At 46.9% G+C, this 56,637-nt stretch carries 62 protein-coding genes and 1 tRNA gene (2 of these 63 cut by a window edge); 23 read left to right on the top strand and 40 right to left on the bottom strand.

The features are described 5' to 3' along the window. Both HGH92_RS21760 and HGH92_RS21755 read left to right on the top strand, forming a co-directional pair. A protein-coding gene (locus tag HGH92_RS21760; protein ID WP_168872851.1) for a Crp/Fnr family transcriptional regulator crosses the window boundary here: on the top strand, window positions 1-85 show its final stretch. 485 nt of this gene lie to the left of the window's left edge; 85 of the gene's 570 nt are visible here — the last part of the coding sequence; the start codon falls outside the window, past its left edge; the stop codon is at window positions 83-85. 102 nt (window positions 86-187) lie between these two features. Then, complete coding sequence (locus HGH92_RS21755) at window positions 188-580, top strand: RidA family protein (RefSeq protein WP_168872850.1); 393 nt, start codon at window positions 188-190, stop codon at window positions 578-580. A gap of 8 nt (window positions 581-588) precedes the next feature. Here the strand turns inward: HGH92_RS21755 and HGH92_RS21750 are convergent, their stop codons facing one another. From HGH92_RS21750 to HGH92_RS21735, 5 genes are all read right to left on the bottom strand, one after another. After that, window positions 589-1,347 (bottom strand): leucine-rich repeat domain-containing protein, encoded by a 759-nt coding sequence (locus HGH92_RS21750; RefSeq protein ID WP_168872849.1) that lies wholly within the window; start codon window positions 1,345-1,347, stop codon window positions 589-591. Between the two features lie 12 nt (window positions 1,348-1,359). Continuing rightward, a complete protein-coding gene (locus tag HGH92_RS21745; protein WP_168872848.1) occupies window positions 1,360-1,962 on the bottom strand; it encodes a hypothetical protein in 603 nt (200 codons plus the stop codon). Between the two features lie 153 nt (window positions 1,963-2,115). Continuing rightward, on the bottom strand, window positions 2,116-2,379 hold the full coding sequence (locus tag HGH92_RS33880; RefSeq protein ID WP_317166431.1) for a LytTR family DNA-binding domain-containing protein: 264 nt from the start codon (window positions 2,377-2,379) through the stop codon (window positions 2,116-2,118). Then, window positions 2,276-2,776, bottom strand: coding sequence for a LytR/AlgR family response regulator transcription factor (locus tag HGH92_RS21740; RefSeq protein WP_247654993.1), 501 nt, complete (start codon window positions 2,774-2,776; stop codon window positions 2,276-2,278). The genes HGH92_RS33880 and HGH92_RS21740 overlap by 104 nt, the downstream gene beginning before the upstream one ends. Then, window positions 2,769-3,806: a sensor histidine kinase gene (locus HGH92_RS21735; protein WP_168872847.1), complete on the bottom strand. Its 1,038-nt coding sequence runs from the start codon at window positions 3,804-3,806 to the stop codon at window positions 2,769-2,771. Before HGH92_RS21735 ends, HGH92_RS21740 begins: the two co-directional genes overlap by 8 nt. A gap of 195 nt (window positions 3,807-4,001) precedes the next feature. Between HGH92_RS21735 and HGH92_RS21730 the strand changes: the two genes are divergently transcribed. The 4 genes from HGH92_RS21730 to HGH92_RS21715 all read left to right on the top strand — a co-directional run bounded on the left by HGH92_RS21730 (window position 4,002) and on the right by HGH92_RS21715 (window position 7,247). Beyond that, on the top strand, window positions 4,002-4,664 hold the full coding sequence (locus HGH92_RS21730) for a DUF4395 domain-containing protein (RefSeq protein ID WP_168872846.1): 663 nt from the start codon (window positions 4,002-4,004) through the stop codon (window positions 4,662-4,664). A gap of 2 nt (window positions 4,665-4,666) precedes the next feature. After that, window positions 4,667-6,178: an aminotransferase class V-fold PLP-dependent enzyme gene (locus HGH92_RS21725; protein WP_168872845.1), complete on the top strand. Its 1,512-nt coding sequence runs from the start codon at window positions 4,667-4,669 to the stop codon at window positions 6,176-6,178. A gap of 232 nt (window positions 6,179-6,410) precedes the next feature. Beyond that, window positions 6,411-6,686, top strand: a complete 276-nt coding sequence (locus HGH92_RS21720; protein ID WP_168872844.1) for an RNA recognition motif domain-containing protein — start codon at window positions 6,411-6,413, stop codon at window positions 6,684-6,686. A gap of 102 nt (window positions 6,687-6,788) precedes the next feature. Next, on the top strand, window positions 6,789-7,247 hold the full coding sequence (locus HGH92_RS21715) for a cold-shock protein (protein WP_168872843.1): 459 nt from the start codon (window positions 6,789-6,791) through the stop codon (window positions 7,245-7,247). A 114-nt stretch (window positions 7,248-7,361) separates the two neighbouring features. Here HGH92_RS21715 and HGH92_RS21710 read toward each other — a convergent pair whose 3' ends face one another. Continuing rightward, window positions 7,362-8,102 carry an acyl-CoA desaturase gene (locus tag HGH92_RS21710; protein ID WP_168872842.1) on the bottom strand — a complete coding sequence of 247 codons (741 nt, stop codon included), beginning with the start codon at window positions 8,100-8,102 and terminating at the stop codon, window positions 7,362-7,364. Window positions 8,103-8,279: 177 nt separating this feature from the next. Here HGH92_RS21710 and HGH92_RS21705 point away from each other — a divergent pair, with 177 nt between their 5' ends. From HGH92_RS21705 to HGH92_RS21690, 4 genes are all read left to right on the top strand, one after another. Continuing rightward, window positions 8,280-8,708 carry a DUF2147 domain-containing protein gene (locus HGH92_RS21705; RefSeq protein WP_168872841.1) on the top strand — a complete coding sequence of 143 codons (429 nt, stop codon included), beginning with the start codon at window positions 8,280-8,282 and terminating at the stop codon, window positions 8,706-8,708. A gap of 173 nt (window positions 8,709-8,881) precedes the next feature. Beyond that, window positions 8,882-10,273: an aminopeptidase P family protein gene (locus tag HGH92_RS34210; protein WP_168872840.1), complete on the top strand. Its 1,392-nt coding sequence runs from the start codon at window positions 8,882-8,884 to the stop codon at window positions 10,271-10,273. Window positions 10,274-10,328: 55 nt separating this feature from the next. After that, window positions 10,329-11,645 carry a hypothetical protein gene (locus tag HGH92_RS21695; RefSeq protein WP_168872839.1) on the top strand — a complete coding sequence of 439 codons (1,317 nt, stop codon included), beginning with the start codon at window positions 10,329-10,331 and terminating at the stop codon, window positions 11,643-11,645. A gap of 257 nt (window positions 11,646-11,902) precedes the next feature. Further along, window positions 11,903-12,352 carry an SRPBCC family protein gene (locus tag HGH92_RS21690; RefSeq protein WP_168872838.1) on the top strand — a complete coding sequence of 150 codons (450 nt, stop codon included), beginning with the start codon at window positions 11,903-11,905 and terminating at the stop codon, window positions 12,350-12,352. A 70-nt stretch (window positions 12,353-12,422) separates the two neighbouring features. Here the strand turns inward: HGH92_RS21690 and HGH92_RS21685 are convergent, their stop codons facing one another. Genes HGH92_RS21685 through HGH92_RS21675 form a run of 3 tightly spaced genes read right to left on the bottom strand, consistent with a single transcriptional unit; the run spans window position 12,423 to window position 14,857 of the window. Then, window positions 12,423-13,190 (bottom strand): ABC transporter permease, encoded by a 768-nt coding sequence (locus tag HGH92_RS21685; protein ID WP_168872837.1) that lies wholly within the window; start codon window positions 13,188-13,190, stop codon window positions 12,423-12,425. Beyond that, window positions 13,190-13,957: an ABC transporter ATP-binding protein gene (locus tag HGH92_RS21680; RefSeq protein ID WP_168872836.1), complete on the bottom strand. Its 768-nt coding sequence runs from the start codon at window positions 13,955-13,957 to the stop codon at window positions 13,190-13,192. The genes HGH92_RS21685 and HGH92_RS21680 overlap by 1 nt, the downstream gene beginning before the upstream one ends. Window positions 13,958-13,969: 12 nt before the next feature. Continuing rightward, window positions 13,970-14,857 (bottom strand): pentapeptide repeat-containing protein, encoded by an 888-nt coding sequence (locus HGH92_RS21675; protein ID WP_168872835.1) that lies wholly within the window; start codon window positions 14,855-14,857, stop codon window positions 13,970-13,972. 365 nt (window positions 14,858-15,222) lie between these two features. Between HGH92_RS21675 and HGH92_RS21670 the strand changes: the two genes are divergently transcribed. Continuing rightward, complete coding sequence (locus HGH92_RS21670; RefSeq protein ID WP_168872834.1) at window positions 15,223-15,495, top strand: DUF4242 domain-containing protein; 273 nt, start codon at window positions 15,223-15,225, stop codon at window positions 15,493-15,495. A gap of 165 nt (window positions 15,496-15,660) precedes the next feature. Beyond that, the gene (locus tag HGH92_RS21665; protein WP_168872833.1) at window positions 15,661-16,026 is read left to right on the top strand and encodes a nuclear transport factor 2 family protein; all 366 of its coding nucleotides are present in this window, start codon (window positions 15,661-15,663) and stop codon (window positions 16,024-16,026) included. A 17-nt stretch (window positions 16,027-16,043) separates the two neighbouring features. On the opposite strand, the gene HGH92_RS21660 is transcribed toward HGH92_RS21665, so the two are convergent. From HGH92_RS21660 to HGH92_RS21565, 20 genes are all read right to left on the bottom strand, one after another. Next, window positions 16,044-17,510, bottom strand: coding sequence for a hypothetical protein (locus HGH92_RS21660; protein ID WP_168872832.1), 1,467 nt, complete (start codon window positions 17,508-17,510; stop codon window positions 16,044-16,046). 109 nt (window positions 17,511-17,619) lie between these two features. Further along, on the bottom strand, window positions 17,620-17,868 hold the full coding sequence (locus HGH92_RS21655; protein WP_168872831.1) for a hypothetical protein: 249 nt from the start codon (window positions 17,866-17,868) through the stop codon (window positions 17,620-17,622). Window positions 17,869-17,898: 30 nt separating this feature from the next. Further along, window positions 17,899-20,286, bottom strand: coding sequence for a glycoside hydrolase family 16 protein (locus HGH92_RS21650; protein WP_168872830.1), 2,388 nt, complete (start codon window positions 20,284-20,286; stop codon window positions 17,899-17,901). A 23-nt stretch (window positions 20,287-20,309) separates the two neighbouring features. Beyond that, the gene (locus tag HGH92_RS21645) at window positions 20,310-20,765 is read right to left on the bottom strand and encodes a hypothetical protein (RefSeq protein WP_168872829.1); all 456 of its coding nucleotides are present in this window, start codon (window positions 20,763-20,765) and stop codon (window positions 20,310-20,312) included. A 14-nt stretch (window positions 20,766-20,779) separates the two neighbouring features. Further along, a complete protein-coding gene (locus HGH92_RS21640) occupies window positions 20,780-21,643 on the bottom strand; it encodes a hypothetical protein (RefSeq protein WP_168872828.1) in 864 nt (287 codons plus the stop codon). Then, entirely contained in the window at window positions 21,640-22,125 is a 486-nt protein-coding gene (locus HGH92_RS21635; protein WP_168872827.1) for a hypothetical protein, read from the bottom strand. Before HGH92_RS21635 ends, HGH92_RS21640 begins: the two co-directional genes overlap by 4 nt. Then, window positions 22,122-22,967 (bottom strand): nucleotidyltransferase, encoded by an 846-nt coding sequence (locus HGH92_RS21630; RefSeq protein ID WP_168872826.1) that lies wholly within the window; start codon window positions 22,965-22,967, stop codon window positions 22,122-22,124. The genes HGH92_RS21635 and HGH92_RS21630 overlap by 4 nt, the downstream gene beginning before the upstream one ends. Window positions 22,968-23,009: 42 nt before the next feature. Continuing rightward, window positions 23,010-23,306, bottom strand: coding sequence for a hypothetical protein (locus tag HGH92_RS21625; protein ID WP_168872825.1), 297 nt, complete (start codon window positions 23,304-23,306; stop codon window positions 23,010-23,012). Further along, window positions 23,293-23,586 carry a hypothetical protein gene (locus HGH92_RS21620; RefSeq protein ID WP_168872824.1) on the bottom strand — a complete coding sequence of 98 codons (294 nt, stop codon included), beginning with the start codon at window positions 23,584-23,586 and terminating at the stop codon, window positions 23,293-23,295. Before HGH92_RS21620 ends, HGH92_RS21625 begins: the two co-directional genes overlap by 14 nt. Next, window positions 23,583-23,807, bottom strand: a complete 225-nt coding sequence (locus tag HGH92_RS21615; RefSeq protein WP_168872823.1) for a hypothetical protein — start codon at window positions 23,805-23,807, stop codon at window positions 23,583-23,585. The genes HGH92_RS21620 and HGH92_RS21615 overlap by 4 nt, the downstream gene beginning before the upstream one ends. Before the next feature lie 4 nt (window positions 23,808-23,811). Then, window positions 23,812-24,276 (bottom strand): hypothetical protein, encoded by a 465-nt coding sequence (locus HGH92_RS21610; RefSeq protein ID WP_168872822.1) that lies wholly within the window; start codon window positions 24,274-24,276, stop codon window positions 23,812-23,814. Further along, the gene (locus tag HGH92_RS21605) at window positions 24,230-25,468 is read right to left on the bottom strand and encodes a hypothetical protein (RefSeq protein ID WP_168872821.1); all 1,239 of its coding nucleotides are present in this window, start codon (window positions 25,466-25,468) and stop codon (window positions 24,230-24,232) included. The genes HGH92_RS21610 and HGH92_RS21605 overlap by 47 nt, the downstream gene beginning before the upstream one ends. Then, entirely contained in the window at window positions 25,468-26,022 is a 555-nt protein-coding gene (locus tag HGH92_RS21600) for a DUF6046 domain-containing protein (RefSeq protein ID WP_168872820.1), read from the bottom strand. The genes HGH92_RS21605 and HGH92_RS21600 overlap by 1 nt, the downstream gene beginning before the upstream one ends. Further along, window positions 26,019-27,827: a tape measure protein gene (locus HGH92_RS21595; RefSeq protein WP_168872819.1), complete on the bottom strand. Its 1,809-nt coding sequence runs from the start codon at window positions 27,825-27,827 to the stop codon at window positions 26,019-26,021. The genes HGH92_RS21600 and HGH92_RS21595 overlap by 4 nt, the downstream gene beginning before the upstream one ends. A gap of 207 nt (window positions 27,828-28,034) precedes the next feature. Then, window positions 28,035-28,346 carry a hypothetical protein gene (locus HGH92_RS21590; protein ID WP_168872818.1) on the bottom strand — a complete coding sequence of 104 codons (312 nt, stop codon included), beginning with the start codon at window positions 28,344-28,346 and terminating at the stop codon, window positions 28,035-28,037. Between the two features lie 39 nt (window positions 28,347-28,385). Then, window positions 28,386-28,805 carry a hypothetical protein gene (locus HGH92_RS21585; protein WP_168872817.1) on the bottom strand — a complete coding sequence of 140 codons (420 nt, stop codon included), beginning with the start codon at window positions 28,803-28,805 and terminating at the stop codon, window positions 28,386-28,388. A 32-nt stretch (window positions 28,806-28,837) separates the two neighbouring features. Further along, window positions 28,838-30,010, bottom strand: a complete 1,173-nt coding sequence (locus HGH92_RS21580) for a DUF2586 family protein (protein WP_168872816.1) — start codon at window positions 30,008-30,010, stop codon at window positions 28,838-28,840. 104 nt (window positions 30,011-30,114) lie between these two features. Next, window positions 30,115-30,528 carry a hypothetical protein gene (locus HGH92_RS21575; RefSeq protein WP_168872815.1) on the bottom strand — a complete coding sequence of 138 codons (414 nt, stop codon included), beginning with the start codon at window positions 30,526-30,528 and terminating at the stop codon, window positions 30,115-30,117. 29 nt (window positions 30,529-30,557) lie between these two features. Continuing rightward, window positions 30,558-30,968 (bottom strand): N-acetylmuramoyl-L-alanine amidase, encoded by a 411-nt coding sequence (locus tag HGH92_RS21570; RefSeq protein WP_168872814.1) that lies wholly within the window; start codon window positions 30,966-30,968, stop codon window positions 30,558-30,560. Between the two features lie 3 nt (window positions 30,969-30,971). Next, window positions 30,972-31,226: a hypothetical protein gene (locus tag HGH92_RS21565; protein ID WP_168872813.1), complete on the bottom strand. Its 255-nt coding sequence runs from the start codon at window positions 31,224-31,226 to the stop codon at window positions 30,972-30,974. A gap of 322 nt (window positions 31,227-31,548) precedes the next feature. On the opposite strand from HGH92_RS21565, the gene HGH92_RS21560 reads away from it, so the two are divergent. Beyond that, a complete protein-coding gene (locus HGH92_RS21560) occupies window positions 31,549-32,043 on the top strand; it encodes a hypothetical protein (RefSeq protein ID WP_168872812.1) in 495 nt (164 codons plus the stop codon). A gap of 74 nt (window positions 32,044-32,117) precedes the next feature. Then, window positions 32,118-32,585: a hypothetical protein gene (locus HGH92_RS21555; RefSeq protein WP_168872811.1), complete on the top strand. Its 468-nt coding sequence runs from the start codon at window positions 32,118-32,120 to the stop codon at window positions 32,583-32,585. A 71-nt stretch (window positions 32,586-32,656) separates the two neighbouring features. On the opposite strand, the gene HGH92_RS21550 is transcribed toward HGH92_RS21555, so the two are convergent. From HGH92_RS21550 to HGH92_RS21540, 3 genes are read right to left on the bottom strand one after another with little or no spacing between them, the layout of a single operon-like run. Then, entirely contained in the window at window positions 32,657-32,968 is a 312-nt protein-coding gene (locus HGH92_RS21550) for a transposase (RefSeq protein ID WP_168872810.1), read from the bottom strand. Window positions 32,969-32,989: 21 nt separating this feature from the next. Beyond that, the gene (locus HGH92_RS21545; RefSeq protein WP_168872809.1) at window positions 32,990-33,691 is read right to left on the bottom strand and encodes a cell division protein ZapE; all 702 of its coding nucleotides are present in this window, start codon (window positions 33,689-33,691) and stop codon (window positions 32,990-32,992) included. Then, window positions 33,666-34,523: a DUF4373 domain-containing protein gene (locus HGH92_RS21540; protein ID WP_168872808.1), complete on the bottom strand. Its 858-nt coding sequence runs from the start codon at window positions 34,521-34,523 to the stop codon at window positions 33,666-33,668. Before HGH92_RS21540 ends, HGH92_RS21545 begins: the two co-directional genes overlap by 26 nt. Before the next feature lie 621 nt (window positions 34,524-35,144). On the opposite strand from HGH92_RS21540, the gene HGH92_RS21535 reads away from it, so the two are divergent. Beyond that, a complete protein-coding gene (locus HGH92_RS21535) occupies window positions 35,145-35,624 on the top strand; it encodes a hypothetical protein (protein ID WP_168872807.1) in 480 nt (159 codons plus the stop codon). Between the two features lie 608 nt (window positions 35,625-36,232). On the opposite strand, the gene HGH92_RS21530 is transcribed toward HGH92_RS21535, so the two are convergent. Next, entirely contained in the window at window positions 36,233-37,447 is a 1,215-nt protein-coding gene (locus HGH92_RS21530) for an alginate lyase family protein (RefSeq protein ID WP_168872806.1), read from the bottom strand. Window positions 37,448-37,551: 104 nt separating this feature from the next. Further along, complete coding sequence (locus tag HGH92_RS21525) at window positions 37,552-39,033, bottom strand: tetratricopeptide repeat protein (protein WP_168872805.1); 1,482 nt, start codon at window positions 39,031-39,033, stop codon at window positions 37,552-37,554. 447 nt (window positions 39,034-39,480) lie between these two features. Between HGH92_RS21525 and HGH92_RS21520 the strand changes: the two genes are divergently transcribed. The 6 genes from HGH92_RS21520 to HGH92_RS21500 all read left to right on the top strand — a co-directional run bounded on the left by HGH92_RS21520 (window position 39,481) and on the right by HGH92_RS21500 (window position 46,610). Next, window positions 39,481-40,092 carry a hypothetical protein gene (locus HGH92_RS21520; RefSeq protein WP_168872804.1) on the top strand — a complete coding sequence of 204 codons (612 nt, stop codon included), beginning with the start codon at window positions 39,481-39,483 and terminating at the stop codon, window positions 40,090-40,092. Further along, window positions 40,089-40,490 carry a hypothetical protein gene (locus HGH92_RS34360; protein WP_410493981.1) on the top strand — a complete coding sequence of 134 codons (402 nt, stop codon included), beginning with the start codon at window positions 40,089-40,091 and terminating at the stop codon, window positions 40,488-40,490. Before HGH92_RS21520 ends, HGH92_RS34360 begins: the two co-directional genes overlap by 4 nt. Window positions 40,491-41,464: 974 nt before the next feature. Then, window positions 41,465-42,988, top strand: a complete 1,524-nt coding sequence (locus HGH92_RS21515) for a hypothetical protein (RefSeq protein WP_168872803.1) — start codon at window positions 41,465-41,467, stop codon at window positions 42,986-42,988. Between the two features lie 788 nt (window positions 42,989-43,776). Then, a complete protein-coding gene (locus HGH92_RS21510; RefSeq protein ID WP_168872802.1) occupies window positions 43,777-44,037 on the top strand; it encodes a hypothetical protein in 261 nt (86 codons plus the stop codon). Window positions 44,038-44,039: 2 nt separating this feature from the next. Then, window positions 44,040-45,713 (top strand): tyrosinase family protein, encoded by a 1,674-nt coding sequence (locus tag HGH92_RS21505; protein WP_168872801.1) that lies wholly within the window; start codon window positions 44,040-44,042, stop codon window positions 45,711-45,713. Window positions 45,714-46,394: 681 nt separating this feature from the next. Continuing rightward, complete coding sequence (locus tag HGH92_RS21500; RefSeq protein WP_168872800.1) at window positions 46,395-46,610, top strand: hypothetical protein; 216 nt, start codon at window positions 46,395-46,397, stop codon at window positions 46,608-46,610. 266 nt (window positions 46,611-46,876) lie between these two features. On the opposite strand, the gene HGH92_RS21495 is transcribed toward HGH92_RS21500, so the two are convergent. The 5 genes from HGH92_RS21495 to HGH92_RS21475 all read right to left on the bottom strand — a co-directional run bounded on the left by HGH92_RS21495 (window position 46,877) and on the right by HGH92_RS21475 (window position 53,403). Further along, window positions 46,877-48,487 carry a hypothetical protein gene (locus HGH92_RS21495; protein WP_168872799.1) on the bottom strand — a complete coding sequence of 537 codons (1,611 nt, stop codon included), beginning with the start codon at window positions 48,485-48,487 and terminating at the stop codon, window positions 46,877-46,879. Window position 48,488: 1 nt separating this feature from the next. After that, window positions 48,489-49,193, bottom strand: coding sequence for a hypothetical protein (locus HGH92_RS21490; RefSeq protein WP_168872798.1), 705 nt, complete (start codon window positions 49,191-49,193; stop codon window positions 48,489-48,491). Between the two features lie 459 nt (window positions 49,194-49,652). After that, window positions 49,653-49,725, bottom strand: a tRNA-Lys gene (locus HGH92_RS21485). Between the two features lie 78 nt (window positions 49,726-49,803). Continuing rightward, window positions 49,804-52,233 (bottom strand): penicillin acylase family protein, encoded by a 2,430-nt coding sequence (locus HGH92_RS21480; protein ID WP_168872797.1) that lies wholly within the window; start codon window positions 52,231-52,233, stop codon window positions 49,804-49,806. 54 nt (window positions 52,234-52,287) lie between these two features. Further along, window positions 52,288-53,403 carry an aminotransferase class I/II-fold pyridoxal phosphate-dependent enzyme gene (locus tag HGH92_RS21475; protein WP_168872796.1) on the bottom strand — a complete coding sequence of 372 codons (1,116 nt, stop codon included), beginning with the start codon at window positions 53,401-53,403 and terminating at the stop codon, window positions 52,288-52,290. Window positions 53,404-53,484: 81 nt separating this feature from the next. Here HGH92_RS21475 and HGH92_RS21470 point away from each other — a divergent pair, with 81 nt between their 5' ends. Then, window positions 53,485-54,081, top strand: a complete 597-nt coding sequence (locus HGH92_RS21470; RefSeq protein WP_168872795.1) for a tRNA-(ms[2]io[6]A)-hydroxylase — start codon at window positions 53,485-53,487, stop codon at window positions 54,079-54,081. A 76-nt stretch (window positions 54,082-54,157) separates the two neighbouring features. On the opposite strand, the gene HGH92_RS21465 is transcribed toward HGH92_RS21470, so the two are convergent. Continuing rightward, window positions 54,158-56,359 carry a patatin-like phospholipase family protein gene (locus tag HGH92_RS21465; protein ID WP_168872794.1) on the bottom strand — a complete coding sequence of 734 codons (2,202 nt, stop codon included), beginning with the start codon at window positions 56,357-56,359 and terminating at the stop codon, window positions 54,158-54,160. A gap of 200 nt (window positions 56,360-56,559) precedes the next feature. Here HGH92_RS21465 and HGH92_RS21460 point away from each other — a divergent pair, with 200 nt between their 5' ends. Then, window positions 56,560-56,637, top strand: partial view of an MFS transporter gene (locus HGH92_RS21460; RefSeq protein WP_168872793.1) — the 5' portion only. The gene runs 1,380 nt beyond the window's last position; the window shows 78 of its 1,458 coding nt (coding positions 1-78); the start codon lies at window positions 56,560-56,562; its stop codon lies beyond the right edge, outside the window.

The following is a 56,637-nucleotide window of genomic DNA, read 5'->3' as shown; positions in this document are numbered from 1 at the left end:
GTTGCAAAGAGTGCCTAAAACCCTGCTGGCCTCTTACCTGGGCGTTTCCCGTGAAACCCTCAGCAGACTGGGACATACTTCTTAACCATATTTTCAGCCGTTTCAAAATAGTGAGGTTTGTCACACGAAAAGAATGCTATCCTGCCCACCTTTGCAGGGTATATTTTTTCAATATCAAACTATTACAATGGAGAAACGAATCATTAATCCGTGGAAATGGCAGGATGAACGCGGTTATGCGCAGGCTGTTGAAGTGAAGCAGGTAAACAGTACACTTTATTGCGCCGGCCAGGCGGCCGTGCTGCCCGATGGCACGTCATCCACTGCAGACATGCAAACGCAGCTGCATATTGCCCTGCAAAACCTCGAACAGGTAATCCACCAGGCTGGATACACCTGCAGCGGCATCGTACGTCTCACTGTTTACACCACCTCTTCTGACACGTTTGTGAATACCTGCTTTGATGATTACAAGGATTGGGTAGCCAAACACAGGGTACAGACAGCGCTGACGCTAACGGAAGTGAAAGCGCTCTTTGAGACGTTGAGCATAGAGTTTGAAGCCACCGTGGTCAGGTAAGAATAATATCACCAGGTAAATTTAGTCAGGCTGACAGTCCCGCTCATATTGAGGTTGTTCAGCGAGCAAAAATCAGCGCTCAGCTCTTTCAGCTTCCGCAGGCCATAGATTTTTAATACGGTCATGGGTCTGTTTTTGTACACGCTCAGTTCCTCCAGGTCCTTTAACGGCGTGGCATTCAGCTCTTCCAGCAGGTTGTTGTCCAGCCGTAGTTTTTTTATGGCATTGGAGCCTTTAAAGTGGAAGGCGGTCATCATGTTGTCGTTCAACTGGCACTCTTCCAACAACGGGTGCCCGCCTACGTCCACCACGTTCAGCGTGTTGTTGTGCAGTTGAAGCTCTTTCAGTTTGGGCAGGCCGCCCAGGTCTATGACTGAGAGCTTGTTGTACGGCGCATAGAGCGTTACCAGGTTCGTGCAGCCTTTCACGTTAAGGCTTTGCAGCTGGTTGTTCCAGCCATAGACTGCCCGTAATTTGGTCATCCCGGATAAATCCGCGTCCCTGATCTCGTTGTCATAAAAACCGAATTCCTCCAGGTTAGCGAAACTTTTGATGCCATACAGGTTGCTTATATGGAACTTGTTGACATACAGTTTCGTGACCTTGAGGGCTTCTGATAACTGGATTTCGCCGTCATCGTTCAGGTCCACCCCTTGTTCGATGAGTGCTTTTTTGAAATTCTCGTCACGCATTTTGACGTTTTGGGCCGAGGCCGCCTGGACCGTCAACAACAGGCATATAGTGAGATGGATGAAGCTTTTTTTCATGATATTGTTTTACTAATTGGAGATTACCGCCGACATTTTGCCGTCGCTGGTTACGTCTACGATGCCGGACACTTCCTGTTCTACCGCATATTTGTGGGTGTACCAGGTGTAGGTAGGTACGGAATATAATATTTCTCCGTAGCCATTCAGTGCCGTTTCCCTACCGGTTTGCACTTTGTAATCATAACTCTTCTCATAGTCTATCCAGGTTACGATATAGTACTTGCCCGGCTTCAGGTCCCTGAACTCGAAATGCCCGTTTTCATCTATCACCCTTCCTTCGATGTGGTAGCTGAACACGGCATTGCTCATGGTAGCCACCTTTTTACCCTTACGGTATTTTTTCTGTAGTTCAAGGAACTCGGTCAGGTAAGGGGTCACCGGGTACAACTGGATACGGTCGCCCTGCCAGGGGTAATAGGTCCGTCCTTTCTTTTTCAGTTTGGCCAGTCCCAGGATCGTGGACTTGCCATCTTCCATCTGGCTGGCCACTTCCGCCTCATTAAATGCAGCGGTGGGGTAAATGTATTCAGGTGTTTTTTGAGCAGACACGCCGGAAACGCCGGACACCAGGAGACCCGCCACTATCAATGCCTGCCGGATACAACAATGCATAACTTCTCTATTTGAATTGATCAATAACCGGTGACGTGTTCAGAAAAATATTACCGGATGATGTCAACTACAAAACTGAGCACAGTTGCGGGCTGTACCAATACCTGTAAGATGTGTATTTTTTATACCGGAAAACCAGTATGCTTTCTCCGGTCACAGTTCATCGATCACATCTTTATACCCTCGCCCTATCGGGATGGAAACCCCATGCATGACGATCTCTTCTGCGGTATAAGATTCAATTTTGTTGACAGACACAATAAAAGAGCGGTGTACCCGCTTGAAAGTGCGCGCCGGCAATAGCTCTTCTATCTCACTGGTGCCCATTTTGGAAATATATTCCTGTTTGGTGGTCACAATACGGATGTATTCCCGTTGGCTTTCTACATACAATATTTCTGAAAACGGTATACGCACCCTGCGTTTTTGCACACTGACGAAAATAAAATCCCGCTCTTCGCCGGACCCTTACTTTATTCACGGCAGTCAGGAACCGTTCAAACTCAAAAGGTTTCAGCAGGTAGTCTGTCACGTTGAGGTTAAAACCCTCCACTGCATACTGGTGATAGGCCGTGGTAACGATCACCGCCGGCGGGTCTGCGAGCGTCTTCAGAAAGGCCATGCCTTTCAGCCTTGGCAGGTGAATATCCAGGAACATTAGGTCCGTGTGCTGCTGCAACAGGAAGTCCGATGCCAGCAGCGCGTCTTTAAACACTTTTTGCAGTTCCAGGAAAGGCACCTGCGAGATATAGTCAGTGAGCACTTTCGCTGCCAGCGGTTCGTCTTCTATGACAATACATTTGATTTTAGACATGGCTTGAAAGATTGATTTTCAACGTGGCGGTGAATATATAGTCGCCCCTTTGTATATCGAGGTGATAATCCGTGTAGAGCAATTCCAGCTGCCGCCGGAGGTTAGAAAGACCGATCTGTGCATTGAAGCCGCCATCGCCTGCCGGCTCTCCTGTGGAGTTTTTTACCACAAAAAACAATTGCCTTTTTTTGATGGAGAGATGGATATCTACAAAAGGACGCTCTCTTGTTTCAGATGCTCCGTGTTTAAACGCATTTTCCACCAGCGGAATGAGTAGCAACGGAGGCAATGCCTGCTTCATATCTTCCAGGTCGTGGTTAAAATTCACCCGCAGGGAATCATCATAACGCAACTTCTCCAACGCGATATAATCATCAATAATCTTCAGGTCTTTTTCAACAGCGATATACGGCTCTCCGGTTTCGTATAGCATATACCGTAGCATCTTCGACAACCGGAGAATGGATTCCGGCGCCAGGTCTGATTTATCGCGCGCCAGCGAATAGATATTATTCAGCGTATTGAACAAAAAATGAGGGTTGGTCTGCGATTTCAGGTAATTCAGTTCCGCCTGCTGGCTCACAATACGCAGCTGTTGTGCATGTTGTTTTAGTTTGATGTAGTTGTAAAGATGCCTGATGATGGCAAAGAACGCCACTGCCGCCACGCTGTAGCCCACCAGTGCACCCAGCCTGTCCTGTATGGGAATAGGATTGCCCAGGGGTGTAAATATATGCAGGGTGACGCCGAACGCGCGCCACAGGAACAGCCCGATGGAATACGCAAAAAGATAGGACAACAACACCCAAAAACCGTATCCCGCGCGTTTCCAGCTTAGTTTCGGCAAGGCATGTTCCAACAGCCGGTAATTGATCACAGATATATAAAGGGCCAGCCACGTTTCGTTCACCGCCCGCAGCGGGAAGTTGCCGGCGCCTTCTACCAGGTCCTGCAATAGGTTCAACAGCCAGAAAGCAGGTACCAGCCAGCGGTACAGCTCATAACGTCTGATGTCTGAAAATTTTTTCATCTTGTTGTTAAGCAGGATAAATGTCGATAATTATTTCCCCATCTCCTAATTACTCACCCTACTTGACGCAAGCCCGTCGTTTGTTTACCGTAACCTGCTGTTCGTTGACAGCACGCCATGGCAACGGCGCCCGCTTCCTAATTTTATATCGCCGGCAACCCAATACCAAACAATTACCCTTCAACCTTAACAAACATGAACAAGTTTATCCAATTCGGCGAAAAAGTAGATGGTTATGATATTCCCGTGTTAAATGAGCGGGAGATCAGGGCCGCAGCAGGTATTCTCTTCCTCGCCACTTATACCTCCCTGATGTTTATTCTTTTTGACGGTAACTTTGTGATGCTCAAATACGTCATCTCCCTTTTCCTGCTTGACCTGCTGATACGGGTGTTTATCAGTCCGCGGTTTGCCCCTACCCTGATTTTAGGGCGATTGATTGTCCGCAACCAGGTACCTGAATATGTAGGCGCGCCACAGAAGCGGTTTGCCTGGAGTATTGGCATCGTACTGTCGGCCACCATGTTTTATCTTTTCCTGATTGTCAATGCCTACAGCCCTATCACTGCCCTGGTATGCTTTATTTGCCTTTGTTTCCTGTTTTTTGAGGCGGCCTTTGGCATCTGCCTGGGATGCCTTGCTTATCCGCTTTTCTTTAAGAAAGCCGTGCAGCATTGTCCCGGTGAAGTATGTGGACCGCAGCACCGGCAGGCCATCCAGAAAGTATCTGCCGGTCAGCTGGCCATGCTGGCATTGTTCATCGCGTTGCCGGTACTGGCATCGTTTTTCCTGCACCGGCATTTCAGCAAAGCGCCGCATGCCATGTTCAAATTCTCCGAAACGACTAAAACAAAGTAGTCATGGCATCTTATCCCCTGCCCTGCAAAAGCCGGCTGGAAGACTATTTCGCTGTTTACCGCCGTCATACTATCGGTCTTCAGCAGGTTTTTCATTCCCCTTATGGCGAAAAAAGAATTGTCTATGCCGACTGGACCGCCAGCGGGCGTGCCTATGGGCCTATCGAAGATATGTTGCGGCAACAGGTACTGCCCTTTGTGGGTAACACCCATACCCATGCCACTATCATTGGCACGTACATGTCTGAAGCATATGAAGCAGCGAAACATATCATTAAAACACATGTCAACGCCACGGAAGAAGATATCCTGCTTTTCTGCGGCAGCGGCATGACCAGCGCTGTCAACAAGTTACAACGGATACTGGGCCTGCGGGTGCCCGGCCGCGCTGCAGACTACCTGCACTGCGCACTACGGCATGAAACACAAAGACCGGTTGTATTTATCACCCATATGGAGCACCACAGCAATCAGGTGAGCTGGCTGGAAACTGTGGCCACCGTGGAAATCATCGGGCACGATACAGATGGCAACGTGGACCTGCAACATTTCAGCGCGTTATTGGAGCGGTACAAAGACCGTCCTGTTAAGATCGCTGCCGTCACCGCCGCGTCTAATGTGACCGGCATCCTGACGCCTTACCACGACATCGCGAAACTGGTACACCGCTACAGCGGCTGGTGTTTCGTGGACTTTGCGTGCGCGGCGCCTTACTGTCATATCAACCTGCACCCCGAAGATGCCGCGGCCAGCCTGGACGCGGTCTATTTTTCACCGCATAAATTCCTGGGCGGGCCAGGAACGCCGGGCGTATTGATTTTTAACAAAAACCTTTACCATAACGCTGTCCCAGATCATCCCGGCGGCGGCACCGTAGACTATACGAACCCATGGCACGGCCACGACTATACTGCCGATATCGCGCAACGGGAAGACGGCGGCACACCACCTTTTCTGCAGGGCATCAAAGCGGCCATGTGCATCCGGCTGAAAGAAAACATGCAGGTGCGTTACATCCGGCAGCGGGAAGCAGCGCTGCTGGACATTATTCTCCCGCGGCTGGCACGGATACCACAGTTGCAGGTGCTGGAGCCACAGGCCGTACATCGCTTGGGGGTCGTCTCCTTTATTGTGACAGGGGTACATTACAACCTGGTCGTACGGCTGCTCAATGACCGGTTCGGCATCCAGCTGCGCGGTGGATGTTCCTGCGCCGGTACCTATGGCCATATGCTGCTCCAGGTAGACAGGGAGCAGTCTCATGCCATCCGGCAGTCCATCCTTTCCGGGGACCTCTCCCATAAGCCCGGCTGGGTGAGGCTGTCCGTTCACCCTACCATGACCGATCAGGAGGTACATTATATACTGGACGCCATTGAAACCACCATTTTCCATGTAAAGGAATGGAGCAGCGACTATCACTACGATGCTTCCTCCAATGAATATCATTTTAAAGGAATAGTTGAAAAATCGCCACAGCAACAGGTATTGGGCTGGTTTAACACAGGGAGCTGATTACCCTTTTTCCCTTTGGCCCTCCGACAGGCAACCGCAGCCTATAGCTGCTGAAAGCCGGAGGGCAGCTCCGTTTATAAATAATCTCTCGTTTGTTGATTTTAAAGCTTATCTTTACCAAATTACAAGGCTCCTGCCTGCAGCTTCTTCTGACTTAGTCTGGATCACATCTTTTCTTCCTCAGTCTTCGCTTTTCCAGCCGCCATATTCCTCATATTTTAAATTTACGCTCATGAACATTTTTGTTGGCAATTTAAGCAGCCAGACAACTGAACAACACTTAACCGCCCAGTTTTCCCCATTTGGCATTGTACGCAATTGCAAAATAGTTACAGACAATTATACCGGCCGTTCCAGAGGCTTCGCTTTTGTGGAAATGCCCGTTGATGCTGAGGCAGAACGTGCTATCAGAGATCTGAACGGCACCGCCATCGACTCACAGTCTATTGTTGTTAATGAAGCCAGGCCAAGAGTAGAGCGGGAACGCTTTTCAAGGTCCAGGTATTAATCCTCAGCCACATTTCTTTTCAAATAAATTTTCGCCCCCAGATTAGACACAATAATCTGGGGGATAACTACGCGATCATGCGATTAACTTAAATCAGCAACTATGGGTGATTCTTTTTCAAAAAAAGAAAACAGAAACAAAAAAAACAAAGCAAAACAAGACAAAGCACAAAAAATGCAGGACCGGAAAACGAACAATAACAAAGGTAAGAGCCTGGAAGACATGCTCGCCTATGTAGATGAGAATGGCAATCTCAGTTCGTTTCCCCCGAAAGAAACCAGAAAAGTCCCGATAGACTCAAATGATATCCTCATAGGCGCTACGCCCCGGCCTCCGGAAGATCCCATCAGAACGGGTGTCATTAATTTTTTCAATACCACCAAAGGATTTGGGTTTATTACGGATGATAAGTCCAGGGAAAGTATATTCTTTCATGTTAACGATGTAGCTGAACCTGTAAAAGAGAGAGACAAAGTGTCTTTTGTACGGGAGAGAAACGCAAAGGGCTACAATGCCACCGCGGTTAAAAAAGCCGGTCCCGAACCTAAAAATTCTTTCTGACCCATCAGTTTCCACTAAAATATACTGAGCTTAGCAAAGGCCAGCTGACAACAATATGCTGATTAGCATTCATGTTGTCAACTGGCCTCTGTATTTTAACAAGCTTTGGTATTTTTAGCAAGCTTTGGGCTGATGACTCAGCCTGATAACTTTTAAAAAAGACAACAGGCGGATAACATAGTACACCGGGTCTACCTCAAACCAGCGCCGACCGAAATTCACAGAAGACGGATGCTTATGGTGGTTATTGTGGTAAGATTCACCCAACATTAACACATCCACGAACAACAGGTTCATGGCGGTGTTTCGCAGCTTGAAATTGATATAACCATATTTGTGCGCAAACCAGTTCACTATCGCTCCGTGGAAGGCGCCCATCGTTACTATAATTGGTAAAAGCAGGTACTGGTACGGATTTGTGGCAAATACGATAAAAAACAGCACATAAGCCGCTACCCAGAGCAGCCGGGAAAGGGCGCTGTTGGCAAACCGGTCAAACCAGCCCCACTCCGGGAGGTTTCTCGTGTACCGCGGCTCGACTTCCATTTTACCATGGAGTACCTGCTGATATACCGTTCTGGTATCCCACATCATCGAAAATATATTTGACGAGTAGGAAGGTGAATGCGGGTCCAGCTCTGTATCTGTGTGCGCGTGATGTAATCTGTGCATAACCCCGTAAGCCCTGGGGCTCATATAGGACGATCCTTGCGTGATATAGGTAAATATAAAGAAAAACCGTTCCCAGCCTTTATTCATGGTAAATGCGCCATGAGCGGCATATCGGTGCTGAAAAAAAGTCTGGGAGAATAAAGAAAGATACCAGCTGGCAGCAAAAAAAATAATGATGACCATATTTGAAATTTTTTGAAGCGGGAATAAATCTCAAATATGCCTGTAGAATAAATGAAAGTATAAAACGCTATCCGGTGAGTAAGATGGTAAATATAGCCCTTTAGTTGTTAAGAAAACGGTAAATAGCTATCTTCAATCAAACAAGGTATTTATTTTCGTACAGCAAAGATTAGCAATATGAAACTATTGACATTGGTATTAGGGCTATGTATGGCCAGTCTGACAGGATTTTCGCAAGTTGCCGGCGCTATCAACGGACAGTGGCTTAACCCGGAAAAAGACGGCAAAGTGGAAATCTATGAGTCTTCCGGAAAATATTATGGTAAACTGATATGGATGAAAGAGCCATATGAGGCCGATGGAAAAACACCCCGGAAAGACTCCAAAAACAAAGATGCCAAACTGCGGGAGCGGCCGGTCATGAACATGGTGATACTGACCAATTTCAAATTTGAAAAAGGGAAATGGGTAGATGGTGAAGTGTACGATCCCAAAAGCGGTAAGACGTACAGCAGCGTTATGGCACTGAAAGGCGATAAGCTGGAGATCAGAGGTTACATTGGCACGCCGCTGTTAGGCAGGACGGCCATATTCACCAGGCCCTGACACACGAAATTATCATTATCTGCCCCTGTCTTATTCAACCGGGGCAGATAAATACTAAGTCCATTGTTATCTCCCCGTTTTGCAATTATTAACCTCCTCTGTGCCCATTTTAACCCATTTATAGATCGTCCGTATTTGTTGTTTATTTTTAACGCGCTTAAAATCATCACGACGTGTTTTCAAAAGAAACTTATATCAACAGAAGGGCCAGGCTGCAGGCTGATATGGGCAGCGGTATTATTTTATTGCCCGGCAACGACGACAGCGGCATGAACTACCGGGACAATATCTATCCTTTCCGGCAGGACAGCACCATCCTGTATTTCACCGGCCTCGACAGGCCGGGGCTTACCTTTCTGCTGGACATCGATCATAACCGGGAGATATTATTTGGCAACGAAGCCACGGTGGAAGAGATCATGTGGACCGGCCCCGTGGACTCACTGGCAGCAGACGCCGCCCGGGCGGGACTGACAGACATAAGGCCATTATCGCAGCTGGGGGATTTTCTGGCGCAGGCCGTACAACAACAACGCCCGGTCCATTTTCTGCCACCCTACCGGCCGGAACACACCCTGAAGCTCTCCGCCTGGCTGGGCATTCCTGCGGCAACGGTAGCACAGCGTGTATCCGTTCCGTTGATAAAAGCAGTCATCAGCCAGCGTGCCATTAAAACAGCTGAAGAGATAGCACAGATAGAGACCGCCGTGAACACCACCATAGACATGCAGCTGAAAGCCATGGAACTGGCCGCTGCGGGGGTGACAGAAACAGCGATCGCCGGCCGCCTGCAGGCCGTGGCCATCGCTGCCGGCGGTAATATATCCTTTCCCGTTATATTGACGGCCAATGGCCAGTTCCTGCACAACCACCCGCACCAAACCGCTTTCCGTGACGGTCAGCTGGTGCTCTGCGACTGTGGCGCAGAAAACGCAATGCGGTATGCCGGCGACCTTACCCGTACCCATCCTGTCAATAAAAAATTCAGCACCGCGCAACGGGAAGTCTACGATATCGTATACAACGCCTATAAAGCTGCCGCCGATGCCGTAAGACCAGGCATCCGGTTTAAAGATGTTCACCTGCTGGCCTGCGAACAGCTGGCAGCCGGGCTGATCTCCCTCGGCCTCATGAAAGGCAATGCCAAAGAAGCCGTGGCAGCGGGCGCACATGCCCTCTTCTTCCCCTGTGGCCTCGGACATATGCTGGGACTGGACATTCATGATATGGAAGGTTTGGGCGAGGAATACGTTGGTTATACAGATACCCTGAAGAAAAGCAGGGAGTTCGGATTAAAGTCGCTCCGCCTCGGCCGTGAGCTGGAAGAAGGTTTTGTTTTCACGATAGAACCCGGCATCTACTTCAATCCCCTGCTCAACGCCGCCTGGGAAGCCGAAGGTAAACACCGCGATTTTATCTGCTACGATAAACTGGCCGCCTACAATGATTTTGGCGGCGTGCGACTGGAAGACAATTTCCTGATAACAGCCACCGGTAGCCGCATTCTTGGCCGTCCGTTCGCTAAAACAGCTACTGAAATCGAAGAACTGATTGCTTCTTTATAAAGACCCCAGGGCTAAAGCCCTGGGCCACAGGCTACGTTTAAATACACGCTTATACATGAAAAACACCTTGTGGCTGCTGCCGCTTTTAGTATTGTTCGCCTGCAACACAGGCAAAGAAAAGGATACCGCCAAGCAACAGCTTGACCGGCTCGCACAGCAGTACGTGCGCCTGGGGCTGAACATCGGTCAGTATGACCCGGATTTTGTAGACGCCTACTACGGGCCGGATTCGCTGAAACCCGCCGCTAAAAAGGACGTCTTTCCGAAAGACAGTTTCCTCGCTGAAGTAGCGACACTCCAAAAAGCATTGCATGACATTGCCGGCACCACCAGCAACGATACGCTGCGAGTGCGTGCCAACTGGATCACCCAACAGCTCACCGCTTTCGGACGCCGTATCCGGATATTCTCCGGTGAACACGAAGCGTTTGATGAGGAATCCAAAGAATTGTTCGGGGCCGTGGCACCTGTATACCCGGAAGAACACTACCGTGCCCTCATCGCAGAGCTGGACAGCCTGCTGCCCGGCAAAGGCCCTGTGGCACCACGCTTTCAGCAACTGGCCAACCACTTCGTTATCCCGGCGGACAGGCTGGACACCGTTTTTAAAACAGCTATCGCCGAAGCGCGCAAACGTACTTTGCAGCATTATGATCTTCCTTCCACGGAGAGCTTCACGCTGGAATATGTCAGCGGCAAACCCTGGATGGGTTACAACTGGTACAAGGGAAAATATCAGAGCCTCATCCAGGTGAGCGCAGACCTCCGGATTTTTATTGAAAAAGCGATAGACCTCGGCTGCCACGAAGGTTATCCCGGTCACCATGTGTACAATATGCTGCTGGAAAAAAACCTGTACCATGATAAGGGATGGACAGAAATTTCGCTGTACCCGCTTTTCAGCCCACAGTCGCTGATTGCAGAAGGCAGCGCCAACTACGGCATTGAACTGGCTTTCCCCGGTGAGGAGAAAACCACCTACACGAAGAATGTGCTGCTGCCGCTGGCAGGTCTCGACACCACCGGCATCACCACTTATTTCAAGGCACTGGACATCAAAGGCCGCCTCAATTACGCACGCAATGAAGTGGCCAGGGGCATGCTCAACGGCACCATGAATGATTCCACCGCCGTGCAGTGGTTGCTGAATTACACCCTGCTCAACCAGGAGGCGGCGGAAAAAGGATTGCAGTTCATCCGCAAAAACCGCAGTTATGTGATCAACTACAATTATGGACAGGAGCTGATCAAAAACTATATCGATGCGAAAAGCCCTGCCGGACAACCGGAGAAAAGATGGGAAGCTTTCGGTTATCTGCTGAGCAACCAGATCACCCCGGCTGACCTGATCAAAGCAGGAGCCGCTAAATAATATTATTCAGATATCATAAAAAAGTCCCTTGCAGCGGCCGTCTGCAAGGGACTTTTTTATGATTGCGCAAAGATGGTCCTTAAAATAAAATTATGTCGCAATCAGCCCGCTAAATTGTCTTATGCTGCCTCCCTCCAAATGCAATCTTCTTAGCATCTTTGTTGTGTTGATATCAAACAGCAAAAATGGAGCAGCCACCATTTCAAAAAACGGGCGGGACCGAAAAGCCAGATGAGTAGGAAACAAAAAAAAATCTTATGTCAGACAATACAGTTTCACTACACAGAGTACTTAAGACAACTCCTGAGAAAGTATACCGCGCTTTCACTCAACCACTGGCCCTTGCAGCCTGGCTGCCTCCCTACGGGTTTCTCTGCACTGTCCATGAAATGGACGTGAAAGTAGGTGGCAAACACAGGGCGTCATTCCATAACTTCTCTACCGGCAATGGTCACTCTTTTGGAGGAACATACCTGGAGCTGAAGCCTGGTGAGCTGATAAAATATTCGGATAAATTTGAAGATCCCAATTTGCCGGGAGAAATGACCACCACCGTCTCCCTCCGGAAAACGATAGCCGGCACAGAAATAAAAATTACCCAGGAAGGAATTCCTGCCGTCATTCCTGTAGAGATGTGTTACCTTGGCTGGCAGGAGTCACTGGAGAAACTGGCGAAATTAGTGGAGCCGGAGATACCGGACGCATGATTTTCATAAAAGTATTGACAACACCAAAGCCGCATCAATCCTGTGATTTATGTGGCTTTCGTTATGTAGCTTACGCCCGCTTCCTGTATACCCGCATGGCAAACGCATAAGCCACAAGCATAATACCGAGGCACCACGCCAGCGCCAGCCAGATTTCCCCTCCGACAGGCTGCCCGGACAACAATGCGCGGATGGCTTCCACCATTGGCGTCAATGGCTGGTTCTCCGCAAACGCACGGACACCTGCCGGCATCGTTTTAGTGGGCACAAATGCAGAACTGACCAGCGGCAGAAAGTGAATAGGATAAGCAATGGCACTCGCACCATCCACCGATTTGGCGGACAAACCCGCTATCGCTGCCACCCAGGTCAATGCCAGCGTGAACATAGCGAGGATACCACCCACTGCCAGCCATGACAGCACGCCCGCGGGGGAACGAAAACCCATCAGCAACGCTACCAGCACGATGACCGTCACAGAAATAACGTTAGACACCAGTGACGTCAGCACATGCCCCCACAACGCTGCAGAGCGCGCAATCGGCATGGAGTTGAAACGTTCAAATATGCCGCGTTGCACATCGGTAAACAACCGGAAAGACACATAGCCGATACTGTTAGCCACGGCAATCAGCAGTATGCCCGGCAACAAATAATTCACATAGTTGTCAGTGCCCGTTTGAATGGCACCGCCCAGCACATACACAAACAGCAGCATCATAGCGATAGGCATGATAGTCACCGTGATGATGGTATCCATGCTGCGAAAAACATGACGCAGGGAACGTCCGAGCATCACGCCCATGTCCGAGAGATAGTAGTTTTTTACGGCTTCCATTATATTTCAGTTTTTTGGCCAATAATTGACAGAAAGATTTCTTCCAGCGTAGGCTGTTTTTCAATGTATTCCACTTTCGCCGGCGGGAACAGCTTTTTCAGTTCTCCCAGCGTACCGTTCACAATGATCCTGCCTTTGTGCAGGATAGCGATCCTGTCGGCCAGCTGTTCCGCTTCTTCCAGGTACTGCGTGGTGAGAAATACGGTAGTGCCGCTGCCAGCCAGTTCTTCGATGATCTTCCATACTTCTATGCGGCCTTCAGGGTCCAGGCCGGTGGTGGGCTCATCGAGGAATATCACGGAGGAATTGCCCACCAGGCTCATAGCGATATCCAGCCGGCGGCGCATACCACCGGAATAGGCAGACGCCCGGCGATGGGCCGCATCCGAGAGGCCGAAGCGTTGCAGCAGGTCGTCCACGATCAGGTCGGGATGCGGAAGATGCCGCAGCCGGGCCATCATCATCAGGTTTTCCCGTCCTGTCAATATCTCGTCCACTGCGGCAAACTGGCCGGTCAGGCTGATAGACTGCCGCACATGGCCGGGCTGTGATACTACATCAAACCCGTTGACGATAACCTGGCCGCTGTCATGCTGAAGCAGCGTGGCCAATATCCGGACGATCGTCGTTTTGCCGGCACCGTTAGTGCCCAGCAGTGCGAAAATACTGCCCTTCTTCACCTCGAAATCCACGCCCGTGAGCACCGGAAGGTCCTTGTACGATTTTTTTAATCCCTTTACAGAGATAGCGATTCCATTTTGAGACATGTTACTTGTTTTCTATGCTGTTAACAATGTGATGCCACGCACGTCCGCTTTCCCGCTTTTCAGGAATTCGTAAGTGATACGATCGGCCTGGCAATCCACAAAACGGAGTTGTTTCAGGCTCCTGCATTTAAAGAAAGTGTTGATGAGTGTTGAATTTTGAAAGGTCACCCTGGAAAACCCGCAGTTGTCAAAAGCGCAGTCCGTTAACGTGCCTTCAAAAACCAGGTCGGCAACCGAGGAACTGATAAAAGCGGTACCGTTCAATACTGCATCGACCATGGTGTTTTTCTGGAAACTGCTCGATTTGAAAACCACCCCGGTCAAATCCGCGCCGGAGAAATTGCAGCTTTTAATATGGCTTCCCGAAAACTCAGCGGCCTTCAGCGAGCATTCCTTAAACAGATTGGTGTCCAGGTGGGAATGTTGAAACTGGCTGTTGCTGATATCAGCCTCAGAAAAGTCGCAGCTGACAATATGATTGCCCTTCAGCAGCAGCCCCGACAGGTCAGCTCCGATGAATTTGCAGCGCTGCATGTTGGAAGAACTGAATTTTTCATGCAGGTGCTTTAGTCCTGAGAAGTCGGCATCCACCCAATTTCCCATGGACATGTCCCAGCTGTGCTTGTTTTCCGGCTTTGCGGCGGCTGGTGGCTCTTCCGCAAACTTTCCGGCTACAGCATCTGTGCCGGCCGACAGGAAGTGTTCGGAAAAATAGTTCAGGTCCACCCCTAATATAGGTGCCAGCCGGTTCATGGTAATAATGTCCGGAACAGACTCTCCCCGCTCCCACTTTCCGACAGCCTGCGGACTGATAAACAGCTGTTGAGCCAGTTGCGCCTGGGACATATTAGCCTCTTTTCGTGCTTTGGCGATTTTATTGCCGATGATCTTTGCTTCCATTGAAAATGTTTTTTCGATACAGCAAAGGTATTGGGGTTCTTTTTCAGAAACGGCAAAACAACCGCTCCCGTTAGTTGTAATGTCGCCACTTACAGTTGTAATACAACAACCACTGGTAGTATATAATTGAATTTGAGCAGTTTATAAACCCAGGAACGCTGAGCGCCACCCAGAGCGATTGTCCGTTATAACAAGCCCGGCTGGCAGGAAAATATCCTGCCAGCCGGGTTATCTGAGATAATTGTACCTTTAGGATGTACATTTTTTGTTTCTCCATTGTCCCGCCACAATACGCCAGAACCTGCCAAAGCCCCGATAGCAAAGAAAATTAAACGTCATGTGATAAACATTTAAACCCCTGTATTATGCCTAAGTATGTTATTGAACGCGAAATCCCTGGTGCCGGTAAATTATCAGGAGAACAACTGAAAGCCATCTCGCAGACTTCCTGCGGCGTTTTAAGAAATATGGGCCCGGAAATCCAATGGGTACACAGTTATGTGACCGGGGATAAAATTTATTGCGTTTATATCGCGCCCAATGAAGAGATGGTCCGTGAACACGCCAAACAGGGAGGCTTTCCTGCCAATTCGATCAGTGAAGTAACGGGCGTCATCGACCCCACCACGGCAGAGTAACACTTATTGCCGGCACGTCTGCAGCCGGTATAACAGATAACCAGATTGGTGACCCGGACAATTCCGTTAATCACCAATCTGGTTACCTGTGGCCTATTTCCGCTTTGAACGCCGATATCCCCGAACTTTCCCTACTTTTGACCATCATTTTTCCAAACATTCCTTATGTCGGCAAACAACCAACTCGAACTCACTGCACAAACCTGGCTTAATGCTTTTAATGAACGTGACCTTGAAAAATTACTGTCCTTATATCACGACCAGGCGGTGCATTACAGCCCTAAGCTGAAAATACATCAACCGGAAAGCAACGGTCTTGTGAGTGGGAAGGAAGCGTTAAGAAAATGGTGGCAGGACGCTTTTGACAGACTTCCTGCATTGCATTACCAGGTAAATACCCTCACCGCCAACGACAAGCGGGTTTTTATGGAATACATCAGACAGGTGCCCGCTGAACCGGACATGCGGGTTGCGGAAGTGCTGGAAATAGCGGATGGCCTCATTGTTGCCTCCCGTGTGTATCATGGATAGGTGCACTCATCCCTGCATTAAACGCTCATATAGGTATGAAGATGCCTGATCCATACGATATCATCCTTTTTTGCCGTATTATACGCAGCATCCCAAAACCGGATAAAGCCGATGCTTGTTAAATCTGCATAACGTTTCACAGTTGTATCATTCGGATTGGCACCGGCATTGTCAAACCCACGTAACGAAGTAGAAGCGGAGCCAAATGGCAGGCCTCTGAAAGTAATGACCTGCAGAGCATCTGTTACCTGGAAGCGTTGCAATAAAACTTCCAGTGTGATAATGACCATTTTCCCGATTCTGGCATACCCTGCCTTGTCCAGCCGCCATATTTTATAATCAGGAGAGGAATTGACCGGGTCGAGTGTTGGTACCCAGGTGCCGTCTTCATAAGCCGGGACGTCCGTTGCCAAAGCGATCGTACCGCTTTTATCAGGAAAATTAAAGGTGCGAGCGCCGGTATTGGAAAATTTAAAAAAGCTGTCGTAAGACAATGCGGAATCTTTAATTGCCAGTCCGGCGCTGCTGCCGTAGATAGCGTATCCATTGCCCGTATTTTTATATCCATCAGATTTATTTAAACAAATGGACGAGTTGAAAAAAGCAAAATTACCGAATGTCTTTTCTCCGGCCACGGTTTCGTTACCTGTGAGGTGAACGACATCCGTGTTGTTCGCTTTGGTGTTCAATACGGCCTGCTGGGCAGTGCTGACGGGCTTGTCGATATCCTTTGTATTGTCCGCATTACCCAGTCCTACATCGGTTTTGTCCAGTACGACGGCACCTATTTTATTATTCACAGACACCACTGCATCAGTGTTGCTGACTTTCTTCCAGCCGGCAGTCCCGTTACTGATGATCCAGTCGCCGGTTTTATAGGCTTCGCCGTTATAGTTCCCGGCTTCATTTATCAGAAAATACCAACCCAGATTGACGGCGCCGGCTGCGGGTAACGGCTGCCCATCGATAGTTGTATCCGAAGAGCTGATCAGATCCTTTACGGTGGCATAAAAGCCCTTAAATTTCACATTGCCTAAAACGGCATCCGGCAGTTGTGATATTACTATCTTGCCGGTTGTGCTGTCCAGACTGGCTTTTGTTTGCAGTTTATTGTCCATTTCGGCTTTGATGGCGCCGGCTTGCTCACTTATTTTACTGTTCAACTGGTAAACGGCCGCACTTGTTGCCAGCACATCGGACGCATTCTGGTCAGTAGCATCAGAGACCGTGTTGGGCACATTGGCCAATCCCACCTGGGCTTTCGTCACGTTATGCGGATTGCTCTGGCTGGCCACGTGATTGGCGATAGCTTCCTGGTCAGCCTTGGCGTTTAGTATTGCCCGTAGTCCGGCTATATTATCGATGGGCAGCTGGTCTTCCGTCAAATGGAAATAAGAGTCCATCAAATCCCAGAATTGTTGTTGGGTAGGATAATCTCCTGTCTCAAACCAGGATTTCAGCCTGTTTCTGTTTTGTAAAGCCATAGTTTTTATTGAGACAGCCAACCGGCATCATCTAACCGATGATACCGGTATATGCTGAATTATTTACAGTTCGTATAAAGGGATAACATTAACAATAGGTCTGCCGGAATTACATGCCGGCATTGCCATTTTCCGGCGCAACCGGCAGTGGCAGATCTTTCCAGGCGATATTGGCATAAGCCAGCAGCTCTCCGCCTTCCTGTTCAACGAATTCTCTGTCCAACAATGAGTCTGGCGACAGTGCCCGGCGTACCGGGTTTCCGAATCCTATCATTTCACCGGAAGCGTTATAATACGGTTCTTCCCATTTAGCATGAATGATTTTGTTCGATAAGATTTCAACGGATAACTTCTTCATGATTGAATATTTTATTTGGGGGTAACAGTATTATACAAATTGTTTAAAGCCGGCAAAGGGATAGGTTTCTCCCACCAACCTGTTGGCGCCGCCGGCCACCGTGTCTGTAAACGGTTCGAAGGACATACGGCTCACCAGCATTTTCTGGTATCTCCAGTCTGCCACAGGACCGGCCCAGGCGCCCAGCGGGTCTACCTTCCAGGGTTCATTACGGTCAGGTTTTGAAGGGAACCAAAGACCTACCGTCCACCTGCCTGGCACGTCTGGTACAAAATGGCTGTTCACCTGTACCCTTGCACCGTCCACAAAAAACTCCACCCTGTCGGCATACCAGTCGAACCGGAATTCATGAAACCGGCCATCCCATACATTTCTGTCGAGGCTTGTCAGCATGGCCAGGTATTCGTCCTGGAAAGGATCTGTGCCGAACGTAAAGCCGTTACCGCCTCCCAGTTCACCTTTCCAGTTATTACATTTCATGTTGAACTTCGTAGGTTGATAGAGCCGTTGTATTTCATCATTGACCTTTACCCAGCTCTCTGCCAGATTGGGCTTTGCGGCATTGATCAGTTTCCAGGTGCCGTTTTTGGAGGTATCCGGATCATTGGCCACCGCCACCAGTTCGCCATTCCATACGATGTTGTAGTTAGGCGTCAACATTTCCGCCACTGTAGCAAAAACGTACATGGCGTTGTGGCTGGGCAGCTCAATATCAATTTCATTGTTTTCCACGATGTAGTAGCCGTCCTCGTAGCTTCCCTGCCGGCGCAGGCCTTGTGCCAGCAGTTGTTCATAGCGTGGGTCCTGCGGATATACTTCCCCGTAGTGGAAGGTCCAGAACGCCGGCGCCACGCCGATCTTTTCCGGTAATTTCGCTGTAATCCTGAAACTGCCGTAGCCACAATATTCCTTCGTAGACATCACCGCGCCCACCCTTCTCTTCCAGGGGTTGCCAAACAACGGGTCATTGGGGATATCGTGCTTTTTGGGGCTCCCGTCCCTGTTGTACCCCTGCAGACTTCCATCATAGGAGTCGCCATGCGCCTCAAACACCAGCAAATTGTCCTGTATGTAGATGTTTTCAGGCGCCACGCCGCCGTTGGCGCCGCCCCAGGCTTTTGCCATCGGGTAAAACGCATTGACCACGGTACGGCCGGCCTCTGTGGGGTTGTTTTCAAAATCCGCGACTATGGGAGCCAATGCCTTAGCATCGGGCAATACCTCTATGTCTATCGGCGCAGTCACGCCTGAACTGTTTTGGATGTAAAACTTCCGGCGGCCCACCGGGGCATCCGGAGGTACGGTACATACAATACGATCGTTGTTCAGTACGATCATGTTCTTCCGGAGTATCTGGTATTTGTTGGCAGGATCAGTAATGTCCTCCAAAATACCGATAGGATAAGGCGGGTCCTGGTACTTTCCGGCAATATTACCATCCATGATGATATCGGTGAAGTAAACATATTTGAACACACCGCCCACCGCGCTCATCACAGTGCTGTTATCTACCGTTTTATTACCGATTTCCAGGTTATGCAAATTGTTGTCCACGAAGGCGGAAGCATTGCTGAACTGTCCGGTGGCAGCGTCCACATAGTTGAGCCACATTTTGGACTGTGCCGGGTCCGCCGCTCTGAACACCAGTATTTTATTCCAGCTGTCGGGGTTGATGGTCCCGTTACTGATCATCTCCTCTGATGCAGAAGCGCTTTTCTGTCGCCAGTGGATTTTACGCGTCGCACAGTCTACATACACATATATCCCGTTTTCCCCGGCGGCCATTACTGAGATGAGCGGCCATTCACCGGTGGCAGGCAAGTCTGCCGCCGCCACATAAAAGTGTACGCCGATGGAATAATATTTATTTCCGGTGTTGCTGGTGATATCCGCCAGGGTAATGGGCACAACAATCCCGTCTCCTTTTTTACCAACCTTCAATCCGATATGGTCCAGCACCTTTACCGTGCTGCCGGTGGAGCTACAGTTGGCAAAATTTCCAAACCAGTCCCTCATAGCGTATTCCAGCGAATAATATGCGCCTATTTTGGGTGGCAGCATGGCATCCCTGAAACTGCCGGCCGGCTTATTATAAATAAGTTCTGAATTATGATAATATTTCTGCGGAATGTCAGCCGTTTTAAATTCAGTGGGCACGTTGACCGTCATATCCAGCTTGCCACCGGCGGGGTCGTTGTTGATCAGCCTGAAGACATAGTTCTCACCGCTCTTTAAGTCACTGATAGCGGGTGGATTAAACACTGTCCCGTCAGGCAATATCATTAGCGCGTTGGATATGGTTGTATAATTACTCTCCACATCGGCGGCTTTTGCTTCCCGGACTTTCAGTGTCATCACCTGCAACTGCGCAGCCTCTTTACCGGGTATCCAATTGATTTTCTTAAGCTCAAAATTCATATAATAAATTTTAACAGTATCGGTTAAACGAAATTATTCAGTTCCATACTGCCGATCACGCCCGGACTGTTACCCGCGCCCTTAGTCATATACAACCGGAACCAGAGATAGTTTTCGTCATCATACTTTTCATATAATTCGCCGCCACCATTAATTTTAGGACAAATCACCTGTGTACCTTTTACCGCTTTGGGGTATTGGGTGTTCAGGTCGTCGTCAGACAAAGGGCTGGTGATATCGGCCCGCACTATTTTTGTGGTACGGGCTATCGTTTCCTGCAGCAGTTGAAAGAGCGTGGTATATGCTTCCTGGTCTGCCTTTGCAGCCAGCAGCTGCCGTAGGCCGGTGATATTATCGATACCGATCTGGTCTTCTGCTTTATGTAAAAAGCTGTCTATCCATTCCCAGAATTGCGTCTGTGTTGGATAAGCGCCTGTTTGGAACCAGGACTTCAGCTTATTTCTTGATTGAATGGCCATGATATTTTTCCTTTTTAAAGTTTCATAATCCAGAGGGTCACGAAAAACGGCGGGCGGTTTTCGTGCGGGTACCCATATCCTGAACTACTGGTGGTACCGTTATAACCAAGCCTGTTGGGGTTTATTAACCATCCCGGTCCGTAGTCGTTTTCCTCTGCGCCGTCTCCCCAGGTATTATTGTCCTGATGAGGGGAAGCATAGCCGTGGGTGTGAGGCCCGTTCTGTTCGGCCGTTAACGACACCCAGTCTTTACCGCCGGTTTTTCCGAAATCGTTATAGTCAAACTGGAGAGGATCATAACCTACAGCAAATCGTCCGCCACGGTTTTTGGTGCCGTTGGCGCCATTACAAACAGCCCATCCGGTCCGTTCATTAATCCCTAAACCGGTGCTGTCAAAATTCGCCTGTAAATACGGCTTGCTGCAATCAATTTCTATTACGTCCCCTCTTTTCCAGACGTTGTCTATTCTTTGGCCAAGCCTTGTTTCCAGCGATGCGATGGTATTTTTTAATCCCAGCAGGGTTTCGATGCGTTGCAGGCTGCTGTAGGCAATGCCGCCGGCAGCAAAACGAGCCTGTCGGGTGAAATAAACGTTCCGATCTACCAGGTCGGCAAATTTCCGGGGCTCTGCCAGTTCCTCCACAATCCAGGTGGATTGTTTGGGTCCGCCAATAAAGGGCAGCAGTTCACCGTTATAACTGATCCATCCGTTAGCCACGGTGCTGCCGGTTTCTTCCATTCCGGACACGATCACTGCGCTACCTACCAACCGGGCCAGTGCGCCCAAAGATTCGCGGTAAGACTTCTGCATAAAGTCCAGCGTATACTGGGTCATCGGGAATCCGCCAAGGTTTGTTAATTCTTCTACTCTGTTCATGCTCTTTGTATTTTATAAGTCTTACCAGCTAATTTGTAGTTATTAATTAAAGCGCCCATTTCGTTTTCGTCGAAGTACAGGTTACGGGGGGTGAACACATAAAAACTAACGGGGTTGCTTCCCACCTCTTCTTCCGTATACAGGTACAGTGGCTTATTTTCGGCTTCCTGCCAGAGGTACACCGGTTTTTGTTCAATTTCCTGGTAGAGAAAAACCGGTTCGTAGATCATCCCATCAGAAATTTTAATTCTTCTTTGCGAAATGTCGTAGCGGTCGTTTAAAAGCCTTTCCAGGTAGACTACCTGCGGGGTTATTTTTAACCGGTACAGGTTAGCGTCCCGGTTGCGCCTGAATTGCTGATACAAATAATTCACGGGGTTGCACAGTGCCAGCAGCCATGCCACATGTCTCATTTTACGCAGCCGGGGTGGCATCAGTAACCTCACCAGTTTGGGAAAGTCTATTTCATAAATCCTGCTCATATAATCACACTTTGTGGGAGGTATTCAATATGCAGATCATCCTTCGGCGTTTTTATTCTCAGGTAGCCGGCATCCGGACTGTACTTTACATCAAATGCGGTGAATGGTACGTCGGAATAGCTGGCCTGCGCCTGTACAATATGGGGGATCACGACACCATCTACTTTTTGCAGCGCATCCACGAGGTAAGACAATACAAATACACCGTTAAACGGCAGGTTTCTCAGATAGGTTTTGATACAAGTCAGTACCGGTTCTGAATCTGTGCCATCCAGACGGGCGCCGTCTTTGTCCAGCACCAGCGGGTTATAGTAGATTTTCAGCGTTAGTTTGAGGCTGTCAGCGTCACGGCTTTCAACGATCAGCGGGTTTACGCCGGCATCCTTGATGCGCTGCATGTATTCCCCGAAGGCATCCAGTTCCGTCGCTGTCAGCGGGGCCAGGTCAACGGCGTTCATTTTAGCCACTTTCATTTTCAGGCCTCTTGTCTGTTCCACCACTGCGCAGAAGGCCACAATCTTTCTTTCGTTGATCTGTTCTTCGGTCAGCCCTGTGTTATCGTAGTAGTCTTCGTCCTGCACCAGTTCAGCGCCATACTGAAAGTCTTTTGCCTTATTGGCGTACCACCGCAGGTGATGCGGCGAGCGTTCATCAATCAGGCTGGTCACTTCCGCCTTATGCTGGTCGAAAAGGTTCTCTACCGCCCAAACGGTCACGGCCACCACATAGGTCCACATCCGCCAGATGGCTGTTTTGCTGGTACTTGTCAGACCAGACAAGGTAGCGGATGTATTCACCCTGCCAATGATATCTTCCTGTATTTCGGTTATTGTTCTTGCCATAATAAAATGTTGTCCTGTTACGCTCTGTTTCTGTGCCTGGTTTTAACTTACCCTGAAATCGATCTGTATTCCCATATATCCGATGCCTCCTTTGATAGCTGCATCGTCTTCAGCAGTAAATGCATTGGCGGGAAAGATCTTATTATCTCTCAAATATTGAAACACTCTCCTGTCAGTCACCTCCACATCGGGCACCAGCAAATATTTTCCCGGCACCAGGTTATCGGTAATGCTCAGTTCATTAGCACCGGCAAATGCGAAGAGGGTATCAATTCCGCCTTTTGTCTGCATAGCAATGTCCAACAGGCATTGATGTGGTTTTATATCAACTGTTTCCATATACTGCGTCTATATTTAGTTCTCCTTTATCGTTGATATCAACTGATTTCACCTGCATGCCATCTCCCACAAACTGCATTTGTAATTCGCGCAGCAGGTCGCCGATGTTGTTGTCCTGCAGGTAACCAAAAGCATCTATGCCTATTGTCGGAAATTCCTTGAAGGAACCTTTGTTATTGATCAGCAGCATTTCCTGATGTTGCAGGGTACTAAAGCCAGCTACCAGGTCTCCATTGGCTATGTCCAGATCGATGTCTTTATTAAATAATATATCTTTCATGATAATTGACCGTTAAAAACGCCTGTTACCGGTCCCCCGTTAGGGGGCGCCGTTAATCCGGCCGTGTAATTAATCTGTGCGGTTTTCACATAGGTATCCACCGCTTCTGCCAATTTGCTGCAAAACATCTCCAGGCTTTGTTCTTCATCCGCATCAGCATCCTTTACATCTTTGAATACCTTTTTAATATCTGCGGCCAATGTGCTTTTATTCAGTGGCATGGTACTATTTTATAAGTTTGGATAAACGGTCCTTGATCGCAACAAACGCCGCTTTGTTCATGGGGGCATAGATTTTCACGATTTCGTCCAGCAGATCGTCCAGGCATTTTTTCAGCGTGTCATTGCCATTGCCGACCAGTAAACCGTCTTTATCAAACTCCATGTATTTTTTATCAGCGTTGTATTTTATCTTTTCGATTTTTTCTGTGCTGATCACCACATAGTCATCGCTGCCATTTATACGGCCGATCAACACACTGGAACCTTCCGGCGGAATAGCTGCTATCCCGTCATGCGTACCGGCTACGGAACGCAGGCGAACGTTGGCAATGTTTAATCCGGTGGCCAGCTGTACGTCCACCACACCCGCTTTTTCATCTGTTGCGATTACCGTGGCCGGAATGATAGTGGCATGCGTTTGGCTAAGCTTTCTTAGGCCCTGCACCAGTTGTGCCTGTTGTTTGTTCATCTTTCTTAGTTATTTTATCGCCAATTCCACAAACCCTTCTGGCGCCGCCGGTTCCAAAAGTCACCTCGGTACTGTCCAACACATATTTACCGTCTCTGTCTGTATAATTCTGGTCCGTTAATGACACCGCAAAACCAGGCACCGCAAATGGTTGCAGGAAAGCCGTCACTTTTCCGTCATAGCCGTCATAGGTTAAATCTTTAAGCATCCTGAGTGCGGCTCCCTTCAACCCTTCCTTCGGGTCTATACGGGGTACGTAAAATGTCCGGATATCCCCCTTTTCGCCCACTACTTCATCTATTGCAACGTTCCGGCTGGTAAAATGAATCACTTTCACCTTTAGCGGCGCGTCAACAGCTTTCCTGTACCGTAATTGGTCGCTGCTGGCAAGGTTCCATCCGATAGCATATTTCACGGCATTTTTGACTTCTTTGTATTCCAGGGGCTCCAGTTTATTTCCTGTCCACTTTCTATTTTTCTTATAGGCGGCCCTTTTTCCCAGTTGTATATCTTTCAGCCCGGCATACAATTCCGGTCCGTTGAAATAAATAGTCACATAGGCATCCTTTTTTAATTTTTCCAATGCCTCCGTTCCCGTCTCACCATTAAAACTCATGCTCACCAATGGAATATCGGGGATATTATCACTCAGTACAATATCCGTACCTTGCCTGATGAACTCCAGCACCTCCCTGACGGTCGTACCGGGTGGTTCCTTGTTCTCCGGGTCTTTTTTACGATAATCCTGTAATTCCTTTAAGGACGGAAACTCTTTTGTGATCACCTTGTTCCGCAGCTGCCAGCTATAACCTTCGCATTCGATCTCGCAGGGGGTAGTGAAATTTATTCTGCTGACAAAACCTTCAAACTCCAGTTCGAGGTCACCATCATATCCCAGCCATATTTCCACATGGTCACCAACGTTAAAGAATGAAGCTGTATTCTCCTGCACTCTCTGTCCTACTCCCTTAATGGCTTCTTTGGTAATCGTAAATTTCCTGTCTATATCATTCTCTCCGGGTTTCAATAAGGAGGGGGTGTTCAACTCTCCAGCCTTAAACAGTACAGCAGAAGTGGGTAGCCTTATATTGGCAGTATCCACAAATGAGTAGATGCTCCTCTTTACTTTCACCTCATTTACTTCATTGAAGCGGTGCCGGCCTATTCGTATTTCACAGGTAAGTCTGAACATCAGTCAAGAATAAGTTTAAATTTACTGTCAGTAATCAGGTTTATTTCATAGGGCTTTACATTCTCTACGCCCACAACCTCGGGCCAGGTGATGTCTGTAAAGACCACCCTGTCCCCATCTTTCATAAAGAGATCCGTTAACGCACTTCGGATAAAGAATGCTATATTCTTTTCGAAATAGTCATTTAATTCTTTGATCTCCTCCAAAGGATACATGTTATCTTCTCTGATGATGATACCCCTGATGTTGATTTTGTAATCCTCCGTGTTAATCAGCTCCTTAACCGTACCCGCACGGTTTACCATGGCGGTTTCCACAATGGTTTTACGACAGGTTATTTTCATCACCGGGTTCCGGAGCACCAGGTCATTCCCCAGCTGTGTTGTACCAATACTCACCGGCATAAAATAGGGGCGGCCAAACTGTTCCCTTCCATAAAAAGGAGCCTTGCTTCCACCCGCGGCGTTGCCTGGCTTATGTATAATATCAAAAGGCGGAGGATTATAATTCCAGATGTCCTTAAAATACTTCTCTAATAATAACTTGGTTGTCATATATTGATGGCGTTTGCACTGTTTAATACACGGAGGAAAGCTTCTGTCACCATTTGTTCCACCTCATTGGCACCTTCTTTCAGTTGCGTGGTGTGGATATTGATGTTGTCGAACAATTTCTGGAGGTTAATGATAATATTCTTGTTACCACCACCAGTAATTCCTTCTGTTTTATTTTTCGCACCGTCCAATCCGCTAAGTTTCGCTCCGGGGGCCGTATTTCCCTCACCTGTAAAGCCTGTTGGCATCACCGGCGTGGCAAACGGGTTGCCAAGTTTTATTTTTGGGGCATTGACTCCTTTTCCATACCCTTCGTTAAATGCGGCCTTCACTTTTCCGCCGTTGTTGTAGGCGTTCTTTATAGCGGTAACACCGGTCAGGTCAGCCACTGCTGTTTTCCCCACTTCCCATGCCTGGCTCCATTCACCTTTGAACATGTGCATGAGCGCCTTCCCGATGCCACTGAGGCCGGACGCTACCCCTTTCAGGCTATCAATAAGGAAATCCTTTATCAACCCGATAAATGCTTTCATGGCTTCCCAGGTGCCCCACAGTCCTCCTCTGAATTTCTCAAAAGTGTTCCAGCAATAGATGACAACACCAATCAAGGCCACGCCGGCACCTACCATCAGGCCAATCGGACTGAGATTCATCACCAGGTTCAAAGCCGCCTGCCACATTGTCCATAATTTATAACCGAGGATCAGGCCTCCTATTACCGTGCCCAGAAAGCCAAACCAGTCAGCGTTTTGCGTAAGCCATACCGCAGCGGTCTGTAACCAGGTAGCGATCGGGATCAGTGCATTGTCGATAAAATCCGCAGCAATAGGCAGTAGTGCCGATCCGATAGTTGTCTGGACAGTTTGTAAAATATCATTGAACTGTCCCCATCTGGATGTCGCGGATTCACTCTGGTCTTTCATGCCATTGGCGAAAGCGCCGTTACCGGAAGCCGCATCTGCCATCACGGTAGTCAGTTGTTTAGCCGAAATTTTGCCGGCCTCCAGGCGTTTCTGCAACGTTTCCACTTCAATACCTGTCTTGGCTGAAATTCGCTCCAGCGGATTAAATCCTGCCGCAGCCAGTTCTTTTGTGGTTTCTGAGGTAAGTTTGCCGCTCTCGGTAATCTTGCTGTAAGCCTTCACCAGCTCAGTCATTTTTTCCTTGTTGCCACCGCTGACATTGCCCAGCATGGTCAACGTGGGAAGAATATTTTTCGCCGCCACGCCGCTTTGCATTAGCCCCTGCGCATTACCAATCAGGTCATTGGTCCTGAAAGGAGTGCTGGCACCCATGTGCTGTAAACTCGAAATCATTTCTTTGGCACTCTCCGCACTTCCGGTAAATTTCTTAAATGCCAGTTCTGTCTGCTCTATGTCCATGCCCATTTTGATAAGGCCAGCGGCCCCGCTGATCACCTTGTCGATGGGAAAATTATACTCACGTTTTTCCTTCTTCTTCTTTCCGGCATCTCCGGTGTCGTCAGCGGAGCCCGGCAGGGAGGATGACGATGCCATGGCGCTCGCAGCAGCAGTGGCCTTGTTCAGCTCATTGATCGTGCTGCTGAACGTATTAACACTGTCGATCCTTCCCTGCAGACTGGTCTTTACCTTATCCAGCGCAACAATCGAGGCCATGGATTTGGAATTGCTGCGTAAGGCTTCTATTTTCTCCAGCTTTTTCTGGATTTCCCCGATAGACATGCTCATGGTGCCGTTGTTGGCAATCACTTTCCGCTGCCAGTCAGACACTTTCCCAAACGCAGCAATAGCGGCTTCGTTCATCTCTCCAAATCCTACGCTCATATCGTTACTCTTTTTTGCTTTTCCGGACCAGTCCTTATCGGAAGGACTGTCCTTTTAATTCTCTTTGCCTTATATCGTGCAGTTGCGCGAACTTCTGCGCCCACTGCGCATCCGTCAGCTGCGAGGTGTCTACCTGCGGCAAATAATATTCAAACAGCGTTTGTATATAACCCAGCGGATTACTTTCAAAATCGCCGGACGCCTCGCTTAGAGCTTTTCCACCTCTACTTTTTTGGCATCCAGCAGTTTGTCCAGCTGTGCGCCCAGACCGTAGAGATAAGACTTGTCTTCCACTATCGCTTCATCACCGCCCAACCAGGTAGCTTTCAGAATTGTTTCGTGATATGCCAGCGGATCACCTGAAATCAGTGTCATAGCATAGCTCACTTCATCCCTGTTGGGTTTTCTGCAATACCCGACTTTACCATCAGCGGCAGTCAGTTTGAAGACATCTTTATATTTCTCTTTCCAGGCCTGAATGTGTTCATTCGTGATCTTTACCGCTTTTTCTATTGTCATGATTTTAATATTGATAATGATGAATAATCAAATGGATGATTACATGTTCTGCTGCAGGCCCATGAAAATGATAGGCAGGGTGATTTCCATGAATTTGGCGCCCTGTTCCCAGCCTTTTTCAAACTCTTTAAACTGGAAACCTTTGATCAGGTCAGTGCGTGGCAGCGAGCCGTCTTCTTTCACATAAGCCACCACGATGTCGCCGCTGAAATCCAGCAGGTCTCTGCCTTGTGACAGGCGGACAATATCCACCAACCTGTCGAACTGGAACTTCAGCAATTTGATTTCACCTTCGTAGGTACGCTTACCGCGCTGGATGCCGATTGGCTCATCGCCTGCGCCATGCAGGTGTTCTTTTTCCTGCGACAATTTGTATTTAATGCCCCTGATACCGGTCAGCTCCTGTCCCATTACCACCACTTTCATATTGGCCCAGGTACATTCTTTACTATCAAACATATTTTAGACTTTTAAATATTATACAATCTGGTTTATTTGTTCAGCGCCGGATTTTCAAAGCCCAGTAACACTTCAATCTGTTTGGTGTATCCTACCGGAACAACAGACGCCGCAATGGTGATTTTACCGGTGCTGATCACGTTCTGCTCCGCGTTGATGTATGCGCTGAAGGAACTGATCTCTTCTGACATGGCAGTGTTAACAGCATTCTCAATCTTACCCTGCAGGTATTTGATGACTGCCACATTGATCCTGCCCTGCGCATCCACTTTAATTTCATCATTCAGTTCTTCCAGGTATGTCTGATAGCAGATCAGCGTCACCTTGTCGATCACACGGCCCAGTGCCAGCTGGCTGTAATCATCCGTTACCGGCGCGCAGGTAGCGTCATCGTTAAAGAAATAGCCGGAGCGGCCAACGAACGTGCGCAGGAAAATGTAACCTTTGTCATGTACCTGATCGGCAGCCGTGAAGTCTTCCACTTTTTTGGTGTTAATAAAAGCTTCCAGTACAGGCAGCGCGCCATCTTTTACACGGCCCAGGTTACGCTGTACAGGAATCACTGCTGCACGGCCCAGTGCCAGGCCCACGGAAGCGCTCGCGTCACTGGCAGTGCTGCCAATCACAACAGCGACATGGTTGGCAGACAGAGTGCGGAGGTCCTTTAATTGGGCGATATTTTCCGTATCTACAGCCCGGCCTTCGATCAGGATGCGAACGGGTTTGTATTGCGCCGCAAAAGCCAGTGCCAGTTGTTGTGCTTTGGTGACGGCGTCCAGTACGTCTTTATCGATACCGTCTGTCAGCACCGGTGTATAACCGGCAGCCGGTTTTCTGGTGAGGCCCAGTAATCTGATACGGCCCTGAGCAGCGTCCAACAGTTTTTTGGCGCTGCCGGCGTCTGCCAGGTCGGCCATTTGCGTGAGTGTTACGGTATCGGCCACCAGCATGATGTACAGCTCGGCGCCTTCGCCTGCCAGGTCATAAAACTCCTTAATGTGGCGGTATGCGCTGGCGTTGGTGCTGCCACTGGTGATACCCAGGCTTTCAGCATCGCTTACACTGAAGATAACTTTTGGCGTGCCTAACGGAAGGCCTGTCGCAGCCACACCGGTGAGTACCAGTCCTGCTACACCATCAGCAGTTGCAACGCTTCTACCAAGGTTGCCATTTCCTAATTTAACTTCTACTTTTGGTAATCCCATTTTAGTCTATTTTAATCATTGTACTTGTTTACATCCGCGTTTTTCCATTCACCCCTTTGGTGTTTTTTCTGGCAGGATGCAGTTATTTATTGGATTTGAAATTGTTATTTGACGCTGCTGTATTTGGCCTGACTGAACAGATCGTACAGGTGCTGTTTTTTGGTGTTGCCGTCCAGCTCCCGCAGCAGGATGCTTTGCAGTTTTTGCAATACGGCCTCCTGTAGTGCCGGAGAGGTTTTCTTAAGCTCCGTCACAAAACAAAGCAGCTTTGCTTCTACCGTAGCCTGTTGCTGACAGGTTTGTACAATACTGAGTGCATGAATGCCTGTTTCCAGTGCCTGCAATATTTTATTTTTCAGTATTGTATCAGCATCCCCGGGGATGATGGATTCCAGTACGTCTACCAATGGGCTTTCCAGTGCACGTTTTATGGCTTTGGTAATGTTTAGCGCCGCCGTTGCATATTCGTCTATATGCTCATCAAACTGCTGCAAGGCCCATTTGATTTTCAATCTCATTTTTTTACAAAAGGACATAGGTATAGGGTTTATAAATCTTCGAATTCTTTTCGCGCATCGAAACTGGGGCATGCTTTTTTAACAAATGGAAAGTCCCGGTGACCCTGCACCCGCGCTTCGGGGTATTGTCGCTTTAATCGGGACACAAGTTCTCTCATGGTTTTACGCTGTGCGTCTGTCCGGTTGTCCAACGGCCTGTTTGCCGCATCTACGCCGCCGATATAGCTGACGTGAATACTGTGGGCATTATGCCCGGCAACGCCGTTGCATATACGGTCCTCTGTTGCTAACTGTATTGAAGCGCCGAACTTGTCTATCAGGTAGTGATAGCCGGGACTTTTCCATTTTAGTTGTTGTTGCCAGTACTGCTGGATGGCAGCTGGTCTGGTATCTTGCGGGGTAGCCGTACAATGGATGACAATAAAATCTATACGCCTCATCTGCTACATTTTGGGGTGATTGCTGTCCAGCACTTCTTCCAGCCGCTCCATTACTTTGGTGTTGTTATCAATAACACCCATCATCTTGTCTCTGTCTTCATCCAGATACTGTGTAAGACGATCTTCCAGTTTGATCTGGCGCTTCCATAATATCCTGGCAATTACCACCAGCACTAATATTGAAAAGGCCTGATCTCCGAGCCGCTGCCAGATATTGCCGGCAGGATCAATTTGTAATAATATATTCAGTAGTTCCATACGGTGTTCACTATTATCAGTTTCACATTCGTCTTGATGTCCCCCATTTTTGTTTACACCTTATGTACTGATATCCGGTTTCTTTCGGGGTACCTGTTATTGTTCCAGGTGATTTACAATACAAAGAAACAACCTATCCGGACACCTGAAAAATCCGAAAACAATGATTAAACAGTCCTTGTATAATCATTTGCAATAGGCTGTCCAATCATTAAAAGCACTTTTCAAAAAGAGGCTCATTCCATGGAAATTTGCTGTTATTAAACAGATGATTTATCAGCAGGATGAACACTATCCTGTTAAACACTTAAAAAGCAGAAAAATGAACAGTTTATTCGCAAACATGTATGCAGCATTAGAATCCCGCATTATCGCCAACATCCCTGAAATAAAAGGCGTGTACCCGGAATTACAACAGTTAGACAACTACAAGGGGCAACCGGACCTATGGCCCTGTGTATTCATTGATTTCACCACTTTTGAATTTGAAAACCTGGCGCAACATGAACAGACGGCCAGCGGTATATTGAGCTGTAAAATGGCCTTTTCGGTCACCAAAAGCGGTAGTACCGATTTTATCGATAAACAAACAGCGTTAGATTATTATGAGATAGAAACCAAATTGCACCAGCTATTACAGGGCTGGAGCAACGGCAACTGTGCGCCGCTTGTACGGACTAAAATAGATACCGCAGACAGAAAGGACAATTTCCGGGTAAGAACTTTATCGTATAACCTGTCCTTTGAAGAAAGCATAGTAACACCTCCCGGCACCAGCACACCGCGTCCGGCAGCAGAGTTTCTGTTCCGGGCATAAACATTCCATAAAAACGGCATACATATTGTTAATAAATTATTCATTATCTTTACCCAATATAATTTTTACTTAAAATGAAATTTTATTCTGTGGTATGCCGGTTTATGTTGGCCGCATTGTTTGTATTCATCTGTAGTAACGCAAAAGCACAAACGTATAGTAAGCTCATAGGTACTCCTTACAAGGAGGCATTAAAATTTAATGAACAGGTAACAAAAATACTTAACCTGCTTGTGGACAATGAGCCGGAAGAGAGAACGAAAGGAACTTATGAGTACGAGTTTTACAATACTTCAGACAGCCTTCGGGTGAACCTGCATATCAGATATGGCGTTTACCCGGAAACAGGCCTTGTGGGCGAAGTTCTCCTGTATGGCAGTAAAGATTATCTTAACAAGATTTACAAAACGCTTTTTAACGACAAATTTGCTCCTAAAAACCCTAATTCTGTGCTCGCTCATGTAATCCGGGGCAATGAATATATCTCCATTAACACTGGCTTCGACGACGGTAACATCAGGATAGAGGAAAAAGGGAAATGATTTTTTCAAGTATAGTACATAAAAAAAGGACGCAGCGTGCTGCGTCCTTTTTTTATGCCGGATAACCGCCATCACCATGTCCACCAGGGGTATTGCAGCCGCAGCTGTTTAACAGGCGGCTGTTCCTGTTTCATGATCTGTTCCAGCCGGCTGGTATTGCATTGCATGCGGTAGATGATATTACTTTCTTTCACCCAGAATTCCTTTGATAACTCCTGGATAGCTACCTCATATCTTTTACCCTGCAGTTTGATGTAATAATAATATCTGTATAACAAACATTCATCCCGTAGGGCGATCATATCTGCAGAGCGTCCTTTTCTTACTGTTTTTTCCTCTTCCTTGCGTACAAAGCTATTGAAGAGCGATTGTTGTCCTCTCATGTTTCTAAGATATTTTCCTGCTTACCTGCGCCGGTCTTCACCGTCAAGGGTAATCATGTTAAACATTTCCCGCATCCTGGATTTCACGCGGGTCCCATAGTACTGTTCAATTTCAGCTGCCGTCAGGTTAGTGGTGATATGCGTATGGTGCCAGGGTGTTTGCTGGTTATCATATCTGTTGAGAATGATTTCCGCCATCACGTTTACCTGGTTACCATAATTTTTCTTTAGTTCTTCCGTTCCGAGGTCATCGAAGCAGATGCCGGCCTGCCGCTGGTAGAAGGTGTCTGCCGCCGTAGGCAGCGGTACCGGGCTGCTGTAACGGTAAAGCATATCATGTCCCTGCTCCGCGAACAAGGCGCTGAGTCGTCGGCAATTCGCCACCTGGTAACAGCAGCGGGGATTTTTATTGAACGCCCGCATGAGGGTTGTTTTTCCGGTACCTACGTTGCCAAACAGAAGCAATCCTTTAGACAACTTCCACGATTGGCCGTCCGTATTCATTCTCTCGAAAGCGGGATCTTCTGTAAAATAATAACACAGTGCTTTTACCGCTTCCCGGTTCATATCGTCCACCACAAACCCTTCCGGCACTACCTGGGTGCGTGAAAAAATAAAATTGAATAAAGTATGACTGTTCCATTGCATGGCGGAAGACGATTGATGTTTATCACTGTCATAGAGCGGGTTGTTCAACTCAGAGCTGCCCGAATTTTCTGACACCAGGGGTAATAATGCCTGCAGGCTGTTGAGCTGACAGGTTCTTTTTTCCGGATGTTGCATACTTTTTCTCATTGAAGTGATAATTAGCAATAAAATTATTGGCGAAGCCGGTCCAGTTACGGATAGGCGTATAACCCTGTACCCACCCCAGTCCCTCCCATTTGTTCCAGAATTTATTGGCCATTTCGTTGTTGGCGCCGGCGGCGGCAAAAAATTGCTGTACCGCTTCCAGGCTGGGCCTCACGGAGGGGGGACACGCGGCAGCGGGGGGAGGCATGTCCGCCATTCCGGCAGCAGTTTTTGTATTTACCGATGCGGCAACACCGTATGGATATTCCTTACTTTCTTCTTCTTTTTTTTCTTCTGCTTTACTTTGTGGGATTAATGTTGTTGCTGCCGTTGTTTCTTCCGGAAGAAATGCCGTCTCATCATGATCAACGTCACCGATAAGGTTATGTAGCGGACTAATCACCGCTTTACGTTTGGCGTCACGGATAATTTTCTGCCAGCGTTTCTGGATGCCTTTACTGGTGAGGATAGAAAACCGGTTGTACATCCGCTCGTCAAAAAAGCCCTTTTTAACCAGGGTATGTACCACGGCCGTTACAAGCGCGCCTGTAACGGCATTACCTATACGTTTGGCAAAGATGTACGACATTTCATCGTTCCAGTTCGTATAATATCCCTGCCGGTAAATCCAGCATAACAATCTGAGGGCAATGTATCCTCCCTGAATACCATGCTCCTCTTCTACCATCAACAACTTTGGATCATCAAAAAGATCCACGTCCATAGGAAAATACATCAATCCTTCTGCAATTGGTCTTGCCATCGAATATTAGTTTTTGATCAAACAATCACAGCGCCGGCCACAGGTGCCCGCACAGTCTATTTCAACTCCTTGTTTCAAAAGTGCCGCCTTTGGCGGCCAGGTATAGTTATTTTTGCTTCGAATTTTTTACGGGTGCATTCATCAGCTGCAGCGCAGCCAACGCGTTCCGTATATTGGTGTGAACAGGAATGGGGCCTGTATATCTTTTACGGTTTTCCAACCGGGTTAACAAATACGTATCATAAATGCGTGCAGTTTTGTGTCAAAAGTGGTATCCGGCATTTTCTGCAGACGGCTTTCATTGTAGGATAACCGGTATTTCCTGACAGTAAGGGCTGTAGGGTTTTAAAACTGAATGCGCCTGTGCTGCTGTGGAAATCTCTAAATTGTCTGACATAGCGATTGTGTTTGTTGTCTTTGGGATAAAGTGGTTTGAGGGTTAAAAATGAGGGTTTACATTCGAACAATGCTGTCTTTTACGTTTGGCCGTTATCAAAAATGGCGGTAAATCCTTTTTTTGACTACATTTGCGCCAACCATATTGCCAGTATAAAGTAAAAGAATATTTGTCTTTTGACAAAATATATTTGTCTCATTATTTATTAATTTTTCCTGAAAAAAATGTCAAAAAACGAAGGCGATATACTCAGAAAACTTGTTAAATCAAGCGACTACCAGGTGAATGAATTTGCTGAAATGCTTGGGATGTCAAGACAGAATCTCAACTATCTGTTTAACAGGAAATACATAGAGCAGGAAACGAAAGAGAAAGCCGCAGCCATAGCAGGCAAAACTGTTTCCGAGGCTTTCTATGAAACAACGGGCAGTAATGCTACAAACGACAAAGAGAAAGAGACTTTAAGGGAATTAGTAGAAGCTCAAAAACAAATCATCTCGTATTGGCGCGAGTTTCAGATTGCGCAGCTCATAAGGAACGAGGCATATCTTTCGGTAATTCTCCGCCGCCTGGCGGAATTACAGTTCCAGCTGGACGACCGCAAAAAGAAACGGGATCTTGATACTGTACTGGACGAAGCTGAACGGGCCGTTCAAGAAAAGATAAAAGAACTGAAAGGTCAATTGCAACTGGTTGTTTCCTGATATTTTCACTATTCATTTGCCACATAGCAGTTTTTTTGAGGTTACAATTACAATATTACGCCTTTCCTTGCTATAGGTTTTGCGTAGTGTTTTTTTTATGGAAAAAGTTTTTCCACATTTTTATTTTTTATAAACATACAAAAAAATATGCTTTCTTATTTGTGATTATTTGCAGGGAATTACAGATAAGGAAGCATACAGATAATTCCGCCGGAACACTTATTCACAAAGCATTTCAAAAAAATGACCCGCTATCATTCGTTCCGTCAACCAGTATAAACTATTGTGCTTTTTCAGGCAACTTATCTTATAGCAAATTTTGCTGTCCAAATACAGCATTAGTTAAATTTGCGTTCAGGCTGTACTGATTGGTTTTCCCCAAAAACTGGATGAACGTTATTCCTAACCTCACATACTTTGCGCTATGAAAATCACGTACATTATCCGGTGTTTATTTTTGGTGACCGGAAGTTTTACTTCCCAGCTTTTATTGGCCCAGGATATTTTACCTGATGCCGGATGGGTGAGGAATTAATTATATCTGAAAACAAAGCTCCAGGCCCCTCGCATTGACGTGGAGGAGCCTGGAGCTTTTAACCGGCGGCGCTTTATTTCAAGGTGCAGGTCAGGGTCCCGTAACCCAGCTGATCATAACCGCCGCTGTTGGGCCCATAATTGCCGCCGCCGCCTTCGGGGCGTACTTTTTGGGCAAACCGCGCACAATTGGGAGCAGCCAGTCCCTTGCGGTTTACATAATGGTTGTATACGAGTTCCCAAACGGGCCTGTCATTTCCCCGGCCCCCGTCGCTGATAACCTGCTGTACTACGCCAACACAATTGGCGTAGGGTTTAAAGGGCACGGAATCGCCAAGATTGTACGCTGCCACATACTCTGCCCCCCGCAGAAAGCGGTTATTGTCGTAACCATACATATCGTCGCCCTGGTTCCATGCCATCTCACAAAACGAGCCCATTAAGCCGATGCCCAGGGTAGTATGTCCCTGATCACGCCCGCTTTCCTGCCACTGCCCCAGACCATTGGGGTGAATAAAGTAAATGGCATTGGCCACAGCACCATTACCCGTGCCATACTTAAAATAGTTGATCGCTTCGTTGTAGATGTCCCGGTCGTCGCACAATACGCCGATGGCCAGGATGGAATTCATCACACACAGGTCCCAGTTCGCATAGAAATGGCTCATACATTTTTCCCTTCTTGTCAGAAAGGCGTGGTTCATAGGATAAAAAACGTTCAGCATCATTTTCCGGAACCGGGCAAAGTCCGCCGGCGCCCATCCCTGGTAAGTACGCATGATTTCCGCAGCATTGGCAAACTGGTAGCCGTATAGCCCTGCCGCCAGATTAGCGTCGTTGTTACCGGCAATTCCCTTTAGTCTGGCCGACCATGCATTCATGATCGCTATCGATTTATCGGCATATCTATCATCGCCGGAAACTTTCCATCTTAAAGCGGTGGCATAAGCCGCAGCGATGTCGTTATAGAGCTGGCCATAATTTTGACCATGAACGCCGTCATCACCCCGGTAAACAGTGTCCGCCGGGTTGGGCTGCCAGGCGAGCGCGCTGTGCGAATTGGTGATCAGCCGGTTCCAGCCCGACAGCCATGGCTCTGCCCCTGCATCCACTTTATTTTTCATGCGATCAAAGTCTGACTGCTTATGTAAGAGTCCAGGATGCACAAAAACAGTGTCATGGTCGTTTAATACCCGTTTCTCTGCTGCATTCACCATTTCTTTCCTGCATGCCGTTATCAGGAAAAATAAAAACGCTCCCCCGAGCGCGCATTGTCTAATAGCTTTCATAGGTTTTTCAATTACAATTGTTAAAATGACAATTATATTATACGGTAGACAAGTAACGCCGGTTGCCCGGTTATATTATCAGGAGATGAAATTTTTTTTAACTATCAGGGGCGCTCCGTGGTTGCCGCTTTTCTAAAATCGGCCGTCGCCAACTGTTTTTTACCCGTTTGACGATACAGCTCCCCCCGCTGCCTGTAGGCTTTAGCATCCTGCGGATCTAACTGGATCGCCTTCGTGTAGTCTTTGATGGCCGCCCGGTAGTTCTTTTGATGTGTATAGGCCATCGCCCTGTTGGCATATGTGGTCGCATTCTCCGGGCTTAGCCTGATAGCGTCGGTAAGGTCCCTCACCGCGGCCTTGTAGTCTTTATTTACAGCATAGGCCAGTCCGCGTACGGCATAGTTTTCGGCGTCTCTGGGGCCAGTCTCTATTGCTTTTGTTAGATCCACAATGGCCAATGCGGGTTGGTTCATATAGATATACAGATTTCCCCGCTGACGATAGGCCAGCGCATGTTGGGGTTCTTTGCTGATCACCGTCGTAAAGTCCGCAATCGCCTGCTCATATGCAGCCTTTTGATAATAAGCCAGCGCGCGGTTGTAATAGTCCTGTGTGGCGTCCGGATTGAGTTCAATTGCCCTGTTCAGGTCCGCGATGGCCAGTTCCGGCTGGTTACTTCCCACATATAATGCGCCCCTGCCACCCCATGCGCCGGCAGATTGAGGCTCCAGTTCAATGGCACGCGAGAAATCGGCTATCGCCGGACCTCTTTTTTTAAGCCTGGCGTACAGATAGCCGCGGTCCCGGTAAGCAGCGGCGTTGTCCGGATACAGGCCGATTACTTTCGTGTAGTCATTCACTGTCAGTTCATACAACTCTTCCACAGAAGAAAAGGTATTTCCCTGGGTGACGAACAATTTCCCGGCCCACTGTCCTGTTGTGTCTGCTATTGTGCTGTCCGGAGCCGGTACGGCTTTCTTTCCGCTGCCCCCGAATTTTCCGGAGAGATTTTGCAGTCCGTAAAATGCATCAGCATTGTCCGGATTCAAGGTTATGGCCTTCGCATAATCCCTGACGGCCTGTTTGTTCTTCCTGTAATATTCGTAGGCACGTGCCCGCCGCACATAAGCGCTGTCGCTCTGTGGATTCTGGTCTATCGCCCTGGTATAATCACGGATGGTCTCTTTTTTTGACTGACCGGCAGGCACTGCTCCTCCTTTTGTATTCAGCGCTATAGCCGTGGACAAATCATTAAAAGCCAGCTCCGGCGCATCTATTTTTGTATAAAGATAGCCACGGAGGCCCAGGGCCCAGGCGTAGCCGGCATTGAGGTCGATGGCTTTGTTGAGCGCAAAGAGCGCATTTTTATCATCTCCCTTCCGGATATAGGCCCATCCCAGGTTGGCATAGGCCGAATCAGTCGGATAAAGAGCTATCGCTTCGGTGAACCGGCCGATGGCAGCGTCAATTTTTTTCTCTTTCAGCAAATCTTTGCCGGCGTTACAGATCTCCCGGGCACTAACAGCGTTCTCTGATACGTCCTGCTGCGCACAGGCCACAGATACCGACATTATAGATATTGCCATGCACAGGCAGTACGACAAGCTGACGTTGATTGTCTTAAAAACAGGCTTCATAAAGTTGATGGCTTGGTTAACAATACAGGAACCTCCACAGCATAAATCGAACCAAAACGAGAACGGTGTTATGGATATATGTACACCGCGCAAAATATAAGCAGCAGAGATCTTTCGTTGTAATGAATAATAACCTCACCTCATTTTAAAAAAACTCCGTCAATTTTCCTCCACTGAGGTGCAAGTAACTAACTCCTCACTACCTTCACCCTACAATTCAATACAGAAGGATTCCTTACAAACTATCCAAACACCCTTTTTAAAAAATATTTTCAAGGCATCGGTGTATATCCCAAACAGCAGCATCCTGACACTACATATCAACCCCATAGGCTGGAGCTTACTTTCCGGTAGACGGAGGATATCTGGCTCAATAAACCATTAAAAAATAACTTTATGCAACCCAATTATGAAGAATACCTGAATAACCATCCCGTTTATCAACATATAAAGGAGTTGCGGGGAGAAGACCGGTTTCATGAAGATGTTGATTCCATTAATATCCTTCGCCTCTTTTTTCCGGCAACTGTCAAAGAGTTGGTATTGGGACTATCGGACATAACATCCACTTTCTACGGACTGCTATTATCGGAAACTGCCAAAAGATATGGCAACGATGGCATTAACGCTATCTCCCGGTCAGCGGTATTTGAAATAGGAAGGCGAAAAGCGGAACAGGCACTGGTCATAGATCCCGCTATCCCCCGGGATGCCTGCGGAATTTGTAATGTATTTATATCTGCTATTTATGTTTCCAGCCCGGAATACAAAATTAATGTAACAACATACCAGTCAGATGAAGTAACGCTAATACTAACCGGCACCGACAGATACCACCGTTCCGCACAAATGCTTAATCTGACAGAACACATAACCTGGCCAATCCTGACTCCATTTTTCTATGGCGTTTGCAGCGCATGGCATATATCATATCAGGCAGACCTCCATGTAAAAGAATTAGATGAACATAGCAGATGCCGCTATAACATCCACATCACCAGGAAATAGAGACAAGCCAGTCAATACAGCGCCCGGGCCCTGAAAACCTTATCATCAGTACTCTCTCAATTGTTCGTGTATTTACATCATCAATTATCAGGTGGTATGATGCACCAACAGGTGGCAATTTATTATTTACGGGCAACTATTTCAAAGTCAGCCCATCAACCACCAGGACCTATTATGCGAGTGCGGGTTACGAATGTGAATATCCGGTAAGAAAACAAGTGAAGGCAATCGTTAATCAGTGCCTGTCCGTCCGGAAAACTGCCGGCACATCACCGGAATTGCTCGAATGTTATCCTAATCCAACCAGCGGTATTAAGTGTAGTTTGTCTTTTCTGATTTGGTTGCAGGTCGCCAAATCCATCTCCGGTAAGTATGCCAGAAAAATTCGTCTACAGTAAATTATTTTTTACTGTAGACGAATTTGTAGACGCCTAAAATCGTTTGATATGATTTATCTTTTTATCATAAAAGCAGAAAAGCCGCTTAAATCGCAGGATTTAAGCGGCTTTAATTTCCTTTGACATTCTTGTGGTGGTCCCGCCGGTTATATATCAGGAAAACCTGTGATTAAATTTAATTGTATTTCATCTCTGCAACTGATAGTGTCCTGAGCCGTATGTAGCAATAACCAATCGTCATTTTACCAATTCGACTTTGACGGGTATTTTTCCCGTTTTTTAACCTTGCCACCCTCTCGCCAAAATAGATGCATCGATCAAACCATCTGTACCAACAGTCAAATTATTCTTTAAACAAATACAAAATTAATACCCATTTAAAATTCGCTCTGGCGCCCCTCTTGGCGAAATGATTTTTTTATTTATTTTCGATTACATAAAAGTTGTGGATTACCATTTTTTCATCACTCTAAACCTCAAATAACCATAATACAAACGTTGTAGAATTACCCTCAGAAGACAGGCCGGTATTAACTTTTACTTAGGCGTTCATTTCTGCAAGACTTCTTTATACAGCCAGAATTTTTCCTGATGCAGCGGTATCTCGGGTTCGCTCGTTCCATTTTCTGAATAGCAGCACCCCTGTTGATCGAATGATACATCCTTTGATAACTCAGCCTGGAAGAATTTCGGGCAGGACAGCATGTTGTATCAGTGCTTTGCCTTCCCGGGACGGCGGTCGGGATACCTAAAAAAGAACCTCTACAACCAGCGACGATATTCAACCGGATGGTATTAGCCATTCAAAGATTTAAACTATTCTAACCGAACAGGCATCTCTCATCTATCGATGAGGAGGGTCCTCCTATCTTGCTTTTAAGCGGCAGTCTGCATTTATCGGCTCGCTTATGCTTTTCGTAGAACCCGGATTTTTGATTTTTGTTTATTTAATCCATTATCAAACACTTCAGCTTATGAAAAAAGCACTCCTCATTATTACCATCGGTATTGCAGCAGGGGCAGCCCTGATCGTTTCTTTTAAGCAGTCGCCTACCAGGGCTGCGGTCGTACATGGAACAGCGGAACAGTTTAGTTTCAATATAACATTCGATTCCACCGTTCCCAATACACTGAGTCAATACGCTGATTCTGCTGCTCTATGTAGCTTTGCCTGGAACGAGTTTTTTGCACTGAACTGGAAATCAAGTTACAAGAAAAACACGCACGTATATAGAGGGTATGCAGATCCCCAATGGACATATAATGACCAAAGCGCTTACCCAATGAATGATCCTGTGGTATGGGAAACTTATGCTCATCGTGTTGAACTGAGACCTAATCATGGGAATACACTCCCTTTTGATAAGGTCCCCAGGTATGACTATCAAATACATATTCCCCGCAAGGATAACAGTGTTGATACAACTTTATTCAATAACCTGGACGAGAACAATGAGATTGGCTCCTGTGACCTGTATGCAAAAGTCAATCTGTACAATACCCAATATCAGGTATTATACCAGGCTAAAGTGAACAGAGATGAATATGATTACAAGCGTAAGAATTATCCTGATGAAGCAACTTTAATAGCTGCGGTAAATAGAACTGCAGGCAATATCAAAAAGGATTCAGTATATTATAATCCAAAAGATTATCCGGTTGGCAAGTATACAGGAGGCAATTGTAATTGCCCTCCAGGTATATTTTGTCTGCCATGTGGAAACGCTAAAGATCCTGATACGCGTTTTGGTAAATATACCGGGGCACTGGAGGTAAAGAGCGCCTGGAGAGAGATGATCAATGACGCAGAAGCAAATACCCATTTTACCCGGAAAGTAATTGTCTATGAAAAGGACCCGAAAACAGGTAAAACGGTCTCCGTAAACAAAATATACGGGCTTGTAGGTATTCATATTATCCATAAACTTGCCAACTACCCTGATTTCACTTTTGCCACCTTTGAACATGTAGATGTTCAAAACGATAGCATGGGTTACATAGAGTTGCCACAAAAGGGTAACCCTAAACCACAACGGTACGATCGCTTTCATCCAATATCAGTTGTCGCAGACGCTTCCACCAAATATGTACAAGACCAATTAAGGAAAAAGAATCCAAATTCCATCTGGCTGAATTACCGCCTGGTAGGTGTGCAAGGCATGCCTACTAATGATAGCACTTCATTCAGCTTCTACCTGGCCAACTATGTCATAGAATCAGATCGAACACTGGGAGATTTCAGAGGCAGCGGCTTCAAGCATCCCCATGATGGAGGTCATAATATTTTCTTAAACGGAAAACATTACAGCATGGGAGGCTGTCAGGGCTGCCATGGCGTTGCCCAGGGAATTGGGGCTGATTTCTCTTTCCTGATGGATGCGACTTCTAATCAGCCTGATAAAGTACCAGATATCGACAGAACAGACAACAAACTGAAAGTGTATATAGATGCATTTGAAAAGCTGGAGAAAGCAGAAAAGAAAAAAGGATTACGTTGATATTTAGAGATCTGACTATTTCCCGAAAAGTCCTTATCCTTACTATAATAAAAACCGGATCTTTCATAACAATAGTTAGCAAACCTACTTATTAAAAAAACAAAAAAATTTGAGGATTAAATATTTTTTAATAGCTTCGGTTATCACCGATCGTCCAAAAGACATCAGCTCTATTTGAATGATTCAATGTAAGTGTTTACCCATAGCGTTTTCGCATAACATTTTAAACCTCATATAACCAAAGCTCACAACCTCTTTCATTATAATACCCGCGTATTGATGCCAGTATTTTGCATTGTTGCAATTATCTGAATTTATTGTCCTGACTGAACCGGCATGCATAGCGTGTCTTTGGCGGAGCTATGCTGCTGCGTTTCCCGTTCTCTGATTTCTTCCAGAGCATGAGTATACTGATTGTCTTACCCATAAAATGTTGTCTTATGAAAAATGGTATCCCCTATTTCTTTCATAGCAACCATTGCAGAGATGGTCCTGCTACTTCTTCTAAACCTCTTTTCAGTGGCTGAATTACGCATAAATATCTTTCAGCCTTTTCTTTTACAACATCAATATAGGCTATGGAAAATTTAAATGAATGCAACACCTGTAATTGCCATGTCAGACATTCCGGTGAGCAGCAACCATCGGGGAGGATACCCTCGAAAACCGTCAGGAGCGTACCTTCGGTCATATTGAGCATCCTGATTGCTTTTTTCCCGAAATGTCCTATGTGCTGGGCTGTTTATATGAGTATGTTCGGCAGCCTGGGATTGGCGAAGCTACCTTATATGAGATGGCTGCTGCCCGTAATGATGATCTTCCTGGCGATACATCTTTTCTTTTTGTATAAGCGGATAAGAGTGGCAGGATATCTGCCTTTCCTTATCAGCATGCTGGGTGCGGTTTTTATTATGAGCAGCCGCGCATTCTTCCCTGGCACACAATGGTCGCTGGTTGCGGGCGTTGGCATGATCCTGACAGGATCTTTACTGAATAATTTCCCCAATGTATCCTTGAAACTTATTCACAAGAAACACAAAATTGCTTAACTATGAAAAAAAATGGCATAGGCGTTCGCCGCTCTATAATTGAAATTCAGAATGATTATGATGCAGGCATCAATAATGATCTGGAAAAACTAATGACAGCATGGGCGTACATTAAAGCGTTACCACCCACTGACCCTAACTCTTTTTTTCTGATAGGCGGGTATCACGGAGAACCATTTGCCGGGGAAGGCGCTACAAACCCGGAATGGTGGGGTGGCTACTGTAATCACCAGAATGTGCTTTTCCCCACCTGGCACAGGGTATATGTATACAAGCTGGAAAAAGCCCTGCAGACCACTCCTGGTTGTGAGGACGTAATGCAACCTTATTGGGACGAGACAGATTCTTATTCAACTACATATGGCATACCACGTGCGCTTACAGCTCCGAAGTTTACATTCAAGGGAGAGTTCCCGCAGTGTTTGCGTGATAAGGGAATTGTACCTGATGATAATAATGCCATCGATAATCCACTGGCCTCATTTATATTCCCTAAAGAAATAACTGACCTGGTGAACAATGACGACTCAGTTTATAGCAAACCACAAGGTTACCAAACGGTAAGATACCCGCTGTCTGGCCTTGTGGGTACGCCGGAGGCCCAAGCTACCACTTACGAGTATAATGCTAATTTCTTTGATCCAAATGCCAATATTGCCTTGCTGAATGCGAATGTATTGCAATGGCTTAATAATGTGACTTACTACATACCCGGATGTGGCCCGGGAGACGGGACAACACAACAGGCAGGGATAGCAAAGGCATTCAGTGATTGTCTTGACGCTCCTACTTACACGATATTTTCCAACACGCAATCGGCTGCTTATTATGGTCAGGGGTACACTGCACTGGAGCATCCGCACAACGATATTCATTTGGCAGTTGGAGGTTTTACGCTTCCTGCAGGCATAAATAACGGAGGCTACGATGCATCTCAGCTACCGGACGCAAATGGTGATATGGGTGAGAATGATACGGCAGGACTGGACCCTATCTTCTTTTTCCACCACTGTAATATAGATCGTGTGTTTTGGTTATGGCAGCAAAAGCAGGGTTTTACAGAACGTTTTGACATCATCGAAGACCCCGCAGATCTGGGCACCTCAAATGGTTTCAATGGCGGTGCCGGACAAGGCCCTGCCAACGGACAAACGGAGAATGAAAAACTGACTATGACAACTGCGCTAAAACCGTTTATAAAAGCAGATACTACCTATTTCACATCAGAAGACTGCATAGATATTGAGTCACAGCTGAATTATACCTATAGCGATGGCTCATTGTCGCAAAACGATGTTGTTGCAGCTGCAAGAGCTGCCAGGGCTGTTAAGTCAAAGAGAAGCGATCTGCATCTCTATATTTCAGGGCTTAGCAGAGGAGGCATCAAAGGCTCCTTTATTGTTGGTGTATATGCCACCAAAGGGGATGGCAAAAGATATCTTGTCGGTTATCAGTCTGTACTGAGCCGCTGGGATGTTGGTGGTTGTGCTAATTGCCAGGCGCATCTGGGAATATCCGGAGCCGTTAGTCTGAATCAGTACACGAAGGAAGAGGTCAGCGGAATGAAATTTCACCTAGAGATTTTTGGCCGGGAGAAACAGAATACAGAACGCTTTAAACAGTTCAGAGCATTGGTTGCAGCGGATACGCCGCCTTATAAGCTGGAGGTAAGGTAGAATTTCTATTGATGAAAATAAAGAGGGCGTCTCAAAAAGCGTCCTCTTTTTTATGCAGTACTAAACTCAATGATGTGTTTTTCGTTTTTATAGTACGGCCAAAGGAAAAAGAGTAACTCGACTAAAAAAACAAAACCCCGCGACTAGCGCGAGGTTTGTAAGTTGTCTGTGATCCCTATGGTACAAAACTCGAACCAATTAATTGAAGACAGTTATCTACTATCAAGTATTTTAAATATATAATCAATTAATTTTCAAAACATAGCAATAAATTATAAATTCAATATTTCAAAAACTGGTCTACAAAATCCAATCAGATAAAAATACATTATAAATGTTACACGAAAATTGAATACTACTCAGGATTTTCAATAGGGAATCTTTCAGAGCAGAGGCATTGACTGCACTACCTGTTACCGCAATCCTGTATAGCGATTCATGCTCCAATCTATGAAAATCCTTGGCCTACTCGGAAGTCCTATTATTCTACCTAGGACTTTAATTTTTGCATTCTTTAGGATTTTTCAAACGATTAGCATTTTGGCGCCCCCCTAGTCTCGACTTTATACGTGCTGGCAACAACAACAATCCGCATTGATAACATCTCTACAACAAAGCATATGCTACGATGGTTATATACTATCTTGAAATAAGTCTTCTTAATTTTAAACCATCTGAATAATGCGAAAAAATAATATCCAGTACTCCAATTCAGAAAATTACAAAAAAGACTATGGAGTGAAACCCGCAGAAGTAATTGCAGCTTTCTCAAAAGAAGGAATTATAATAACTGAGGAAGAAGCTCAAAAAGTACTTGAATTAATGCACGATTTAGCCGAACTTTCGGCTGATACAATTATGAAAAAACTATCTGAGGAAAACATTAATCGAGAATAACATCATTCATTTCCGTAAGAATCAATCCTGCTATGTATTCGAACCAATCGCCTATCGTATGACCTCCTCCCAATAAGATTTGAATCAAATAAAAAGGTTTCAAAACATTGAGTTCTGAAACCTTTCAGTGAATTTATAGTACGACACTCGAATCTTTAATTCGTCAATCTTCGACTACTAGCGAAACTTTAACCCACAAATCACTTTAAAAACTCAGGACATATGCTAGGTATTACTTAGCTCTGTTCTTTGACTATTTGCTGTCGTCACCCATTTAGGTATTCATAAACAGAGGCAATAGCAGCACTTTTTACCAATCTAGCTCTTTTATCTCCTACATAATACGCTTTCTTCAAATACGCTTCGGTTGCGTTGAGAATATCTCGTACTGTATTAATGTCTATTCCCCGAAGTGTATCTTTAATCCAATCTGTCAAATCTAATACATCAATAGTTTTATTCAACTCCCCTTCTAGTATTTCACTCGTATCATTCTCAACAAAGTTTGGTATCTGATCAACTAATGGCGAAAAGTGCTGATTAGACATGCCAAATTCAGTCATTTTCTTGGGTGTAATACTCCTCGCAACAGGCAAAGAGCTACTAGCAGGTGATGCCTCTTGTCCAAATAAGCACCCCAGATTCACAAGATATCTAGTTCCTACCTCTGACATTGAGGACTTAATTCCTTTTCCATGTTCTTGTATAACACCTGTATATTCTAGTAATCTTAATGCCTCTTTAACTGTTTGTGGAATGTCTTTATGAATCCATATAAAACAAGATGTTTGTTTATCGCTTGTTAAGTAGTTATTATTTTTCTTCTGTAGCTCTGGCAAAACAAAACCTTCAATAAAGGACCGTCCCCAATCTATTAAGCCTTTCTGTCCGGGATATTTCTCACTCAAATAAGTATGTTCTGCAAGCAATTCAACTTTATAGAATTCCCTTATCACCTCATTTATCTGAGATGAACTCAATTTAGGCGCTCTTCCAACAGTTTTGAGTAAAAATCGTGGATTACCTGAGGCAGCGTAACAAAGTAATTCAAAATTATTTTTATTGCGAGATATTTCCGTTAACAGTTTACTATCAGAATCAGCTTGCTTCTCAACGATGTCGCGCATTTTATCTATATATTCGGATGAAAGAATATCTCGATTAATATTTATGAACGTTGCATCTTGAGAATACTGAAAAACTTCACCATAAGAAGTGGCACCTGGATAAACGGCCGCATTACACGAAATGTATGGGGATCTCATATCTCTAAACAGAGTAAAGAATTGACGCTGTTGTTCTGGTCTGAAAATATGCGCCGCCTCATCAATTAGAAGGTTAACTCGCTTCAGACCCAAATCCTCACAAATTTCCTGAATAGCGTCCTTTAAGTTATCAACATTCGGAATATCTGCAGTTTCGATATTATCGGTGGGATTTCGCCAAGATTCTTCATACCGCTTAGCGACTTCCTCAATTTTTAAAATATCATCGTTATATGTTCCTCCGCTAAGAACATTTATTGATTGAGGTACATTGGCCAACAACCCTTTTCTTCTAAGCTGACGGATTATTTTGGAACAAATCAGGGCAAGCATCCAATGAGTAAACTGTTGTTTATCATTCGTATGAATCAACGAGCTCTTAGTAAATGTTATGTAAACAGGCAATACCCCTGCATGCTGAAATTCCCGATGCATTTCCTCATCAGCAACCTTCATCAAGAACGACTTTCCAACACCGCGGCTGCCAACCAGCATGATTGGAGTAATAGACTTCAGTTTTTCAATTACATCCCTATCTTGACTTGTTTCGACAAATAGGTCAATAATATCCTCATTTGGAATATCTTCTGTTCTAAAAAGCAATTCTGACATACTAATTAATAATTAGATCTTTGATTTGTGAAATTGATTTAAACTCATCAGCGATTGTATTTTCCACCTTTTTGACATCATCGCCTCCCAGATGCTTTAGATATCGTAAACAGAGTACAAACAAAACAACTCTTCTTATGGCATCAGCTTTTATATTCCATTCGTAGAAAAGCTCTTTAGAATAAGATATCTGACCAGGAATTATTTTTATGACTGATTGATTACCATGTACAAATTCCGAGCACTCACGATAAATTTTGGTGGTGATAGCCTCGAAATGCCTTATTTCATCTTTTAACTCTGGAAAAAAAGCTTTACAAAATTTCGTTGAAAAAATCCCATTGTCCTTATCAACTAGCTCACTCCAATATGTATCTCGTTCACCAAGCTTCCAAAGATTAAGTTCTATTTCCTTTGCAGAAAAATGAATTGCTACCAGTGTTCGTTCAAAGAAAAATCGTAAGCCCATAAAAGCTTGTTGATAGAATCCAAGGTTATTACTAAGAATAGCTATTTGGAATTCCTTCACTGCATTTTTTAAAATACTAGATTCGGGTCTAGCATCTAAAACTTCTAACCACAGTGATAAATCATGTATAAAAGCATGATTTGAGGACAGCAACTCCAAATCCTCATTACCTAGAGATGCCTGTAAAACACCAATTGCATTACTACCTAGCTGAGTATAATAATCAGTTACTTTCATATTCTTTAAAAATAAGAAAATTCTTAAAGAGACAACCTGGAATTATTAGACTAACCACTTCGAGGATAGATTAAACATTTCCCTTATGGTCTTAAACCGCCCAATATCAGTCAACCTAATTCAAGAAAGATGACTGTAATATTATCTAGTAATAATAAACTTACGCCTACACAATGGATCCAACTATCGCGAATGAAGAGAAGATAATCTCTGAAGAGGAAATAGAAAAAATTATTGGGATGTTTATTTCTTGATCGAAATTACTACGGAATAAATTTCAATACCTACAGGACCTAATCAATCTTAAAAAGCATAACATCAAGATTTTACCCTACTGTACTCGAACCTCAAAACTTATGGATATCAATAAGTTCATGATACATAAAATACCTTTGCTTAAAGCTCGAACTCAAAAAAGGCTTCAAAACAAATATGTTATGAAGCCTTTTTATTTTTCTGTGATCCCGCTGGGACTCGAACCCAGGGCCCATACATTAAAAGTGTATTGCTCTACCAACTGAGCTACGGAATCTTAACACCCCGTTTGTTTAACGGAGTGCAAAGATAGGAATAATTACTTTTCTTCCAAATTCTTTTCTAAAAATTTTTCCTATTTGCCTGTAAACACCACCTTGTAGCGGATGAGCGGGTCATCTTTTTCCTGATAGTCAAATACGTGCAGCAGGTAATACTTGCCAACGGCCCAATCATTGACAGCGTTATCGTAGTATGGACTTCCGGGGTTACCGCTTTGTCCGCCGGGGTAGATGCCGTATGCTTCTGTTTTATCTGAGAGCTGTACTACCATACGCCAGGAAGGGCCGTGGAAGCGCTTCGTGGCATTGACGATATGTTGCCCGCCGCCGGTATTGAGGTGTAAAGCGCTGAAGGCAGGTATTCCACGGGAGAGATGGCGGATATCTGTTCCGCGGGCTTTGCCCAGCTCCAGTTTACCGGCTTTGTTCAACTCTGCCATTTCTTTGATGATAGAAGTGAAAGAGCCCTGTACCAGGCCTGACAATGTTTCTTTCTGCGGGGTGTTGATATTGTCCACAAAATGCACGGCGCTGTCACGCAGCAACATCAGTAAAGCGGTGGTGGCCTGCGGCATGGCGAGTACGGTGGAATCTTTCGGCGCCAGTTCGTCCAGGAAAATGGTGTCTGTCAGTTTTCCCCACAGGGTATTGAAGATGGTAGCGGCCTTGCTGTCGGGAGAGGAGACACAGTCCCACTGCGACAACAACTGCCAGTAAGGGCGTTGATCGTCAGTGAGCGCGGCGGTATCTATATGTTTGCGGATGAGTGGCATGGCTGCGGCGGCAAACAGGTTTTTGTTATCATTCTGCAGCGTCATCATGTCCTGTGGCGTGATCTGGTTCATCTCGGCCAGGCGGCGGTTGATCCGCTCACCGCGAAACAGGTCATAGTCGGAGCTGTACAAATTGTAAGGATACGTGTTGTCAGTAGGACGCTGATTAGCGGAACTGACGAAGTTACGTTCCGGATTTTTGATATGTGGCAGCTCATCATGGGGGATATATCCCTGCCAGGCGTAGGTGCTGTCATTGCCGGGCATGATCCATTTACCCTGGTCTTTCCAGCGCAGCGGATACTGGCCGTTGTGCCAGATTGCGATATCCCCGCCTTTATCGGCGAATACAAAGTTCTGTGCGGGACAGGTGTAGGTGCGCAATGCCTCCAGGTAATCGTCGTAATTACGGGCCTTATTGAGCCGATAGAAAGTGCGCAGCTCGTTGGAGGAGTCCAGGGCCTTCCAGCGCATGGCGAGGAAAGTCTGTCCGGTTATTTTTTCCGGGAAGGTATTGTCGAAGGCGACTGGTCCGAATACAGTGTAGGCCACGGTATCATATACAGTAGCGCCGCCTCTTACCTTAATGGCTTCCACCCGCAGGTCTGCCGGGCGGTAGTTGCCGTTGAACAGGTATTCTTTTTTACCGTTGCGGAACTGCATCCGGTAAAAGTCTTTCACATCTTCTTCGCCGTTGGTAACGCCCCAGGCGATATGGTCATTAAAGCCGATGATCACGCCGGGTGCGCCGGGCAGGGAAGCGCCGTAGACGTTCATACCGGGGGTATGGATCTGTACTTCGTACCAGAGGGAAGGCAGGCTAAGCCCCAGATGGGGGTCGCTACAGAGGATGGGCGCGCCCGAGCGGGTTTTGCTGCCGGCTACGGCCCAGTTGTTACTGCCATTGTCAGGATCGGGTTTGTCCTGCTTAAACTTCATATATGCGGCATCTACGGCCAGCACGCTGTCCGGCGGCGCCACCGCTTTGGCAGAAGCGGCCGCAAAAGATGTTCCTTTGGGAATAATAGGATCTAATGTGTCCTGGAAATCGGGGTATAACAGGTTGAAATCGGCCATAGAGAACAACCGGCGCGCATTGGTAAATTCCAGGTCATTGCAGGACCCGGCCAGGTCGGCCGACATGTACTTGAGCAGCAGGGCGGATTTGATCACGTCCCACTTCTCCGGCTTATAATCGAGGATTTTATATTCTACCGGCAGCGTGGCGGGCGTGAGCTGGGCAATGAAGGCATTTATACCGTCGGCATACGAGTGAATGGCTGTCCTGGTAGCAGGGTCTGTCTCCATCATGGCTACTGACCGCTCTGCGCCGTATACCATCCCGTCACGGCGCTTGCTCCTGTCGTAGTTCACCATCCCGGGCCCTAATATCTCCGACAACCGGCCGGCAGCGGCAAATGTCTGCAGTTCCATCTGCCAAAGGCGGTCACGCGCAGTTACATATCCCTGTACATAATAGGCATCGGCTTCGTTTTCAGCAAAGATGTGCGGCACGGCACGGTCATCGTACCATACCTCCACTTTTCCGGTCAGTCCGGGCAATACCATCTTCTCATGTGGCCGCTCTCCTATTACTTCTGCATTCTGCCAGAAACCTGTTTGCGGGCTTAACAATTTTCCCATCGGGGGAAGCTTACCCAGCTTGGTGTTGAGCGCATAGGTAAGAGACAATGTAACGGCGGCGGTGATAACTGCTGGGATGATTCTCATAAATAGTAGCTCAGATGTATATATGTAAAATACGCCATTTTTTCGTCAAACGAGCTAATGCAATAAGACTTTTATCAGCAGGTCCGTTTCTTCCTGCGTATTGAAGCTATGTAACACGATCCGCAACCGCTCCTCGCCCTGTGGCACCGTTGGATGCAGTATGGCCCGCACGTCCAGCCCGGCCGATTGCAACATGGCCGCAATGGTACGCGTGTTCTCGTTTCCCCGCGTTAATACGCCCTGAACAGGCGTTTCTCCGGGCAATAACGTCAACGAATGCACGCCGGCCCTAAACTGCCGGATAAGGGTCGACAGGTGGGCACGGGCTTCATCCATGTAGGGAAAAAGACTGTAACTGGCCTGAATAGCGGCGATGGCGGTCGGCGGCAAGGCGGTGGTATAAATAAGCGATCGGGAAAAATTGATCAGGTAATCCCGCAATGTGGCAGAACCTAATACTACAGCGCCATGACAGCCCACTGCTTTACCGAAGGTATGCACCCGTGCAAAACAGGCGTCTTCCAGGCCCAGTGCCTGTACCAGCCCCGCTCCTTTCGGCCCCGCCACACCGGTAGCATGGGCCTCGTCCACAATCAGGTATGCTCCGTATTCGTTGCATAACGATACAATGGCCTGCAGAGGTGCCATATCGCCATCCATCGAGTAAACCGACTCCACAGCCACAAAGCAGTTGCCACTGGCATTATTGATCTTTTTACGGAGATCGTCCATATCATTATGCCGAAAAGAGAATGTCTGCGCATTGGACAAACGCATGCCATCACGGATAGAGGCATGCACCAGCTGGTCATATACCACTGTGTCACCTTTCTGCGGCACACTGGAAAACAGGCCCAGGTTGGCGTCATAACCAGAATTGTAAATCAGCGCGGCATCAGCCTGATGAAAGGCCGCCAAATCAGCTTCCACGTCATTGATCCATTGATAGTTGCCGGCCAGCAACCGCGAACCGGTACTGCCATGCCATACCGGCCGCTCCTGCTGCAGCTCGCGGACTTTCTCCTGTAAAGCGGCACTGCGCGCCAGTCCCAGGTAATCATTGGAACAGAAATCAACAAGTTGGCCCGGCAACCGCAACTCCCGGAATGAATGATGCTCACGCCGCTGTAACAACGGCTGCAACAAAAACGGCTCTGGACTTCTGTGCATATACAAATGGGCTTTTAGCAAATTAACAGATTCAATACTATCTTCGCACGACAAAAATAATCAATACCAGAAAGCGAAAACATGAGCAAAGTATCCATACTCGGATTAAAATTACCTACCGATCCCCGTTGGGTGAACCTCGCAGCGATCTCCCTGCAGGACATCCTCACGGACCATGCCTACTGTGAACAGAAAGCTGCCTCCTCCGCCATTTCCCTTATCCAGCGTAATCCGGAAAGAGAAAGACTGGTAGCGGAACTGGCGCCCATCGTCACGGAAGAATGGGGACATTTCCGGCAGGTACTGGCCGAGTTGAAGAAAAGAGGCCTCCCCCTGGGGAAACAACGGAAAGACGATTATGTGAACGCCCTCATGGACAACCGCGTCAAAGGCGGCAGCGCGGATGATGCCTTCCTCGACGCCCTGCTGATCTTCGCCCTCATCGAAGCCCGCAGCTGCGAACGCTTCCGCCTGCTCAGCGAAGGACTGGAAGATGAATACCTGCGCGAATTCTACCGCCGCTTCATGATCTCCGAAGCCGGCCACTACAGGCTGTTTATTGATCTGGCCAATGAATATTTCCCGGAAGAAAAAGTACGTAAAAGATGGGAGGAATGGCTGAAAATGGAAGCCGAAATCCTGAAGAATATTGAGGTGCGCGGTGACCGTATGCACTAATATTTTTATTTTGATATTTCACGGGGCCTTTCATCATAACAGCCCGGTGAAATATCAAACTATCAAAATAAAAAAATTAAAAGTTAAACCCGAGATTGACATAAAATTTCAGCTTGCCCGACTGATCACTATACATCATCGTGGCTTCTATCGGCCCCAGGAAACTGGCGTATCCCGCTCCCAGCCCATAACCCGTCAACCCGCTGTAAGTACTTTCGGCACCAATCAGGCTGCTGTTGTACAAAGCCGCCCCTACTCTCGGTATCGCGTAAAACTTCCGTATAATTTCATATTGCCATGCAGCCTGCACTGCCGCCACCTTTGAAGACATCACCTCTCCTTCAAACACTCCCACGAACGGCACCTGGTTACGGACCACATCATTCATCCCACCCACGACAAAAGCACTTACGACCGATTCATGATAGTTAAAATTCCATCCCAGGTTACCATTAAACTGCAAGGCTGATTTCCGCCCCAGCGGCACGTAGTATTTGGCATTGACCAGCAACCGCTGATAGTCATTGAACCGGACGCCGGCGCTGTCCAGGTCCAGCGGAAATCCGCTGTTATTGACATTGATACCGGAATGCTGGTTGTAGATATATCCACCCTCTATGTTGAGCAGCAACCCGCTGGTAGGATACACCTTGCGGTTGACTGAATTTACGCCCAGGAAAGCATAGCTGTTCAGTTGGTTGGTACTGCCCCTTATCTCCACAAACGTCGAATACTGCGGTTTGAATTTGATGTACTCCCACCGTGTGCCGGCGCCGAAAGCAACATTACCGCTGGGAGAATATTGCAGGTTGATGTCTACGTTCGCGTACTTATTGCGATAGGGCTGCATCTTGGTCAGGTCTTCATCATAAAACGTCAGTCCGGTATTTTCGTAATAGGCGCCCAGCCCGAAACCAAAGCTGCGGCTGCGTCCCAGGTACTTGAAATACTGCGCCTCCAGCCGCGGGTTTTCGCTGACGGCCACGCTCACAAAAGACCGGGAGTTAGGCACGATAAAATTCCGCTGCGTAAGGTTGAGTATAGCACTGGCGCCGGTAAGGGTATTATAGTTGATCGCAAACTTAACGTAGGTGAGCGGGTTCTCTTCTGCAGTAATCTCCATCCTGTATTGACCGTAACCTTCGGGATGCAGGTTATAGGTGATCAGTTTGAAGAAGCGGGTGCCATACACCCGTTGGATAGCCTCGCGCAGCTGCGCATTGGTGTAGCAGCCACCGGGCTTCAGGTGCAGCCTTTGCAGGAAAAATTTCTCATCGGAATGTACCAGCCCCGACACATGGATACTGCTCAATTCAATATCAGCCGCAAACGGTAACCGGTTCACCACTTCAAGGCGTGCATTCAGCGAGTCCGCCAGATGTTTGAACGCCGGGTACATCTCCCGCCCTTTCCGTTTGCCGATCTCGATAATAGAGTCCACACTGCCGAAAGCGGCCGCAGAATAGCTTTCCAGCTCTTCATTGATTGGAATATAGATATTGCACAGTTTCCGGGCTTTTTCGAAATCAGCAGCGTCTTTATAAAATCCCAGCTGGTACAGGATATCAAAAGGAGTCACCAGCTGATCGGCCTTACGCAGTCCCCCGCTCACATTGGAGCCGATCACGATGTCTGCGCCCATGTCTTTGGCGGTGATCACCGGGAAATTACGGACCACGCCACCGTCTACCAGTTTGCGGTCCCCTATTTTTACCGCCGTGAAAATGGAGGGAATGGCCATACTGGCACGCATACTCGTCACAATCTCTCCTGAATCCAGCGTAACAACCTGGCCTGTGGCCACGTCCGTGGCAATACATTTGAAGGGGATATCAAACGTCGAAAAATCTTTTTTGTCCTTCACCGGCCAACTGAGCTTCGCCAGCTCCAGCCACAGGGCTTCACCGGAAATAACACCGGAAGCCAGCTTGGGACGGCCATACTCAAAGGGTATCTCGATAATATATTTGTTGTACTCGCTTTTTTCTTCGTAGGAAACATCTGTCAATACCGGCTGGTTGGTAAATAGACTGTTCCAGTCCAGCCGCCGGGCCACGGCCTCAATGGAATCGCCGGAGTAGCCCATGGCATAAAGTGCGCCCACAATACTGCCCATACTCGTTCCCGTGAGATAATCGATTTTGAGCCCTGCGCTGTCAATGGCTTCCAGAATGCCGATATGCGCAAGGCCGCGGGCGCCGCCGCCACTGAGCGTCAGCCCTATCCTGGGGCCGTTATGGGCAGGCCGCTGCGCCTGTAGGCCAGTACAGAAAAACAACAGACTGAATAAAAATGCAAAAAATAATCTACTGAAATGTAATAACTGTCCCTGGTTCATCATAGTTTATAGCAGCTGTAATTAAAGATAAGGCTTTATTCCGTTCAAGATTCCTGTGCCGGCACTTGCACCCATAATAATTATTTCCTATCTTTTTCCCTTAACCGACAACCAAAACCCATCGCTTAAAAAATCTCATAATGCAACAAACCGGGACTAAAACCATCTGGCAGGTGATCATGGCCTCTTCTGCCGGTACACTGATAGAATGGTACGAT

This window comes from Chitinophaga varians (assembly GCF_012641275.1).
In the GTDB taxonomy this organism is placed as follows: Bacteria; Bacteroidota; Bacteroidia; order Chitinophagales; family Chitinophagaceae; genus Chitinophaga; species Chitinophaga varians_A.
The sequence above is the reverse complement of the archived record's forward strand: the minus strand, read 5'-3'. Positions and strand labels throughout refer to the sequence as shown.

Coding starts and splice junctions, on each gene's coding strand:
- HGH92_RS21690 (WP_168872838.1), top strand. CDS start 11,903: ATGTCAGACAATACAGTTTCACTACACAGAGTACTTAAGACAACTCCT.
- HGH92_RS21740 (WP_247654993.1), bottom strand. CDS start 2,776: ATGTCTAAAATCAAATGTATTGTCATAGAAGACGAACCGCTGGCAGCG.
- HGH92_RS21525 (WP_168872805.1), bottom strand. CDS start 39,033: ATGGCAATATCTATAATGTCGGTATCTGTGGCCTGTGCGCAGCAGGAC.
- HGH92_RS21725 (WP_168872845.1), top strand. CDS start 4,667: ATGGCATCTTATCCCCTGCCCTGCAAAAGCCGGCTGGAAGACTATTTC.
- HGH92_RS21540 (WP_168872808.1), bottom strand. CDS start 34,523: ATGGCAAGACCAATTGCAGAAGGATTGATGTATTTTCCTATGGACGTG.
- HGH92_RS21595 (WP_168872819.1), bottom strand. CDS start 27,827: ATGAGCGTAGGATTTGGAGAGATGAACGAAGCCGCTATTGCTGCGTTT.
- HGH92_RS21720 (WP_168872844.1), top strand. CDS start 6,411: ATGAACATTTTTGTTGGCAATTTAAGCAGCCAGACAACTGAACAACAC.
- HGH92_RS21520 (WP_168872804.1), top strand. CDS start 39,481: ATGCAACCCAATTATGAAGAATACCTGAATAACCATCCCGTTTATCAA.
- HGH92_RS21715 (WP_168872843.1), top strand. CDS start 6,789: ATGGGTGATTCTTTTTCAAAAAAAGAAAACAGAAACAAAAAAAACAAA.
- HGH92_RS21625 (WP_168872825.1), bottom strand. CDS start 23,306: ATGGAAACAGTTGATATAAAACCACATCAATGCCTGTTGGACATTGCT.
- HGH92_RS21615 (WP_168872823.1), bottom strand. CDS start 23,807: ATGCCACTGAATAAAAGCACATTGGCCGCAGATATTAAAAAGGTATTC.
- HGH92_RS21500 (WP_168872800.1), top strand. CDS start 46,395: ATGCGAAAAAATAATATCCAGTACTCCAATTCAGAAAATTACAAAAAA.
- HGH92_RS21470 (WP_168872795.1), top strand. CDS start 53,485: ATGAGCAAAGTATCCATACTCGGATTAAAATTACCTACCGATCCCCGT.
- HGH92_RS21510 (WP_168872802.1), top strand. CDS start 43,777: ATGAGATGGCTGCTGCCCGTAATGATGATCTTCCTGGCGATACATCTT.
- HGH92_RS21605 (WP_168872821.1), bottom strand. CDS start 25,468: ATGTTCAGACTTACCTGTGAAATACGAATAGGCCGGCACCGCTTCAAT.
- HGH92_RS21515 (WP_168872803.1), top strand. CDS start 41,465: ATGAAAAAAGCACTCCTCATTATTACCATCGGTATTGCAGCAGGGGCA.
- HGH92_RS21670 (WP_168872834.1), top strand. CDS start 15,223: ATGCCTAAGTATGTTATTGAACGCGAAATCCCTGGTGCCGGTAAATTA.
- HGH92_RS21640 (WP_168872828.1), bottom strand. CDS start 21,643: ATGAACAGAGTAGAAGAATTAACAAACCTTGGCGGATTCCCGATGACC.
- HGH92_RS21710 (WP_168872842.1), bottom strand. CDS start 8,102: ATGGTCATCATTATTTTTTTTGCTGCCAGCTGGTATCTTTCTTTATTC.
- HGH92_RS21475 (WP_168872796.1), bottom strand. CDS start 53,403: ATGCACAGAAGTCCAGAGCCGTTTTTGTTGCAGCCGTTGTTACAGCGG.
- HGH92_RS21680 (WP_168872836.1), bottom strand. CDS start 13,957: ATGTCTCAAAATGGAATCGCTATCTCTGTAAAGGGATTAAAAAAATCG.
- HGH92_RS21585 (WP_168872817.1), bottom strand. CDS start 28,805: ATGTTTGATAGTAAAGAATGTACCTGGGCCAATATGAAAGTGGTGGTA.
- HGH92_RS21570 (WP_168872814.1), bottom strand. CDS start 30,968: ATGAGGCGTATAGATTTTATTGTCATCCATTGTACGGCTACCCCGCAA.
- HGH92_RS21560 (WP_168872812.1), top strand. CDS start 31,549: ATGAACAGTTTATTCGCAAACATGTATGCAGCATTAGAATCCCGCATT.
- HGH92_RS21655 (WP_168872831.1), bottom strand. CDS start 17,868: ATGAAGAAGTTATCCGTTGAAATCTTATCGAACAAAATCATTCATGCT.
- HGH92_RS21730 (WP_168872846.1), top strand. CDS start 4,002: ATGAACAAGTTTATCCAATTCGGCGAAAAAGTAGATGGTTATGATATT.
- HGH92_RS21650 (WP_168872830.1), bottom strand. CDS start 20,286: ATGAATTTTGAGCTTAAGAAAATCAATTGGATACCCGGTAAAGAGGCT.
- HGH92_RS21590 (WP_168872818.1), bottom strand. CDS start 28,346: ATGACAATAGAAAAAGCGGTAAAGATCACGAATGAACACATTCAGGCC.
- HGH92_RS21530 (WP_168872806.1), bottom strand. CDS start 37,447: ATGAAAGCTATTAGACAATGCGCGCTCGGGGGAGCGTTTTTATTTTTC.
- HGH92_RS21660 (WP_168872832.1), bottom strand. CDS start 17,510: ATGGCTTTACAAAACAGAAACAGGCTGAAATCCTGGTTTGAGACAGGA.
- HGH92_RS21555 (WP_168872811.1), top strand. CDS start 32,118: ATGAAATTTTATTCTGTGGTATGCCGGTTTATGTTGGCCGCATTGTTT.
- HGH92_RS21745 (WP_168872848.1), bottom strand. CDS start 1,962: ATGCATTGTTGTATCCGGCAGGCATTGATAGTGGCGGGTCTCCTGGTG.
- HGH92_RS21635 (WP_168872827.1), bottom strand. CDS start 22,125: ATGAGCAGGATTTATGAAATAGACTTTCCCAAACTGGTGAGGTTACTG.
- HGH92_RS21755 (WP_168872850.1), top strand. CDS start 188: ATGGAGAAACGAATCATTAATCCGTGGAAATGGCAGGATGAACGCGGT.
- HGH92_RS21735 (WP_168872847.1), bottom strand. CDS start 3,806: ATGAAAAAATTTTCAGACATCAGACGTTATGAGCTGTACCGCTGGCTG.
- HGH92_RS21645 (WP_168872829.1), bottom strand. CDS start 20,765: ATGGCCATTCAATCAAGAAATAAGCTGAAGTCCTGGTTCCAAACAGGC.
- HGH92_RS21665 (WP_168872833.1), top strand. CDS start 15,661: ATGTCGGCAAACAACCAACTCGAACTCACTGCACAAACCTGGCTTAAT.
- HGH92_RS21550 (WP_168872810.1), bottom strand. CDS start 32,968: ATGAGAGGACAACAATCGCTCTTCAATAGCTTTGTACGCAAGGAAGAG.
- HGH92_RS21480 (WP_168872797.1), bottom strand. CDS start 52,233: ATGAGAATCATCCCAGCAGTTATCACCGCCGCCGTTACATTGTCTCTT.
- HGH92_RS21575 (WP_168872815.1), bottom strand. CDS start 30,528: ATGAGATTGAAAATCAAATGGGCCTTGCAGCAGTTTGATGAGCATATA.
- HGH92_RS21600 (WP_168872820.1), bottom strand. CDS start 26,022: ATGACAACCAAGTTATTATTAGAGAAGTATTTTAAGGACATCTGGAAT.
- HGH92_RS21490 (WP_168872798.1), bottom strand. CDS start 49,193: ATGAAAGTAACTGATTATTATACTCAGCTAGGTAGTAATGCAATTGGT.
- HGH92_RS21705 (WP_168872841.1), top strand. CDS start 8,280: ATGAAACTATTGACATTGGTATTAGGGCTATGTATGGCCAGTCTGACA.
- HGH92_RS21610 (WP_168872822.1), bottom strand. CDS start 24,276: ATGAACAAACAACAGGCACAACTGGTGCAGGGCCTAAGAAAGCTTAGC.
- HGH92_RS21580 (WP_168872816.1), bottom strand. CDS start 30,010: ATGGGATTACCAAAAGTAGAAGTTAAATTAGGAAATGGCAACCTTGGT.
- HGH92_RS21565 (WP_168872813.1), bottom strand. CDS start 31,226: ATGGAACTACTGAATATATTATTACAAATTGATCCTGCCGGCAATATC.
- HGH92_RS21620 (WP_168872824.1), bottom strand. CDS start 23,586: ATGAAAGATATATTATTTAATAAAGACATCGATCTGGACATAGCCAAT.
- HGH92_RS21685 (WP_168872837.1), bottom strand. CDS start 13,190: ATGGAAGCCGTAAAAAACTACTATCTCTCGGACATGGGCGTGATGCTC.
- HGH92_RS21675 (WP_168872835.1), bottom strand. CDS start 14,857: ATGGAAGCAAAGATCATCGGCAATAAAATCGCCAAAGCACGAAAAGAG.
- HGH92_RS21630 (WP_168872826.1), bottom strand. CDS start 22,967: ATGGCAAGAACAATAACCGAAATACAGGAAGATATCATTGGCAGGGTG.
- HGH92_RS21750 (WP_168872849.1), bottom strand. CDS start 1,347: ATGAAAAAAAGCTTCATCCATCTCACTATATGCCTGTTGTTGACGGTC.
- HGH92_RS21505 (WP_168872801.1), top strand. CDS start 44,040: ATGAAAAAAAATGGCATAGGCGTTCGCCGCTCTATAATTGAAATTCAG.
- HGH92_RS21695 (WP_168872839.1), top strand. CDS start 10,329: ATGAAAAACACCTTGTGGCTGCTGCCGCTTTTAGTATTGTTCGCCTGC.
- HGH92_RS21495 (WP_168872799.1), bottom strand. CDS start 48,487: ATGTCAGAATTGCTTTTTAGAACAGAAGATATTCCAAATGAGGATATT.
- HGH92_RS21535 (WP_168872807.1), top strand. CDS start 35,145: ATGTCAAAAAACGAAGGCGATATACTCAGAAAACTTGTTAAATCAAGC.